This window comes from Chryseobacterium sp. R2ACT005, from assembly GCF_049949215.1.
GTDB lineage: Bacteria > Bacteroidota > Bacteroidia > Flavobacteriales > Weeksellaceae > Chryseobacterium.
Genome location: NZ_CP188192.1, coordinates 807402 through 865072 on the forward strand (window position 1 = coordinate 807402; position 57671 = coordinate 865072).

At 36.3% G+C, this 57671-nt stretch carries 56 protein-coding genes and 1 riboswitch (2 of these 57 cut by a window edge); of the genes, 27 read left to right on the forward strand and 29 right to left on the reverse strand.

Annotated elements, in window-relative coordinates; translation table 11 throughout:
- The 5 genes from ACPF63_RS03765 to ACPF63_RS03785 form a co-directional block, all read right to left on the reverse strand.
- Nucleotides 1–498 carry the 5' portion of a chorismate-binding protein gene (locus tag ACPF63_RS03765; RefSeq protein WP_426482029.1) on the reverse strand. The gene continues 489 nt to the left of window position 1, outside the view, so 498 of the gene's 987 nt are visible here — the first part of the coding sequence; it begins with the start codon at nt 496–498; the stop codon falls past the left edge of the window.
- 158 nt (nt 499–656) lie between these two features.
- On the reverse strand, nt 657–1085 hold the full coding sequence (locus ACPF63_RS03770; protein ID WP_149386627.1) for a PaaI family thioesterase: 429 nt from the start codon (nt 1083–1085) through the stop codon (nt 657–659).
- A 45-nt stretch (nt 1086–1130) separates the two neighbouring features.
- The gene (locus ACPF63_RS03775; RefSeq protein ID WP_077418358.1) at nt 1131–1718 is read right to left on the reverse strand and encodes a 1-acyl-sn-glycerol-3-phosphate acyltransferase; all 588 of its coding nucleotides are present in this window, start codon (nt 1716–1718) and stop codon (nt 1131–1133) included.
- A 315-nt stretch (nt 1719–2033) separates the two neighbouring features.
- Entirely contained in the window at nt 2034–3755 is a 1722-nt protein-coding gene (locus ACPF63_RS03780) for a PspC domain-containing protein (RefSeq protein WP_426482030.1), read from the reverse strand.
- An 11-nt stretch (nt 3756–3766) separates the two neighbouring features.
- Nucleotides 3767–4096: a PadR family transcriptional regulator gene (locus ACPF63_RS03785; RefSeq protein WP_047387534.1), complete on the reverse strand. Its 330-nt coding sequence runs from the start codon at nt 4094–4096 to the stop codon at nt 3767–3769.
- Nucleotides 4097–4613: 517 nt separating this feature from the next.
- Between ACPF63_RS03785 and ACPF63_RS03790 the strand changes: the two genes are divergently transcribed.
- Both ACPF63_RS03790 and ACPF63_RS03795 read left to right on the forward strand, forming a co-directional pair.
- Complete coding sequence (locus ACPF63_RS03790; protein ID WP_426482031.1) at nt 4614–5312, forward strand: XAC2610-related protein; 699 nt, start codon at nt 4614–4616, stop codon at nt 5310–5312.
- A complete protein-coding gene (locus ACPF63_RS03795) occupies nt 5313–5903 on the forward strand; it encodes an HD domain-containing protein (RefSeq protein WP_077418364.1) in 591 nt (196 codons plus the stop codon).
- 57 nt (nt 5904–5960) lie between these two features.
- Here ACPF63_RS03795 and ACPF63_RS03800 read toward each other — a convergent pair whose 3' ends face one another.
- Together ACPF63_RS03800 and ACPF63_RS03805 are read right to left on the reverse strand one after the other, a co-directional pair.
- Nucleotides 5961–6344, reverse strand: coding sequence for an acyl-CoA thioesterase (locus tag ACPF63_RS03800; RefSeq protein WP_002977578.1), 384 nt, complete (start codon nt 6342–6344; stop codon nt 5961–5963).
- A 119-nt stretch (nt 6345–6463) separates the two neighbouring features.
- Nucleotides 6464–6643: riboswitch (cobalamin riboswitch) on the reverse strand.
- A gap of 33 nt (nt 6644–6676) precedes the next feature.
- Entirely contained in the window at nt 6677–7477 is an 801-nt protein-coding gene (locus ACPF63_RS03805; protein ID WP_077418366.1) for a hypothetical protein, read from the reverse strand.
- A 259-nt stretch (nt 7478–7736) separates the two neighbouring features.
- On the opposite strand from ACPF63_RS03805, the gene ACPF63_RS03810 reads away from it, so the two are divergent.
- The gene (locus ACPF63_RS03810; RefSeq protein ID WP_426482032.1) at nt 7737–8831 is read left to right on the forward strand and encodes a GEVED domain-containing protein; all 1095 of its coding nucleotides are present in this window, start codon (nt 7737–7739) and stop codon (nt 8829–8831) included.
- 53 nt (nt 8832–8884) lie between these two features.
- On the opposite strand, the gene ACPF63_RS03815 is transcribed toward ACPF63_RS03810, so the two are convergent.
- On the reverse strand, nt 8885–9553 hold the full coding sequence (locus ACPF63_RS03815; protein WP_426482033.1) for a hypothetical protein: 669 nt from the start codon (nt 9551–9553) through the stop codon (nt 8885–8887).
- A 109-nt stretch (nt 9554–9662) separates the two neighbouring features.
- Entirely contained in the window at nt 9663–11810 is a 2148-nt protein-coding gene (locus ACPF63_RS03820) for an endonuclease MutS2 (RefSeq protein ID WP_426482034.1), read from the reverse strand.
- Between the two features lie 256 nt (nt 11811–12066).
- Between ACPF63_RS03820 and ACPF63_RS03825 the strand changes: the two genes are divergently transcribed.
- From ACPF63_RS03825 to ACPF63_RS03840, 4 genes are read left to right on the forward strand one after another with little or no spacing between them, the layout of a single operon-like run.
- A complete protein-coding gene (locus tag ACPF63_RS03825) occupies nt 12067–12414 on the forward strand; it encodes a hypothetical protein (protein ID WP_426482035.1) in 348 nt (115 codons plus the stop codon).
- Nucleotides 12415–12468: 54 nt separating this feature from the next.
- Complete coding sequence (locus ACPF63_RS03830) at nt 12469–12987, forward strand: GNAT family N-acetyltransferase (protein WP_426482036.1); 519 nt, start codon at nt 12469–12471, stop codon at nt 12985–12987.
- Nucleotides 12988–13037: 50 nt separating this feature from the next.
- Nucleotides 13038–14042 carry an acyltransferase family protein gene (locus ACPF63_RS03835; protein WP_426482037.1) on the forward strand — a complete coding sequence of 335 codons (1005 nt, stop codon included), beginning with the start codon at nt 13038–13040 and terminating at the stop codon, nt 14040–14042.
- A 36-nt stretch (nt 14043–14078) separates the two neighbouring features.
- The gene (locus ACPF63_RS03840) at nt 14079–14720 is read left to right on the forward strand and encodes a uracil-DNA glycosylase (protein WP_047378498.1); all 642 of its coding nucleotides are present in this window, start codon (nt 14079–14081) and stop codon (nt 14718–14720) included.
- Here the strand turns inward: ACPF63_RS03840 and ACPF63_RS03845 are convergent.
- The 3 genes from ACPF63_RS03845 to ACPF63_RS03855 form a co-directional block, all read right to left on the reverse strand.
- Nucleotides 14707–15216: a hypothetical protein gene (locus tag ACPF63_RS03845; protein WP_077418380.1), complete on the reverse strand. Its 510-nt coding sequence runs from the start codon at nt 15214–15216 to the stop codon at nt 14707–14709. The genes ACPF63_RS03840 and ACPF63_RS03845 overlap by 14 nt on opposite strands.
- 17 nt (nt 15217–15233) lie before the next feature.
- Nucleotides 15234–15725: a DUF456 domain-containing protein gene (locus ACPF63_RS03850; protein ID WP_077418382.1), complete on the reverse strand. Its 492-nt coding sequence runs from the start codon at nt 15723–15725 to the stop codon at nt 15234–15236.
- 78 nt (nt 15726–15803) lie between these two features.
- Nucleotides 15804–16991, reverse strand: a complete 1188-nt coding sequence (locus ACPF63_RS03855) for a hypothetical protein (protein ID WP_426482038.1) — start codon at nt 16989–16991, stop codon at nt 15804–15806.
- 272 nt (nt 16992–17263) lie between these two features.
- Here ACPF63_RS03855 and ACPF63_RS03860 point away from each other — a divergent pair, with 272 nt between their 5' ends.
- The 10 genes from ACPF63_RS03860 to ACPF63_RS03905 all read left to right on the forward strand — a co-directional run bounded on the left by ACPF63_RS03860 (nt 17264) and on the right by ACPF63_RS03905 (nt 27113).
- Nucleotides 17264–18532, forward strand: coding sequence for a mechanosensitive ion channel family protein (locus ACPF63_RS03860; RefSeq protein WP_077418384.1), 1269 nt, complete (start codon nt 17264–17266; stop codon nt 18530–18532).
- A gap of 163 nt (nt 18533–18695) precedes the next feature.
- Complete coding sequence (locus tag ACPF63_RS03865) at nt 18696–19415, forward strand: pyridoxine 5'-phosphate synthase (RefSeq protein ID WP_426482039.1); 720 nt, start codon at nt 18696–18698, stop codon at nt 19413–19415.
- A gap of 143 nt (nt 19416–19558) precedes the next feature.
- A complete protein-coding gene (locus tag ACPF63_RS03870; RefSeq protein ID WP_077418388.1) occupies nt 19559–20338 on the forward strand; it encodes an alpha/beta fold hydrolase in 780 nt (259 codons plus the stop codon).
- A 114-nt stretch (nt 20339–20452) separates the two neighbouring features.
- On the forward strand, nt 20453–20689 hold the full coding sequence (locus ACPF63_RS03875) for a microviridin/marinostatin family tricyclic proteinase inhibitor (protein ID WP_077418390.1): 237 nt from the start codon (nt 20453–20455) through the stop codon (nt 20687–20689).
- A 52-nt stretch (nt 20690–20741) separates the two neighbouring features.
- The gene (locus ACPF63_RS03880; RefSeq protein WP_426482040.1) at nt 20742–20966 is read left to right on the forward strand and encodes a microviridin/marinostatin family tricyclic proteinase inhibitor; all 225 of its coding nucleotides are present in this window, start codon (nt 20742–20744) and stop codon (nt 20964–20966) included.
- A 74-nt stretch (nt 20967–21040) separates the two neighbouring features.
- Entirely contained in the window at nt 21041–21997 is a 957-nt protein-coding gene (locus ACPF63_RS03885; RefSeq protein WP_426482041.1) for an MvdC family ATP-grasp ribosomal peptide maturase, read from the forward strand.
- A complete protein-coding gene (locus ACPF63_RS03890) occupies nt 21990–22994 on the forward strand; it encodes an MvdD family ATP-grasp ribosomal peptide maturase (RefSeq protein WP_426482042.1) in 1005 nt (334 codons plus the stop codon). The genes ACPF63_RS03885 and ACPF63_RS03890 overlap by 8 nt, the downstream gene beginning before the upstream one ends.
- 259 nt (nt 22995–23253) lie before the next feature.
- Nucleotides 23254–24267 carry an NAD-dependent epimerase/dehydratase family protein gene (locus ACPF63_RS03895; RefSeq protein WP_426482043.1) on the forward strand — a complete coding sequence of 338 codons (1014 nt, stop codon included), beginning with the start codon at nt 23254–23256 and terminating at the stop codon, nt 24265–24267.
- Entirely contained in the window at nt 24264–26033 is a 1770-nt protein-coding gene (locus tag ACPF63_RS03900; protein ID WP_426482044.1) for an AMP-dependent synthetase/ligase, read from the forward strand. The genes ACPF63_RS03895 and ACPF63_RS03900 overlap by 4 nt, the downstream gene beginning before the upstream one ends.
- Nucleotides 26034–26054: 21 nt before the next feature.
- A complete protein-coding gene (locus tag ACPF63_RS03905) occupies nt 26055–27113 on the forward strand; it encodes a diphosphomevalonate/mevalonate 3,5-bisphosphate decarboxylase family protein (protein ID WP_426482045.1) in 1059 nt (352 codons plus the stop codon).
- 41 nt (nt 27114–27154) lie between these two features.
- Here ACPF63_RS03905 and ACPF63_RS03910 read toward each other — a convergent pair whose 3' ends face one another.
- Complete coding sequence (locus tag ACPF63_RS03910) at nt 27155–28237, reverse strand: endonuclease/exonuclease/phosphatase family protein (protein WP_426482046.1); 1083 nt, start codon at nt 28235–28237, stop codon at nt 27155–27157.
- A gap of 109 nt (nt 28238–28346) precedes the next feature.
- Between ACPF63_RS03910 and ACPF63_RS03915 the strand changes: the two genes are divergently transcribed.
- Together ACPF63_RS03915 and gloA2 are read left to right on the forward strand one after the other, a co-directional pair.
- Nucleotides 28347–28787 carry a nuclear transport factor 2 family protein gene (locus ACPF63_RS03915; protein ID WP_426482047.1) on the forward strand — a complete coding sequence of 147 codons (441 nt, stop codon included), beginning with the start codon at nt 28347–28349 and terminating at the stop codon, nt 28785–28787.
- Between the two features lie 34 nt (nt 28788–28821).
- Nucleotides 28822–29199, forward strand: coding sequence for an SMU1112c/YaeR family gloxylase I-like metalloprotein (gene gloA2 / locus ACPF63_RS03920; protein WP_426482048.1), 378 nt, complete (start codon nt 28822–28824; stop codon nt 29197–29199).
- Nucleotides 29200–29202: 3 nt separating this feature from the next.
- On the opposite strand, the gene ACPF63_RS03925 is transcribed toward gloA2, so the two are convergent.
- Nucleotides 29203–29586, reverse strand: a complete 384-nt coding sequence (locus ACPF63_RS03925) for a DUF1634 domain-containing protein (protein WP_047378474.1) — start codon at nt 29584–29586, stop codon at nt 29203–29205.
- Nucleotides 29586–30416: a sulfite exporter TauE/SafE family protein gene (locus ACPF63_RS03930; protein ID WP_077418408.1), complete on the reverse strand. Its 831-nt coding sequence runs from the start codon at nt 30414–30416 to the stop codon at nt 29586–29588. The genes ACPF63_RS03925 and ACPF63_RS03930 overlap by 1 nt, the downstream gene beginning before the upstream one ends.
- A gap of 97 nt (nt 30417–30513) precedes the next feature.
- On the opposite strand from ACPF63_RS03930, the gene ACPF63_RS03935 reads away from it, so the two are divergent.
- Nucleotides 30514–31065 carry a DUF1543 domain-containing protein gene (locus ACPF63_RS03935; protein ID WP_426482049.1) on the forward strand — a complete coding sequence of 184 codons (552 nt, stop codon included), beginning with the start codon at nt 30514–30516 and terminating at the stop codon, nt 31063–31065.
- Between the two features lie 25 nt (nt 31066–31090).
- Complete coding sequence (locus ACPF63_RS03940) at nt 31091–32203, forward strand: 5-(carboxyamino)imidazole ribonucleotide synthase (protein ID WP_426482050.1); 1113 nt, start codon at nt 31091–31093, stop codon at nt 32201–32203.
- Nucleotides 32204–32385: 182 nt separating this feature from the next.
- On the opposite strand, the gene ACPF63_RS03945 is transcribed toward ACPF63_RS03940, so the two are convergent.
- The 6 genes from ACPF63_RS03945 to ACPF63_RS03970 form a co-directional block, all read right to left on the reverse strand.
- A complete protein-coding gene (locus ACPF63_RS03945; RefSeq protein WP_180564314.1) occupies nt 32386–33201 on the reverse strand; it encodes a hypothetical protein in 816 nt (271 codons plus the stop codon).
- A gap of 38 nt (nt 33202–33239) precedes the next feature.
- Complete coding sequence (locus ACPF63_RS03950; protein WP_426482051.1) at nt 33240–33941, reverse strand: SH3 domain-containing protein; 702 nt, start codon at nt 33939–33941, stop codon at nt 33240–33242.
- Between the two features lie 153 nt (nt 33942–34094).
- Nucleotides 34095–36218, reverse strand: coding sequence for a cation:proton antiporter (locus ACPF63_RS03955; protein ID WP_077418416.1), 2124 nt, complete (start codon nt 36216–36218; stop codon nt 34095–34097).
- A gap of 6 nt (nt 36219–36224) precedes the next feature.
- On the reverse strand, nt 36225–36791 hold the full coding sequence (locus tag ACPF63_RS03960) for a hypothetical protein (RefSeq protein WP_426482052.1): 567 nt from the start codon (nt 36789–36791) through the stop codon (nt 36225–36227).
- A gap of 70 nt (nt 36792–36861) precedes the next feature.
- Nucleotides 36862–37560, reverse strand: a complete 699-nt coding sequence (locus ACPF63_RS03965) for a hypothetical protein (protein ID WP_426482053.1) — start codon at nt 37558–37560, stop codon at nt 36862–36864.
- A 122-nt stretch (nt 37561–37682) separates the two neighbouring features.
- On the reverse strand, nt 37683–38588 hold the full coding sequence (locus ACPF63_RS03970; protein ID WP_426483199.1) for a DMT family transporter: 906 nt from the start codon (nt 38586–38588) through the stop codon (nt 37683–37685).
- Between the two features lie 210 nt (nt 38589–38798).
- Here ACPF63_RS03970 and purE point away from each other — a divergent pair, with 210 nt between their 5' ends.
- Nucleotides 38799–39302 (forward strand): 5-(carboxyamino)imidazole ribonucleotide mutase, encoded by a 504-nt coding sequence (gene purE, locus ACPF63_RS03975; protein WP_077418424.1) that lies wholly within the window; start codon nt 38799–38801, stop codon nt 39300–39302.
- 54 nt (nt 39303–39356) lie between these two features.
- Here purE and ACPF63_RS03980 read toward each other — a convergent pair whose 3' ends face one another.
- The 5 genes from ACPF63_RS03980 to ahcY all read right to left on the reverse strand — a co-directional run bounded on the left by ACPF63_RS03980 (nt 39357) and on the right by ahcY (nt 45560).
- Nucleotides 39357–41030 carry a BspA family leucine-rich repeat surface protein gene (locus tag ACPF63_RS03980; protein ID WP_426482054.1) on the reverse strand — a complete coding sequence of 558 codons (1674 nt, stop codon included), beginning with the start codon at nt 41028–41030 and terminating at the stop codon, nt 39357–39359.
- A 23-nt stretch (nt 41031–41053) separates the two neighbouring features.
- Complete coding sequence (locus ACPF63_RS03985; protein WP_426482055.1) at nt 41054–42376, reverse strand: BspA family leucine-rich repeat surface protein; 1323 nt, start codon at nt 42374–42376, stop codon at nt 41054–41056.
- Nucleotides 42377–42559: 183 nt separating this feature from the next.
- Nucleotides 42560–42952 carry an inner membrane protein YiaA gene (gene yiaA, locus ACPF63_RS03990; protein ID WP_034699887.1) on the reverse strand — a complete coding sequence of 131 codons (393 nt, stop codon included), beginning with the start codon at nt 42950–42952 and terminating at the stop codon, nt 42560–42562.
- Nucleotides 42953–43345: 393 nt separating this feature from the next.
- Entirely contained in the window at nt 43346–44143 is a 798-nt protein-coding gene (locus tag ACPF63_RS03995) for a hypothetical protein (RefSeq protein ID WP_426482056.1), read from the reverse strand.
- A 103-nt stretch (nt 44144–44246) separates the two neighbouring features.
- On the reverse strand, nt 44247–45560 hold the full coding sequence (ahcY, locus tag ACPF63_RS04000; RefSeq protein ID WP_047378461.1) for an adenosylhomocysteinase: 1314 nt from the start codon (nt 45558–45560) through the stop codon (nt 44247–44249).
- Nucleotides 45561–45726: 166 nt separating this feature from the next.
- Here ahcY and ACPF63_RS04005 point away from each other — a divergent pair, with 166 nt between their 5' ends.
- Nucleotides 45727–46245, forward strand: a complete 519-nt coding sequence (locus ACPF63_RS04005) for a pyridoxamine 5'-phosphate oxidase family protein (RefSeq protein WP_426482057.1) — start codon at nt 45727–45729, stop codon at nt 46243–46245.
- A 183-nt stretch (nt 46246–46428) separates the two neighbouring features.
- The gene (locus ACPF63_RS04010) at nt 46429–47043 is read left to right on the forward strand and encodes a 4'-phosphopantetheinyl transferase superfamily protein (RefSeq protein WP_426482058.1); all 615 of its coding nucleotides are present in this window, start codon (nt 46429–46431) and stop codon (nt 47041–47043) included.
- Here the strand turns inward: ACPF63_RS04010 and ACPF63_RS04015 are convergent.
- Nucleotides 47024–49288, reverse strand: a complete 2265-nt coding sequence (locus tag ACPF63_RS04015; RefSeq protein ID WP_426482059.1) for an FUSC family membrane protein — start codon at nt 49286–49288, stop codon at nt 47024–47026. The genes ACPF63_RS04010 and ACPF63_RS04015 overlap by 20 nt on opposite strands.
- Before the next feature lie 229 nt (nt 49289–49517).
- Between ACPF63_RS04015 and blaCHM the strand changes: the two genes are divergently transcribed.
- Entirely contained in the window at nt 49518–50276 is a 759-nt protein-coding gene (gene blaCHM, locus ACPF63_RS04020; protein WP_426482060.1) for a CHM family subclass B1 metallo-beta-lactamase, read from the forward strand.
- 144 nt (nt 50277–50420) lie between these two features.
- Here the strand turns inward: blaCHM and porV are convergent, their stop codons facing one another.
- Together porV and porU are read right to left on the reverse strand one after the other, a co-directional pair.
- Complete coding sequence (gene porV / locus ACPF63_RS04025; protein ID WP_047378455.1) at nt 50421–51584, reverse strand: type IX secretion system outer membrane channel protein PorV; 1164 nt, start codon at nt 51582–51584, stop codon at nt 50421–50423.
- Between the two features lie 59 nt (nt 51585–51643).
- The gene (porU, locus tag ACPF63_RS04030) at nt 51644–55546 is read right to left on the reverse strand and encodes a type IX secretion system sortase PorU (protein ID WP_426482061.1); all 3903 of its coding nucleotides are present in this window, start codon (nt 55544–55546) and stop codon (nt 51644–51646) included.
- A gap of 164 nt (nt 55547–55710) precedes the next feature.
- Between porU and gldJ the strand changes: the two genes are divergently transcribed.
- The gene (gene gldJ, locus ACPF63_RS04035; protein WP_149386588.1) at nt 55711–57312 is read left to right on the forward strand and encodes a gliding motility lipoprotein GldJ; all 1602 of its coding nucleotides are present in this window, start codon (nt 55711–55713) and stop codon (nt 57310–57312) included.
- A 153-nt stretch (nt 57313–57465) separates the two neighbouring features.
- Nucleotides 57466–57671, forward strand: partial view of a UDP-N-acetylmuramoyl-tripeptide--D-alanyl-D-alanine ligase gene (locus tag ACPF63_RS04040; protein WP_426482062.1) — the beginning only. 1066 nt of this gene lie beyond the right edge of the window; 206 of the gene's 1272 nt are visible here — the first part of the coding sequence; the start codon lies at nt 57466–57468; its stop codon lies off the right edge, out of view.

The following is a 57671-nucleotide window of genomic DNA, read 5'->3' on the forward strand; positions in this document are numbered from 1 at the left end:
TTCAGATACCGGAAGAGTACCGGCAAGGGCCATGGTTTCAAACTCGTGGGTGATTTTATTGAATTTTCCTAAAACTTCTGAGAAAGCCCCCATCCATGTGTTTTGCCCGTCGTTAAACAGATATCTGAAAGCATTGGGATAAGAATTACACAAATTTTCGAAACTTTCTCTATAATTGATTGTCTTGAAATCTGTAAAAATCTTCCTTCTTGAATAAACAAGTTTAGGTAGATTGTTTTCTTTGATTACTTCAATCACTTGCTGTAGAGTATGACAGTATTCTTCCTTCGTTTCAGCAGCAGAATTTGTTGAGTCACTGATCAATTCTTCGTTTGTAATTGAAGTATGGGTAAATTCTTCAGCATTAACTTCAACAATATTTCCATGGAAACTGATTTGATCTAAACCATTGTAGGAATAAAAATTGACTGCATTTTTTGTATTTTTTTCATCAGCAGACAGTAGTCTTTCGTCAAAAGGGAGTTTGAAATAAATCATGAGCTATGAAGGAATTTTTGAAAATCAATGACCAGAAATAATATAAGGACTTTCCGGAGTAATTTTCCTTTCTGCAAAGGTATTACTAGTCTTAAAAATGTCAAAATAAAAAGAGCTTAAATTTATTTTAAGCTCTTTATTTTTTATGTTGTGGTAACTTATCTGTTAATGATATTATTCGTCATTGTTGTATGATTGATCAAAACCCCTTTTTCATCACGGATTTCAATTTCTGAAACGTGCATGGATTTTCCTTTTCTGATAAAACGTGCAGTAGCCGTTACAATGCCGTCCTTTTTGCTTCTTAAATGATTGGAATTGATATTGGTTCCTACTCCGTAATATTTTTCACCATCAATGAAGATATTAGACAGGCTTGACCCTAAAGTTTCGGCCAAAACACAGCTTGCTCCTCCGTGCATAATGCCAAACGGCTGATGTGTTCTTGGAAGAACAGGCATAGTGGCAGTAAGGGTTTCATTTTCAAGATCAATATCGATGAATTTTATTTCAAGGGTTTTGGCAAGCGTTACATCTCCCCAGTTATTGATGAATGCTAATATTTCTTCTTTTGTCTGACCTTTCATTTTTTATAATTGATAAATGATGATTGATTAATTTCGTTTTTAGCTTTATTCATTACCGGTTCCCATGATATCAGGATTCCAGTTTTCGGGAACTTTCGGGACAATATCATTTTTTATATAATAGTCCTGAATTTCCTTCATAATTTCTGAAAAGGGAACGGAAGCTATTCTTTCGTAAGGAATAGTATAACCCAGGTAAACAATATTTCTTTTGAAATCACCTGCTGCCAGTACAATAGGAACTTTTGCAGCGAGGGCCATATGATAGAATCCTTTTCTCCATTTCGGAACCCAGCTTCTTGTTCCTTCCGGGGTAATAACAAGACTGAAATCTTCTTTAGAAAACTGGTTGGCTACAAAATTCACCAGATCATTTTTCTGGGTTCTGTCTATACCAATACCGCCAAGACCTTTTACGATACTTCCATACCAGGCTTTGGTGTGGGCATCTTTAATAATGATTTTTAAAGGTTTTTCCAGTGACCAATAGGCGAAATTTCCTAAAATGTATTCCATATTATGGGTGTGAGGTGCTACCACTAGGATACACCTGTTCAGGTTGTTGACATCGCCCTGCAGAACGACCTTCCAGCCTAATATTTTTAACATTGCTTTGCCTATCAGCTTTTTCATAGATTTCTTGAATTAAAAACAAAAAAGTATAACCAAACTTTGGTTATACTTTACAAATATATTGAAATATTATCGCTCTTAAAACAAACCGCTAATTAAATCTACGATTTTCATTACGAATTCCATTGCAAATTGTATCATGATAAAGCTGTGTTTTTGGTTGGTTGGTTATTAAATTTTAGCTCTACGAAATTAAACTTTTTTTTTTACATAAGAAACTAAATATGGCTTTATTTTTACTTTTCTGAGAGAAGAAGAGTGTGAATTTCAAACGGTTGCCATCCACTCACACCTTCTACCACTCTCTGAAGTTAATTATTTAGTTTGTATGGAAATTTCGTTTTTCCCGTCTTTGATTTTGATGTCCATATCTTTATTTGATTTTTTGATATTGGACACTGCAGAATCAATTACTTTCTTTGCCTGGTTGTTCGGAACTTTTTTGCCATTTACGATGATACTGTCTTGATCATCAGAGTTATACTCAATACTAGAACCGTTTACCGTGATTTTATTTTTTTCAATTCTAACGCCGTTGTTATCTTCATCGTTGTCCTGATCTTCATCATTGATACCATCTCCGTCTAAGTCACCATCAATATGGATATGGTTTTTGTTCATTGAAATAACCACTGCTTTTTGCGGAACTACAAGTTCATATTCCAGGCTATAGTCTCTGAATCTGTGTTCATATGGATATTTGATATAGTTTGGAAGTAGTATTTTGTTGTTTACAACTTCTACAGGAACTGTCAGCTGAATTGGGAAATTGTATCCTTTTCCTTCTTTTTTGATGATCAGATAAGGTGTTTTAATATCTGGTTTTCTTGTTACGTCTACAGAGATATAGTCTTCTTCATACACTGATCTTTTGTCAGAATAAATGTCATTATTATAAGCTTTGAAATTCTGAGGAATATTGATTTGCTTTACATCTACATACACTGTATCTGAAGTAGTGTTGATGGCCACATTCTCTACATCTTCCTTACTTCCTCTGTAGATCATGTCTTTTTTAGCCATGCTTATTCCGAAGTACGTTCCCAGTCCGATCAGAAGAAGAAATAAACCTCCTACTACCCATCCGATATTTCTCAGTTTTGTTTTTGGAGAAAATATCTTAATACTTAATAAGCTGAAAAGAATTGCTGGAATTAAGCTTCCGATTACCATCATGGCTGCCAATACTTTATCAAGACCCTGGTCATCCATATAGAATCTTATTTCATTGGCACCAGGAAAGTCTGTATCCATTCCGAAAAGACCGAATAATACAAATACTCCGATAATGCTGCTTACAGCCATCAATACGAAGAATCCTCCTACGATATACTTGAAAACATTCCAGATTCCGCTGCTTGCATTGTTGATATAAGGTTTGTTTTCGTTGTATATTTCTCCGACCCTCTGAGTAGATTCATTGGCAAACTGAACCAATTTATTAGACTCATTCTTAAGATTGTCGAAGTTCATAGGCTTTCCCTGCATTTTCAGGAAATCTGCTGCTGTTTCAGCTTTTGGAAGTACGATCCAAAGGATTACATATAAAAGACCGATCAGTGAAGATGAAATGGCTGCTGTAAAAATTCCTAATACAAAAATTCCCAGCCAGATTGCTCTCATTGCGGTAATATCCATTCCTACATATTGAGCTAAACCTGCGCAAACCCCTGCTACTTTTTGTTTTTCCGGGTCACGGAACAGTTGTTTTTTATCGGAATAATAAGTTCCTGAATTGGTATTTTTGGCAGATGTTTTTTCAGAAAAATAAGCCTCTTCCTGTTCTTCAATTTTTTCCGGGCTTCCGATCTGTGCGATTACCTTTTCTACATCGGTATCATTTATTACTTCACGTTTTCCCAGAGAATCTTTGAAAATCTCCACCATTCTTATTTCTATGTCATGCATTACCTCATCAGCTTCAGAAGCATCCAGTGAGCTTCTCAGAGCGTTCAGGTAATCGCTGAGCTTTATATATGCGTGTTCTTCTATTGTAAAAGAAAAACCTGCGAGTCCTATTGAGAGTGTCTTGTTCATAGCTTTGTTTTTTAATTTTGTTGGGTGATGTTTTTTACTGAGGCTGTCAGCTCATTCCATGTGTTTTGAAGTTCATCCAGGAAAAGTTTTCCTTTTTCTGTGATCTGATAATATTTTCTGGGTGGTCCTCCTGTAGATTCTTCCCATCTGTAAGAGAGAAACTCTCCGTTTTTAAGTCTTGTAAGAAGAGGGTAGAGGGTTCCTTCCACTACATCCAGTTTTCCTTTTTTCAGTTCATCAATAAGATCAGAAACATACATTTCGCGATTATTGATGAGACTTAGAATACAGAATTCCAGAATTCCTTTTCGCATTTGCGCTTTGGTATTTTCGGTATTCATCTTTGATAAGTTTTGTTAATTAGTTATATAATTTTCGAAGTTCGGAACCTAGCTAGTTGTACCTATTTCGATTTTACATTACAAAGATATGTAAATAAAATGGTATTATGCAATACAAAGTAGTGAAATTTTTAAAATAAATAGTATAAATATTTGATAATCAGATTTATAAATTTTACTATGAATTTTGATAAGAATGAATTTGATCAAAAAATATTTAAATTTTAAATGAAAATGAAAGAAATAAAGAGAAAAAAGTTATCATTCATTAATTATTGCTCATTACCCAAAATATAGCCCCGATAGCAGCGGTTACCCCACAGCGGCTTGGGTTCAGGTACGGAGCGAGGAGTATGAGCGTATAGCGGGAAATAGCTTCTTATTACTGAACACTCTTTTATTTAAAGGCTGTTAAAATGTTTCAGATCCTTACAGATAATAAGGCCGGAATTTTGAGATCGGTATTATGATTCGTATTTTTGTTAGGAAAAAAACACCTAAATCACTTACTATTACCATGAATTTATTCAATAAGTATAAACATTTACCGGCTTTTGTTTTACTGGGGCCTGCATGTTTCGGACAATATCAGTTTGAGGTTAAAAATGCATCAAAGAATTATGATGCAATCATCCAGGTAGAAAATTGCTATGATGGCCGGTGCAGCGGCAAAGGAACTGTAGAATTGTTTGATCATAAAAATACAAAGGTACAGACTTTTGCATCGGATAATCTGGTGTTGGAAACAGATCAGACTGAAAAGCCCAGGCTGGGAAAAATGATCCAGCTGACAAATAAACAGAACTCTGTAATCATTAATGATTTTAATTTTGACGGAACTGAAGATATAGCGGTAAGGAACGGGAATATGGGAAACTATAGCGCTGCTTCCTATGACGTTTATGTATTCAACAGTACAAGAATGGCATTTGTGAAGAGTAAAGAACTTACGGATCTTGCGTCCAGTGCTCTTGATATTTTTGATGTGGATGTGAAACGTAAGCGCCTGATCTCCTATGGAAAATCTGGCTGTTGTGATATTTTTACCACTGAATATGCTGTTGTTCCCAATAAAGGACTTGATAAAGTCTTTGAAAAAGAAGAAGATATGACGGTAGAAGGCCGCGTAAAAGTGATCACTAAAGAAAAGATCAATAATAAATGGGTAACCAAAACAAAGGTGTACCCTTCAGAACAATATAATAGAGAAAAGTAGATGAAAATTCAGAAAGAGATTGATTTTATCCTGGCAGTGGATGCCTTGAAAAATGTACAGCGAAGAAATTATAATGCTGATGATTCCCGAAGAGAGAATACTGCGGAACATTCATGGCAGATCATCATTCTTGCTCAGATTCTTTATCCATATGCTAAAAACCGTGCAGATATTGATCTGTTGAGAGTGATAAGAATGCTTTCCATTCACGATTTGGTAGAGATAGAAGCTGGGGATACCTTTATTTTTGATGAAAAAGCAATGGTAGGGAAGTTTGACAGAGAGAAAGCATCTGCACAAAAGATTTTCGGTATCCTGGATGAGCCTTTGCGTACAGAGTTCTTCAATCTATGGCTTGAGTTTGAAGATGAGAAAACACCGGATGCTATTTTTGCCTGTGGAATCGACAGAATTATGCCATTTATCTTAAATTCCCATACTTCAGGAAAAAGCTGGACGGAAGCCGGAGTAACAGAAAAACAAATCCGGAATATGCTTGAAAATGCTATCAGCAGAGCATCGGATGAAATGGGAGAAGCCTTTGAACTGCTGCTGAGCAGAAGCCTGGAAACTGAAAAAGTTGTGAAATAAATTTATTGAAAATAGAATAAGTTTCGGGCGGCCAAAGGCCGCCCGAAACTTTATCATTTATAGTATCTGGATTGGTTTCTTGAATTCGTCAATCGCTACAAAAGTAAAATCACCTACAATGGCTTTTTCTCTTTCATAAGAATACATCTGCTCGGTATAGATCTCAACATTTACTTTCATACTGGTTTTTCCTACGTATGAAACTTTGCCAATCAGTTCCACAATAGTTCCGGCTGGAATAGGTTTCTTGAAATCGATCTTGTCACTGCTCACTGTTACCACTCTTTTTCTGGCAAATCGTGTGGCTGTAATAAAAGCTACTTCGTCCATCAGCTGCATGGCCGTACCACCAAAAAGGGTATCGTAATGATTGGTTGTGTTAGGGAAAACCGCTTTAAAGATTCTGGTTTCGGATGCTTCAATTCTTTCTTCTGTAGTCATATATCATTATTAATTAAAGCGAAATGAAAACGATATTAAAACAACAGAATAATGACAGGAACTTAAAGAACCCCCTGAAACAATCCATCAGATCAATACAACTTCAAATCGCGAAAGTTATTTGTTTAAAGAAATAGGCAGGTCTCCTGACTTGTAACATCTTTTATCTCCTTCCCATGCCTCGCACAGTGGATCTTTGATAAAGATTTCAGTTACTTACAGTTGCGCGACAGTCCGTGATTTTCACACGGTTCCCTTTTAATCTGCAGTGATGCAGAACCAATTCCTGTGATGAATAAGCGTAAAACTTTTCGAGTGCAAAAATAATGAATTTATTCCGGATTATGGTAAATAATCTGGCTGATTACTCTTCCTTTCTTGATCGTCCACAGCGTGGTGTATCTGTTTTCTCCTGAACCGTTTATCATGTATAAGAAAATATTATCGGTGTCCAGGGAGGTTACGCCAATATTCTCAAAATCCATAGTAGGCTGGAACATGTTTTTGATGGCTTCTCTTACAAAGACAGAACCTCTTCCGGGTTGTTGTACCCTGATTGATTTGATCTCAGTCATTCCTTCAGGAAGATCATTTCCGATTCCCCAAGGTTTTACCTTATCAATGGTAAGAAGTTTTCCTTCCGCATCTTTTTCCTTTTTACGGTAGCCGGCATTGGAAGGGTAGATATCAATCACAACTTTGCTTCTTTGGGCAGTAGGAACTTTTGGATCAGAATTATCTGTGAAAATAAGTGATTTTCCGTTTTTGGACCTGGAGGGAGTATAGGCCGGAAGCTGGTCTATATAAGCAATACGTTCTTTATTGACCATTCCTTCTTTGTCCAGTGTTTCATAACGTACAAATGGTTTGTCTTCATCCTGTTTTTCAGGATATTTGATCCAGATCCACTCTGTTTCTCCGGGAGCAGGTTTTACATAAACAAATACATCTCCTTTACGCATACGGATCTTGTCTACAATTTTTCTGTAATTGTCTTTATGAACCCGTACATTGGCATATCCTTCTTCAGCTTTTACAACTCCGAAAGGAACTTTATTCTGCCCTTTTACAAAGGCTATAGATAAAATACTGAAAGCGGATAAATAGAATGCTTTGTTTATGAAAGTCATCATGAAAATTTTTTGATCCCCCAAATATATAAATTAAATGCTTTTCAGGAGATAATTTATACCATTGCAGTTCTTTAAAATCTTGTATTTGTTTCAGATGGATTAAAAATGCAGATATCTTATGGGATTATTTTGTATAATAGGTGTGATTTTTGGCTTGTAATTTAAAATGTATTGATAAAATATAACAATAAATGAAATATTTATAAGAATTATTTCAAAAAACGCCCTATTTTTCAGGAGAATTTAAAAACTAATAAACATGACAAAAAGACTACTTTATGTATTCTCTTTTATTTTGGGTATTTCAAGCTTTCAGGCAGAAAACAAGATAGAAGCAGGATCAAAATCTTTATTTTATTGTGATACAAATGCTCCAACAGATGTTGTGGTATCAAATGTTAGCCTTACTTCCGCAACGGTTACCTGGACTGCCGACCCAAATACTCCGAACAATTATGTAAGATACCGGAAAGCTGGCAGTACCACCTGGATGATAGCAACAACGGTATTGCCTGGGCAAAATGTGCTTACTATTGGTATGTTAGAGCCCTGTACAATTTATGAAGTACAAGTCGCAAAAATATGTAACACGATAACGGGAACATGGTCCAATCCTATATTTTTTACAACAGTCATTAATTACTGTGCAAGCGCTTCTACAGATACCAGCATGATGCATATTTCTAATGTGACAGTAAACTCCACAGGGGTTACGGCTCCAATGGTCAGCAACTCCGGCTCATCCAACTATACAGATTACAGAAGCGATATAAGCCGTAGAATAAAGTTTTTTGTAGGAAGTGTGGGCAATAAACTTTCGGTAAGTAATAGCTGGACCGGAACTCCAGGTACAACAACAGTAACTGCATGGATAGATCTCAATGCTAACGGCATTTTTGAATCCAGTGAAAGAGTAATGGTTGCCAATAATGTTACTCAGGCAGCTCCGGCTGTGTCTGTATTTAATATTCCAAGTTTTGCAGCACTGACAACGTGTGGTACTGTAATGCGTGTGGTTTCAAGTCAAACTACACCTACAGATGCTTGTGGGACATTCACCTATGGCGAGGTTGAAGATTATGGGGTAGATATTATAAATCTCACACTAGGCGTTGGAGAATCAGTAAAATCTGTACAGCCTGAAATTTATCCTAATCCGACATCTGATATTTTAAATATTTCCGGCATTTCAGAAGCAGCAAATTTTGAAATTTATAATGCTGTGGGACAAAAAACAGGAGAAGGTAAAGTTTCAGATCATAAAGTGAGCCTTCATCACCTTTCAAAAGGTGTTTATTTCATCCAGCTGAAAGACAGAGAAAGGGTAACCCGACTAAAATTCATTAAGAAATAAAATAAAAAAAGAGTGTTTGAAAAAACACTCTTTTTTTATCTGCAATATAGTTTTTAAGATTCTGTATTTTGTTGTGTAGAACCATAAATAGCTTGGGGATTATTTTTCAGAAAGTAAGAAAAGATCCCATAGAATAAAAGAACGAAAAGATATAAAACGGAACATAGATAAAACGCAGTCCCGAAACCATAGCTGATCGAAATATCACTTCCAAATCCCATCGCTATTTTATTATTTCCAAATCCTTCCATATTAGATTGAAATGTCAGATAAAAAATAAGTAAAGAGGCGAGTCCTATAATAGAAAGAATAATATGATACAGATATTTCTTTCTGACATTCTTCATCACCTGAACAAGAATTCCTGCAATAGCAGCCAAAAATGCAATGATGATCAATGGGTTAGGAGGAATATTTTGCTTGTCTTTTTTATTCTTGGGTTCGTTCAGAGGCGAATATTCAATATCTGTGTCTGAAGATGTATCTGCTTCTGCTTTATCATTTCCAAGTGCGGCGCCAAAAGGTGAGCTTTTTTTGAGGCTTTCCTTCATTCGCTCATTGATAGCCTTTTTGGAAACTCCTGTTATAAGATCAGTTCCTTTGACAGACATTAATGTTGTATCTCCACATTTTATCAGGAAAAACGGAAAGAAAAAACATAAAATAATAACCGTATAACTGGGTATTGGTAAAAGGTCTGAAAGTGCTTTTAATGGTTTCATAAATTATAGTTTTATATAAAAATAGAAAAAATTTAGGATTAAATAGAAAAGGGAGAGCACCTTCTGGCACTCTCCCTTGTTATTTGCATTTACTTAATTTTCGGATTAATTAGATTCTCTCAAGTTCATCCGCATTAATTGTTGTTTTGAAAGTTCCGTAATTAACAATCACTTTGTTTCGGGAAATCTTTTCGATAGTTCCTACACTGGTACTTCCTGTAATACGAACACGCTGTCCGATCTTCATCCAAAGAGCACGGTCGCTTTTACGCTGTTCTTCCAGTTTTTCATTGGTTTCTGCAATTTTTTCAATGACTTCCTCCTTTTTCAGCTGTTGAGTAATTTTTCTCTTAACAACCTGCAGGCGTTTTATTTCATCTTTGTCATGGCCTAATTTCCTGAATTTTTCCTGTTCAAGAAGCTTTACAAAGTCTTTTACAACATCCTTTCTGGATTTTCCCTTTGTATAACTGTCGATGAATGTTTCAATCTTATTCCCGAACTGAAGCTTGCGGTGTTCCTCCTCATATAATTTCTGGAAATTGAAAAGTTTCTGCTGAAGCTGATCATTCAGTTTCTGAAGATTGTCACGCTTATCTTCTACAGATTCTTTTCTTTCTGCAAGATCAGATTTCAGCTTTTCAACTTCAAATTTCTCCTGCTGCAGCTTTACAATAGTCTTATCAAGGTTAACAATATCATGCTCTACCTTTTTCTTGGCAGAATGGATAATAAATCTTGGAATTTTATTTTTTTCTGCAACTTCAAAAGTAAATGAACTTCCTGCCTGGCCTACTTCCAGTTTATACATCGGCTCCAGCGTTTCTTCATTGAAAAGCATTGCTGCGTTCTGGGCATTAGGAAGCTGTTCTATCACCAGTTTAATATTGGTGTAGTGCGTTGTAATAATGGCAAAACTCTTTTTGTCGTAGAAAAACTCCATAAAACTTTCTGCCAGCGCACCTCCAAGTTCAGGATCAGAACCGGTACCAAATTCATCAATCAATAGAAGCGTATTGGCATCTGCCTCACGGATGATTCCGGACATTTTCTTCAATCTGGATGAATAAGTCGACAGGTGGTTTTCAATGGATTGATTATCACCAATATCGGTCATGATCTTCTCAAAGAAAAACATTTCAGATTTGGGATGAACAGGAACCAGAATACCACTCTGAATCATCAGCTGTAATAGCCCTACCGTTTTCAGAGTAATTGATTTTCCACCGGCATTAGGCCCGGAAATACAGATGATTCTGTTATGTTCTGTTAAAGCAAGAGTCTGGGGATGAATCGTTTTATTCTCTACTTTATTTCTCAACCATAGCAATGGATGGTAAGCGTCTTTAAGTTTCAATGTCTTATGACGGTTGATCTTTGGAAGAATTCCATTCACTAAATCAGCAAATTTAGCTTTCGCTCTTGTAAGATCCAGATCAAAAATATAAACCTGATATCTCCATAGCTGAGGTTGAAACTCTGCCAGTTCTGTGGTAAGCTGTCGGAGAACTTTGTCAATTTCTTTTTTCTCTTCTTCTTCACTTTCACGAAGCTTGAAGTAATGTTTTACAACACTGTCCGGCTGAATGTAAGTAATGGAACCTGTTTTGGAAATTCCCAACGTTCTTCCGGCCACTCTTTTTTTGAATCCTGATTTTACAGCCAGAACCCTTTGGTCATCAATAATTGTTTCCCGGATATCATCCAAAAAGTCACTCTGTCCATAGGTGGTGAGTGCACGGTTGAAATTTTCCTGAATTGCTTTTTTAGCAAGCTGAATTTCAGTTCTTATGCCTTTTAAGGCGGGAGAAGCTTCATTTTTTACTTCACCAAAACGGTTGAAAACCTTATCTACTTTATCAATGATCTCTTTTCTGAATTCCAGTACAGAAACTTCTTGTAATAAAGTAGGAAATGTTTCGGGCATGGTAGGAAAGAACTTCTGCAGTTTCCCGATTTGTTCCGTGATGGTTTTTATTTTGATGAAAGCAGCATTTTCCAGTCGGTAATTCTCAATCAGCATCAGTTTCAGCTCACTTTCAATATCTTCATATTCATCAAACGGAATCGCATTTGAACTTTCAAAACTCGACAGATATTCTGACGTTTTTTTTAACGAAAGTTCCGCCTCGTCTATTTCCATTGGGCGAAGTTGAAGAATTTTTTCTCTTGTTTTCGGAGAATACGCAAATGGGGAGATTTCCGCGAGCAATTGCGGAAACTCTAATTCGTCTAAATCTTCTTTATCTATATACACACTGCAAATTTAGTGAGAATTTTGATTATTACGTATATCCGAGAGATTTACAGAATAAATTAACTTTAAATCTGATGTTTTTTTGAACCCTTAAAATGATAAAAGTTTTGAGGTTTTACCGATGGATCTAAATACCTTGATACATAAAGTAAGTGATCCGTATGATTGAAAAAACAGAATAATTCTTTTTTGAAAGAGAAAAAGTTTGAATGTATAATGGTTAAGGCTTATATTTATTGCACTAATAACTATAGCTATGAAAAATTTACTGCTTGCCCTTCTTTTTCTTTTGGCAGGTATTCAGGCTCAGGCCCAGATTCAGAAAAATGAAAAGAAATCCATTAGCAGAACTCCCCAAAAGACCGCTGGTAAAAAACTTCCGGTGAAAAGCTTAAAAAATAAGGACCGTAAAAAAATGGCTGGCCATAGCAATAAAAATAATGATGTCCGTAAAAAAGAACACAAAAAAAGTGATCAGGATAAAACAGAATCAATTGTTATTTACGAAAAAAGCTATACTGTAAAATACGGGGTGTATTTATTTATGAATCTGGACGCTGATGAAAGCGGATTCTCAGAAACCTTAGCATTAAGAGATATCTGAAATAGCTTTAGTAAACATAAAATTTTATTTACAACCACTTATCCTATCTGAACAATGAAACTAGAAACCTCAAGGTTGATTTTAAACGGTATCAATGAACAGCATACCGAAGATATTTTAAAAATCCGAAGCAATCCGGAGGTCAATAAATTTGTGAAAAGGGTTTCACCGAAGACAAATTATGATGCCCTTCAGTTTATTTTAACGATTAAGGAAAGAGTTCAGAATAATCAAACCGTGTATTGGGGAATTTCTTTAAAAGATCAGTTGAATCTTATCGGAACAATCTGTCTTTGGAATTTTTCTGCAGACCGGAAAACAGCAGAAGTTGGTTATGAATTATTGCCAGAATATCACAGACAGGGAATAATGTCTGAAACATTGAAAGCAGTTTTAGATTTTGGGTTTAACGAATTGCATTTACAGGAAATTGTAGCGATTACCAATAAAATTAATGAAAACTCAAAAGGACTTCTTGTAAAACATGACTTTATTTTGTTAGAGGGAAAGAAAGATGAAGGCTTTCCGGATAACATTATTTTTAGTTTAAAAAGACCGTCCGGTAATGAATAATATAAAATCTAACAGGTTTTTTCTATCTTTATCGCCGATTGAAATTATATATGAAAAATGAAATAAAATCTTTAACGGGGCTTAGAGGGGTTGTTGCATTATGGGTAGCTTTTTTTCATTTTAGTTTTTTTAGGAATGAATTCATTCAGGATATAGTAGGGAAGGGGTATGTGGCCGTGGATATATTTTTTGTATTGAGTGCTTTTTTATTGACTGTTTCTTATTCTGGAAAATTTAAAGAACTTAATTATAAAACAATAGAAATTTTTTATAAAAAACGAATCAATAGAATTTATCCTGTATACATTGTATCGGTTGTTTTTATTGCATTGTTTTTAATGAAGACTTCTATAGCAGGGCTTCTGATTAATGCGACCTTATTACAATGCTTTTTTAATCCTGATTACCTGCTGAATGTTGTCTATTGGTCGCTAAGTACCGAGTGGGTTTGTTATTTGATTTTTCCGTTTATATTATGGTTTGTCCTGCATTATAAGATACGAAGCGAAGTTTTAATTATTTCAAGTTTGGTTTTGAGATTTATGCTTCCTTATTTCCCCGACCATTTGTATATAGGTTCTGAATATCCCATGGAAGTAGGCGAATCACCAAGATATCTTGATCTTCCTTATGGTTTTGTTTCGCTTCTGAGAACAGTATCTTCTTATTTTCTTGGAATTGGGGCTGCTCTTTTACCACTATTTAAAATGAAGAAGGATACCCTCGTTATTTATATCATTTTCTTACTGTTTGTATCTATGTTGTTTATTGAAAAAGGATTGTTATTTATTCCTTTATTATCAGCATTTATGATAAAATATCTGTATGAAGGAAAGCAAAACTATTTAAAAACATTTTTAGAAACCAAGGCAGTGTATTTCCTGGGGAATATTTCTTATTCGCTATATATTATCCATTATATTGTGAAGAAGCAGGATTTCGTTATTGTGCATTCTTATCATCTTAATAATCTGTTATTGATCTCTTTTTCGTTGTTATTATCCTATGTTTCTTATATGCTGATCGAAAGAAAACTGAAGATATTTAAAGTATAATGCAGGCTCTTATTTTAATATTATTATTTTTGCAGTATGACGTGGACAGAAATTTTAGCCCCTATAAAGAGTACAGAATACTTTACAACCCTTTGGGAGAAAGTAAAGAATGAATATGCAACAACTAAAGTTTTTCCACCGAAAAATCAGATTTTCAGAGCACTGGAGCTGACGGCTTTTGATGATGTTGAGGTCGTTATTATTGGTCAGGACCCTTACCATAATGATTTTCAGGCCAATGGTTTGTGTTTTTCTGTTTCTGAACAGGTTACTGCACCGCCATCACTTAAAAATATTTTTATTGAGTTAAAAGATGATTTAGGAGTGGTGAGAACTTCCAAAGAATTGGATGACTGGGGAAGACAAGGTGTTTTGCTGCTGAATGCTACGTTAACGGTTCGCGCTCATTCACCCAATTCCCATAAAGATCTGGGTTGGGAAAAATTCACCAATTTTATCATTAAAGAAATTTCAGATAAAAAAGAGAATGTAGTATTTGTTTTATGGGGTGCTTTTGCACAAAAAAAAGCCGAACTTATAGATCCGGCTAAGCATTTTATTCTGAAATCGGCGCACCCTTCACCATTTTCTGTATACAGAGGTTTTTTTGGGAGTAAGCCTTTCTCAAAAATTAATGAGTATCTTGTTTCCAAAGGCAAGAAGCCTATTTCGTGGTAGAATCTGTTGATTGATCTGCCTTTTTTATTGTAATTCCGATTTTATATTTTCCGGCTAATGCTTTTGTTCCGTCCTGTTGTTTTGGATATGGAGCAACATCTTGTAAGGTAATGGTATACCCATTGAATTCTGCCGACTGGCGGTAATTCCTTCCCGGATAATCTATGCTTGCGAGATTCAGAATCATAGGTCGTGTAGAAGTTCCCATTACTTCCACCTGAGCAAGAGCGGCTCCGGCCCAGATACAATTGACTCCTTCAGGACAACGGCTGTCTTCAGAAACCCCTTTGAATGTCACATTCATCTGGTATTCTTTTAAAAACTTATTTTCTCCTTCATTCAGGTATATAACACCATCTTTCTGACTATTAGTGCTTGTTGTTTTAGTACCTGCAGGCATTTCAGTAGTTTTTGTGTTAATCTTAGATTTCTTTTGGGCATCGCATCCTGTTAATGCGAAAATTCCCAGGCTGAGTATGATAATTTTATGGAACATAGTTTCTTATATTTTAATTAAATAACGTTAAACATATTAAGAAGTACTACCAAAAACATTGCCACTCCTACCACAAAACTGAATCCGGTTCCGTAAATGAATCCAATCAGTGCTCCTTTGGTAGATTGTAAGGCTTTATTCATATCCTTACTGTCATGAAGTAATTCACCAATAAATACCCCTGCAAACATTCCTATCAGGAAACCCAGGGGAATCGGAATAAATATACCAACAATAGTTCCTATTACAGACCCGATGCTTCCCCAGCGTGTACCTCCATATTTTCTGTTGGTTTTTGCAGGAATGACATAACTTAACACTACAGATGCTGCTGTAAGAATTCCGAATGCCCAGATATAGATCATAGGAAGATCCGCATCCGTCCCGAATTTATAGATCAGAAGCCCGCAGATGCTCAGCAAAAGCCCCGGCAAAACAGGAAGAAAAGTTCCCAATATCCCTACAAACAGGAGAATAAGGCAGAATATATTAATAATTGTCGTATCCATTCTTTTTAAAATATAGATGCAATATAAAAAAAGTGGCCTTATAAAAGACCACTTTGAGAACTGAGTTATAAAATTTTATTACAAATTTAAGATTACGTATTCCAGAATCGGTCCTGCTTTACCGATATTTCCACTGGCGTGGTTATGAAATGTGGTATAGTAGATATTTCCGCTATTGGAATTTCCGGTACATGGACCCATTGTATCTCCATGTGCCTGGTGGGCATTCCATGCATTCTGATTGATGGTGATCGTAATATTGTTTCCACTTGCTGTGTGATGACAAATGGTAATGTGATTATTGTTTAAAGAACTTCCTACAGGGGTCTGTGGAGCGGAGGGATTGGTATAATGTCCTGTTCTGATCATAAGAGGCTCGTTACCTTTCTGTACCAGAACATCCCAGAATGCAGGATCATAATTCTGAATTTTTTCCCACGAACCCATATCATATTGAATATCCAATGTATTAAATCCTAACGCAGTTGCTAACGCAGTATTTGAAACACTACAGCCTATATAATTGGTGGCTGAACCAATATCTTTCAGGCAAAGAAGGTTATCATTGATGAAACCGCCGGGAGCATTACAGTTTTCAGTATTTGTGTTTCCTCCTACCAGATAAGCTGAAGCCCAGTCTGAACTGTAAAGACTTCCGCCATTACTTACAAAAGTAGATAGATTGGAGTATACATTGGCATCGTTGCTTGGCATTGAAGTTCCTGTTTGGGCATAAGTACGGGATCCGCAGTTCAGGAAGATAATATCATACTGGGAAATAGTATTGATATTTTTTAAATCCTGATACGTAATCTCAGTTGCAGTGTACCCAAGAGAAGTTATAATAGCTTCAATTTCATCATAACTTCCTTTTATATAAGCCATTTTTGCGATTTGATCCAGCTTTGAATCCGTTGCTGCTACAGTCACTGTTTCATTCTTTTTAATAGTAACCGGAATCTCGGATCTGAAATTTTTACCATCACCCGTCTGAATGTGAAGTGTTGTATTGCCTTCAGGAGCTGTTAAACTGAAGCTGCCATCAGAACTGGAATAGGTATGGTAAATATTGCTCTGGCCGTCAGTAGTAAATACAAGAGCCCCTCCAACGGGTTTGGTTCCGTTTTTAGCAAATACTTTGCCTTCTATTTTTCCGGTGGAAACTACTTTAGTAGGATTTTCTTCAGGAGTAACAGAGTCGTCTCCTTTACAATTAGCTAGGAGCAAAAGGCTGCATAGCATGATCAACAAGTAATTTTGTTTCATATTTAATTGATTTTTATGTGGTTAGTTTTAATCAAATTTAATAATTTTTTAATATTAAAACGTTAAAATTGCAATTATTTTTAATATTATTTACTTTATATTGGTTTTTATAGTTAAATTTTCATTTATAATCAGGGGTTGTAGAGGATTTGATATTTTCCATTTTTGCTCAAAAAATATTTTTATCAAATATCTTCTGATGAATAACTTTTGGGATGAAAATTGATTATGAATAGTAAAATGATGATTCTTAATTTCATAAATTTGCTGTAATGAATGACCAGTTACAAGAAACTAAAAACTTTATACAGGAGCTGAGCGAACAGCTTTACCTTTATATTACCCAGATATCACCTTCCGGGTTGGACTGGGTTTTCCATATTATTGTAAAACTGAGCTTACTTGTTGTCCTGTTTTTAATTACTGATTTTGTTTTTAAGTTCATCATCAATTTTGTATTCAGGTTATTTCATAATGAACAGAAATTTCCCATCTTAAAATCTATTTATCAGGCCAAAATCACCAACTCTGTAGCTCATTTTGCTGCTCTGATTGCTGTAGCTGGCATCCAGGGATCCATATTTCCGGAAAATGCGCTGCCGAAGACAACCATTTTTATCATAAGATGTATCAATCTGGGATTGGTATTAATGTTAGCAGGAATGCTTTACAGATCACTGACGGCTTTCAGAAACTATTTCAGCATCAAACAGGATTTCTACAAGATTATGGCGCTTAATGCCATTTCAGAAACTGTAAAGATTTTAGGACTTTTTATATTTACCGTAGTAGGGTTTTGTGTGATTTTTGGGATCAAAGGAACCACAATCGTAGGAAGTCTTGGGGCGATTACAGCAGTGCTTGTACTGGTTTTCAGAGATACAATATTAGGATTTGTAACAGGACTTCACGTTGCCACTTCTAAAAATTTAAAAGTAGGAGACTGGGTAAGCATTCCAAAATATACTATTGAAGGGAATATTACGGAAATAAATCTTTTAACGACTAAGATCACCAATTTTGATAAAACGGTTTCCACTATTCCTACTTATGATTTGATGACCACTGAGATCAAGAATATGCAGGTGATGTCTGAATCTAATACCCGGAGAATAAAAAAATCCATTTACTTCAACATCAATTCTTTTAAGTTTCTGACTGATGAAGATGTTGAGCGCCTAAAGGAGATTAACCTGATTTCAGATTATCTGGAAGAAAGGACTTCGGAGATCAAAAAAGAAAAAGAAAGCCTTGAACATAGAGATAAAATTGTGAATGGAAGGCAGCTTACCAATATCGGTGTTTTCAGATATTATGCACAGAAATATATTGAAAATGATCCGGATGTAGACAAAAATGGAACCCGAATGGTACGTCAGCTAGAGATTACCCCGCAAGGGCTGCCCCTTGAAGTGTATTGTTTTGCCAGTGACTCTCAATGGGAACGTTTTGAACAGATTCAGGCCGATATTTTTGATCACTTATTAGTCGCTTCAAAAGAATTTGAACTTCAGGTGATGCAGGTAAGTGTAAAAGTGTAAAAGAGCTGGAAGACGGAAGTTTCAGAACCTTTTAAACAAATTTTAAATTAAATTTTTAAATGATCATAAATGTGGAAGACCAATAGAAGTACAAAGTCTGGATTTACTTCCAGCCCCATGCTTCCTGCTTCTAACATCTTATATCTAACATCTAAAATAAAAAATGACAAAACTAAGCGTAAACATTAATAAAATTGCGACGTTAAGAAATGCAAGAGGAGGTGAAACCCCAAGTGTTACAGAAGCTGCTGTAAAAATTCAGGAATTCGGAGGACAGGGAATTACCATCCACCCAAGACCTGATGAAAGGCATATCACAAAAAAAGATGTCTATGATCTGAAACCGTTAGTTACGACTGAGTTTAATATTGAAGGAAATCCACATCAGAGTTTTATTGATATGGTATTGGAAGTGAAGCCGGAGCAGGTAACTTTAGTGCCGGATGCTGATGATGCAATTACATCTAATGCAGGCTGGGATACTAAAAAACATCTTGATTTCCTTACAGAGATTATTGCAGAGTTTAAAAAATCAGGGATTCGTACTTCTGTTTTCCTTGATCCTTTGCCGGAGTTGGTAGAATATGCCGCTAAAACAGGCGCAGACAGAATAGAACTGTATACCGAAGCTTACGCAAAAAATTATCTGACCAATAAAGAACAGGCTATAAAACCTTATTATGACACAGCGGTTGAAGCTACCAATTTTGGATTGGGAATCAATGCAGGTCATGATCTAAGCTTAGAAAACCTGAAATACTTTGCAGCCACCATTCCAAACCTGTTGGAAGTATCTATCGGACATGCTTTGGTTTCAGAAGCACTTTATATGGGATTGGAAAATACAGTTCAGGCTTATCTGAAGAGACTGGCAAAATGGTAATAATTAAGAAACCGGAAGTTAGAGATTAGAGGTTGATAAAACTTCGTTTTTGGCTCTCATGTGTTTTGCAGGTTTATAATGCAAAATGCTACAGGGACTTATTATCTGACTTTTGATTTCTTACATCTAACTTCTAATACAATATGGAAATTTTAAATTCAAAAATATTCGGCGAAAATTCAACTCATACGCCGCTTCTTGTATTTCACGGATTATTTGGAATGCTTGACAACTGGGGAAGTTTCGGAAAAGATCTGGGAGAATATCTACCCGTACATCTTATTGACCTTAGAAACCACGGAAGAAGCTTTCATTCAGAAAGTATGTCTCATGACGATCTGGCAGATGATATTGCACACTATATGGATCATTATGGAATTCAGAAAGCTCATGTTTTAGGACACTCTCTAGGAGGTAAAGCAGTGATGCAGTTTGCTATAAAATATCCTGAACGTGTTGAAAAACTGATTGTTGTTGATATTTCACCTAAAGCATATCCGCCACACCACCAGGGAATTATCAAAGCGCTTGAAACTGTTGATTTCAATACCGTAGGTTCAAGAAATGATGTAGAAGCAGTTCTGAACCAATATATTCCAGAAAAATCTACCATACAGTTTTTGACGAAAAACCTGTATTGGGATGAAAATAAAAAGCTGGGCTGGAGATTCAATCTTAAAACATTATCTGAAAAATATAACGAATTTGTTTCCAATGCTGTTAAATTCGGTGTTTTTGAAGGTGACTCACTCTTTATTGCGGGCGAAAAGTCCAATTATATCCTGCCTCAGGATGAATTTGGGATCAGACAGCAATTTCCTAAAGCTAAGGTAGTTACAGTGAAAAATGCCGGACACTGGGTACAGGCAGAGAATCCGGTTGATTTCGCAAACGTTGTTAAGGAGTTTCTTGAATTGAATTAATTTTATTCTTTGATTTTTTATATTGTGTTAAATTTTTATTAAAAACCAATATTATTTCTCCATGATTTGAATTTTTTGTATTTTGGATTTCCAAAACAATAAAAATATTAACTTATGGAAAACAAAAATTCAAAAAAGAAGCCATTTTTTGCGTCATTCTTAGAAAAACAGGTTAAAGATCCTGAAACAGTAAAAGGAGGAGGTATTACTTCTGTATTGGTAGATCAGATTACTACATCCCTTCAGGACCAGATCACTACACCTCTTAAGGATAATGTTACTAAGCCTGATAATGATAATGTAACGATGAAATATCCTTCTGACGGGGATGATGATGTTTTAGATGTGTAAGAATATACATACAGCTTAAGCTAAATTATATATCAAACTAAAACTAAACATTATGAAAAACAAAAACTCAAAGAAGAAGCCTTTTTTCGCATCATTCTTAGAAAAACAGGTTAAAGATCCTGAGACAGTAAAAGGAGGAACTGATATGTCAATTCCTGAAAGAGACGTTATTACAAAACCGGCAATAGACGTTGTAACTTCTCCGAAAGATGATATGATGCACACGCTGAAATATCCATCTGACGGTGATGATGATGTAATCACTATTCCACTATAAAATCAGTAGAATATTTAATAAAATAGTAGGGGAAACTTAAACATTAAGTTTCCCTTTTTAATAAAAACCGGCAAATGATTCTCTGCATCACCCATTCACAGGATTTTTATAATATCGATATCTTTTTCGAATACCTGGCCTCCAAAAATGTCCCTTATTTCAGACTGAATTCTGACCGATTGAATCACCTTCAGAAAATCAGCATTCATGAAAATTCATTTGAATTGACTGATGAGTATGGAAATACTATTCATTCTGATGCGATCAAAGGAGTATGGCACAGGAAAGCATGGAGAATCAGTGCTCCTGAAGAATTGGATAAGGACTATGAACGAATTTTCCTGAACGAATATGGAAGCCTGCGTTACAATTTGATCACTGCCTTAGAGCATATTCCCTGGATCAACCCTTATGAAAATGAAAAAAAAGTAGATGGGAATAAGATATTTCAGCTGAAAATTGCAGAAAGAAATAGCTTAACCATTCCCAAAACTATATTTTCCAATGATGAAGAGAAAATAACAACATTTTTCCATCAATACTGTCAGGGGAAAGCAATTGCCAAGCTTCATGGAGTAACAGCGAAAACGATGTCAGGAGAAAATATGATGTCCACTACAATTATTGAAGAGGAATCACTTGAAAACCTTGCAGACATTGCTTACTGTCCAATGATTTTTCAACCCTACATCGACAAAGATTATGAATTGAGAATCGTCTATGTAGGCGGTGATTTCTTTACAGGAAAGATCAATAACAGTGAAAATGCAGATTGGAGGGTAGCTCGTGAAGGCTATTTCTGGTCCGCTTACGAACTTCCGGATTTCATTAAAACCAATCTCACTTCCATGATGAATGAAATGGGACTTTATATAGGAGCCATCGATATGATCAAAGGGAAAGATGGAGAATATTATTTCCTTGAAGTTAATCCACAGGGAGAGTGGGGAATGCTGCAAAAAGAACTGGGATTTCCCATTGCAGAAAGAATTGCCGATAATCTTATCAACAGAATCAATTTCCATGAATAAAATTTTAATTATAACTCATACCGCAGATAATTTTTCTATTGAAAAAGTAACAGAATACATTGAAAAAAATAACTGTGAAGTCATTCGTTTTGATGTTGACGTCTATCCTTTACAAAACAAACTGTCTACCATTTTTCAGGATGGAGAATGGATAAGTTTTCTTGAAACTCCAGATGCAAAACACCGTTTGGATGATATTTCAGCCATCTGGTACAGAAGAGCTTACAATATCGGAAAAGGACTGAAAGAGGAAATGGACTCTAAGTTTTACGGTGCGGCAATGGGAGAAATCAGAAATACACTTTTCGGTTTCTTTGAATCTGTGGATGCTTATTCTTTAGGAAAACCAAGTGTGTACAGAAGACTCGACAGTAAAGAAGAGCAATTGAAAATTGCAGATAAACTAGGGCTGACCATTCCGGCTACATGTCTTACCAACAATCCTGATGAAGCCAGAAAATTTATTCTGAAACATCAGAATGTAGTGGCGAAAATGCAAACCGGTTTTGCCATCTATGAAGACGGTGTGGAAAATGTAGTGTTTACTAACGTTGTCAGCGAAGATAAACTGGAAGAACTGGATTCATTATTGTACTGCCCTATGCAATTCCAGCAAATGATTCAAAAGAAAAAAGAACTTCGTATTACCATTGTGGGAAGAGATGTTTATGCATTTGAAATAGACTCCCAGCAATCTGAAGATGCCAAAGTAGACTGGAGAAAAGATGGAATTAATCTGATTGATAAATGGAACAGAACAGAACTTCCGGGAGATGTAGAAGCAAAACTGCTTGAACTTCTTGATATCTATAACGTAGATTACGGAGCGATAGACATGATTGTTTCCCCTGAAGACGAATATTATTTCATCGAGATCAATGCAGCAGGAGAATTCTTCTGGCTGGATAATCTTACAGAAGGAAACCTTATTTCCAAGAGTATTGCAGACGTTCTGTGTGACAAAGCTCCAAGGAGAAATAATGAGGTAATGGCTTAAGAACAAAGTGTTTTTAATCATAGAAGTCCTGAAAGTTGTATATTCTTTCAGGACTTTTAAATATAATAACCTGTTGTGATTTAAATTTTTCCTGTATGTTGATTTCTGAGTGATAATATTGGTTAAATAAAGTTGAATTATGCTTTAAAAATCGCAAATTTGCAGAAGCAGTTTTTCTAAGGAATTTTTGCCGGATCCGGAAGAATTGCCGGATAGAAAATATTGTTATATTTTAGTCAGTAATCAAGTAAAATAATTAATGATTTTTGTAACGGGTGCTACCGGAATTCTGGGAAGAATAATTGTACTGGAACTTCTTAAAAGGGGTAAAAATGTACGTGCTTCCAAAAGACCGGGCAGCAATTTAAACGAAGTAAAGCATTCATACAGCTTTTATACAGAGAATCCCGACGATTTTTTCAACAAGATCGAATGGGTAAACGTAGATTTTGATGATCTCAATTCTCTGACAACAGCACTGCGAGGTGTGGATGAGGTGTATCATTGTGCCGCAAAAGTGAGCTTTCATCCCAAAGATGAAAAAGAAATGTACCGTACAAATATTAAAGGTACAGAAAATCTCCTGTTTGCGTGTGAAGGATCAGACGTTAAAAAATTTCTTCATGTGAGTTCCGTTGCCGTTCTTGATAATTTTAATGAAAAAGGAGAACTGGACGAAGATTCTGACTTTAATCCAAAACTGGAACACTCTGCCTATGCTATTTCAAAACATTTATCTGAGATGGAAGCATGGCGAGCTTCAGCAGAAGGCTTGAATGTAGTCATTATCAATCCGGGAATGATCGTAGGAAGCGGAAACTGGAATCAAAGCAGTGGAGAACTTTTCTCAACCTTTGAAGACAACAGTTTTACTTTTTCAGGAGGTTCTGCCTATGTTGATGTAAGAGACGTAGCCTATACTGCAATCGGGCTCATGGAAAATAATCTTTTCGGAGAACGTTTTATCATTGTTGCTGAAAATAACAGATATGCCGACCTGGCAAAACAGGTAAGAACCCGTCTGGGGCTTAAAGATGCCAGAATTCTTTCACAATCCATATTAAATATCGGAAGAATAGCCAATATCCTTTTCGGATGGCTGATTCCCAAACTGAAAATGGCTACCAAATCAAATATTGAAGCCATTTCTTCATTCAACACCATTTCCAATCACAAAGTCAAAGAAAAACTGAACTATCAGTTTATTCCTGTAAAAGAAAGTATAGACTTTCACCTGAATAATTATATTAACGACAAAAAGCTGAAGAAATGAATCTTGCAGAGGCAATTATCCTTAAAAATGTAGAAAAACATCCTATAAAAGCAGCCATCGGATTTAAAAAGAAAGATGGAGCCTGGAAAGAGCTGAGCTGGAAAAAATTCAGTGAGGTTATTTTTAAAACAGCCAATGCTTTAAAGGAAGCTGGAGTTCAGGAGAATGACAGAGTTGCTATTTATTCGGATAACTCATCAGAATGGATGATCGTTGATCTGGCTTCAATGTCCATTGGCGCCGTTACGGTACCTATTTATTCAACCAATAATGCGGAGCAGGCAGAACATATCATTAACGATTCCGGAGCTAAAGCTGTTTTAGTAGGAAATCAGATGCAGTATGATGCCTGTCTTGAGTTTTTACATAATGAAGAAAACAATCTTGAAACCATTATTGTTTCTAAAAAAGCAGTATGGATCAAGAAAGAATTCAATAGTTTTTATCTTGAAGATTTTATTGCAAAAGCTTCTCCGGAACTGGAGATATGCAAAAAGGAAAATGATGATACTGCTACATTGATCTATACTTCCGGAACTACCGGAATTCCGAAAGGGGTAATGCTTACTCATGGAAATTTTATCAAAGCATTTGATTCTCATTTTGAATTTTTTAAGTTTAAAAACTTCGAGGAAGAACTTTCGCTGGCATTCTTACCATTAAGCCACGTTTTTGAAAGAAGCTGGAGCTTATTATGCTTATATGGCGGAGCTCGTGTGTATTTCCTGGAAGATCCTAAAAATGTAGCCAAAGCACTGGAAGAAGTAAAACCTACTGCCATGTGTGCGGTACCGAGGTTTTTCCAGAAAGTATATGCAGGAGTTCTGGAAAAAGCAGAAGAAGGTTCATCATTGAAGAAGAAAATCTTCGACTGGGCTCTTAAAACCGGATGGGAAACTGCTGAATTGAGAAGAAATGAAAGACCAATTCCTTTTGGATTAAAATTCAAAGAAGCTGTCGCAGACAGATTGGTTTTCAGTAAAATAAAAGAAAAAATGGGTGGAAGACTTTGGTTCTTACCTTGTGGAGGAGCTTCATTGTCACCGGAAGTTACCCGTTTCTTCGATTCAGTGGGAATTCACGTGACAGTAGGTTATGGATTGACAGAGACTACTGCAACATTGACACTTTTCCCTTTAACACATTTTGAACATGGTACGAGCGGAAAGCCTTTACCGGGTGTTGTAATGCGTATCGGGGAAAACGATGAAATTCAGGCGAGAGGAAACGGAATCATGAAAGGATATTATAATAAACCTGAAGAAACCCAGAAAGTATTCACAGAAGATGGATGGTTCAAAACCGGTGATGCCGGAAAGTTCGATGATAAAGGAAATCTTATTATCACAGATAGAATCAAAGATCTGATGAAAACTTCCAATGGAAAATACATTGCTCCACAACAGATTGAAAATCTTCTGACCAACAATAATTTTATCCAGCAGATTATGCTGATTGCGGAAGGAAGACAGTTCGTTTCAGCGTTGATTGTTCCAAATTTTGAATTTTTACAGGATTATATTAAAAAGAATGGTATTCCTTTCACCAATTGGGAAGATGCTGTAAAAGATGAAAAGATCATCAACCTTTATAAAGAGAAAATAAAAGAATTACAGAATCACCTGGCGGACTATGAAAAAGTGAAGAAATTTACTTTGATGCCGGCAGAATTTGATATCAATACAGGAGAAATTACTCCTACACTGAAAGTCAAAAGAAATGTAGTGATCAAAAAATACGCAGATATTATAGAGAAAATGTACTAAGCAGTACAGTTAAATTAGACTATGACGACACAAGATTTTATAGGAAAAGAAAATTTTACCATTCATACACAAACGGTTTCAGAAAGCTGCCCGTCTAATATTGCCCTGATTAAATACTGGGGAAAATATGCGGATCAGATTCCTGCCAATCCAAGTATCAGTTATACCTTAAACCATTGTAAAACCAATACCTCAATGGAATTCATCGCGGATGGAGCTTTTTCGGTACAGACCTTTCTGGCTGGAAATGAAGAAGTGAAGTTTGCCGAAAAAATTGAGAAATATTTTAAAAATATAGAACAGTATCTTCCCTGGATTTTAAAAGGAAAATATATCATCAGAACAGAAAATACATTTCCCCACAGTTCAGGAATTGCAAGTTCAGCTTCAGGATTTGGAGCCATTGCAAAATGTCTGATGGCATTGGACACTTCATTTACAGGAAAAACTTCTGGAGAAGAATCTTTGAGAAAGGCATCATTTTTAGCAAGATTAGGAAGTGGAAGTGCATGCCGAAGTTTGTATAACGGACTTGTGGTATGGGGAAAAACTGATGAGGTAGAAGGAAGCTCAGATCTTTTCGGGGTACAGTATCCGGATGCTGAAATTCATGATGTATTCAAAAACTTTAACGACTGGGTTTTACTGATTCATGAAGGGCAGAAAAGTGTTTCCTCAACAGTGGGACACGGGTTGATGAATACCAATCCTTATGCGGAAAGAAGATTTCAGGAAGCAAGGGAAAACTTTGTTCCAATGAAAGAGATTCTGAAAAAGGGAGATATGGAACGTTTCATCAGGCTGGTAGAACATGAAGCACTTACGCTACATGCGATGATGATGATGAGTGATCCTGCTTTTATACTCATGAAAACAGGTACTTTGGCGGTTATCAACAAAATCTGGGATTTCAGAAGAGAAACTGGCCTATCATTATTCTTTACGTTGGATGCTGGAGCTAATGTTCACCTTCTGTTCCCAAATAATGGGACTGAAGAACAGATTAAAGCCTTTATTGAAGCTGAATTATTACAGCACACACAGAAAAATGGAGTAGTGAAGGATGTGATGAGATTTTAAAATTAAAAATATTCAATAGAAGTGGGCTTTAGCCCACTTTTTTAATCCTCAGTAACCACCGTTTCCCGGTCTCCGTCTTCTTTTTTTCCTTCCTCTATGATAATTTCAGCCTCTGCTTTCTCTTCGGAAGTCGCTGTTTCAATCAATTCTTCCTGTTCATCGTTGTGATGGTCTATAAAAAACTCACAGTATACCGGAAGGTGGTCTGAACCAAAATTTTCCAATGTCTTCAGCTGTTTAATAAAAATATCTTCACTATGAAACATCAGATCGATAGGAAATCTTAAAAGACGGTATTTCGCATGGAAGGTAGAAACAAAAGAATGCCCGATTCTCGGATCTATAAGATGACTTGTTTTTCTGAAAAGTACGGATGATCTTGACCATGCAACATTATTGAAATCTCCCACTACAATAACAGCTTTTTTAATGTCTTTTACACATTTGGCAGTACTTAGAAGATCGCCATCTCTTTCCTTTGAAGTTTCTTCTTCCGTAGGACTCGGCGGTGGAGGATGAACCCCGAAGAAAACAAAAGAAAAGCCATCAGCTGTTTTCATATGGATTTCAATACTCGGAATATCATCAGCTACGAAATAATGGGTCTTTGCTTCTTTGATTTCAATTCTGGAATAGAAATGCATGCCGTAAGTGTTTTCAAGAGTCACTTTATGCTGGTAGCAATATTCTTTTTCCACAGATCTCATTGCCTTTTCCCAGTCACCATTGCTTTCCATAGTCATGAAAAAATCGGGGTTATGTTTTTTAATAAGTCCGGTGAATTTCTCATATTCTTTATTGAACTGATAAACATTGGCAGAAATAAAATGCAGTTTATCAGAAGACTTGTGACGCTGTCTGTGTTTTTTTACTGGGTAAAAACGAGTGTATTTGATGAGGGTATGGCTGTGATGAACAAATAAGACCAGCAGAAGCCCCTGGTAATACCATAAATATCCATTAGAATCAGTAAAAAGGCCTAACAGAAAAGTAAGAAATATAAGGTAGGTGATTTGTATTTTAGCAAATTCTGGCATCCTGAATATCCAGTGTGAATGCTGAATTTTTGGCAGTATGGTCATGACCAGCAGAAGTATGGCCAAAGTCAGATAAATAATCCACATATAAAAGCTCTGAAATAATTTTGACCACAATTTAAGGAAAATGAATTTTAAAATTTGTTAATCAATTTAAATTTTATTTTATCTATTTTTAATTATCTAAATCTATACTATGAATAAAATAATTATATTTCTTCTTCTGATCAGTATTTCGGGTTTCGGTCAGCAGAATAAAGATATTGAAAAACCTATCCGTAACTTATTCCTTGGTATGAAAAATGCAGATCCGGAACTGGTAAAATCGGCCTTTGCTGAAAATGCCGTTTTTCAAACGATCGCAAAGGATGGTGCTGTAAAAAGTGACAGCATAGCGGATTTTGTTGCTTCGGTTTCAAAATTTACAAAAGGAGATCTGGATGAAAGGATTGTAGTAGAAGCCATTCATACAGATGGAGACCTGGCCAGTGTATTTACGCCTTATTCTTTTTACTTAAAGGGAAAATTATCTCATTGCGGGGCTAATAGTTTTCAGCTGGTAAAGCAGAATAACGAATGGAAAATCCAGTATATTATTGATACAAGAAGAAAAGACAACTGTAAAGAAATACAATAATAAAGTTCAATTGAAAATTAATTTAAAATAGAAAATGAAGATCCATCATATTGCAATCATCTGCTCAGATTATGCCGTTTCAAAGAAGTTTTATACGGAAATTTTAAACCTGAATATCATCAGGGAAGTATATCGGGAGGAAAGACAGTCTTATAAACTTGATCTCGCTATCGGAGATCATTATGTGATTGAGCTGTTTTCTTTTCCCAATACTCCACAACGTCCGTCACGTCCTGAAGCATGCGGTTTAAGACATCTTGCTTTTTCTGTTGAGAATGTCTCGGAAAAACGGAATGAACTGCTAGGAAAGGGATTGGATTGCGAAGAAATCCGTATAGACGAATTCACCGGAAAAGAATTTTTCTTTACCCAGGATCCCGACCAATTGCCGTTAGAGTTTTATGAAATGTAAAAATTAGTGTGCATAGCCTGCAAAGAAACTCACTGCCATAATCGCTAAAACAATAGAAGAAATGACTACATATACGTAGTCTTTTTCTTTTAGATAGCCTATTAAAGCGAAAACAATTCTCATTAAAGGGGTGAAGATCAACAGAAGAATTCCCAGCTGAATAATAGCCATTCCTTCTCCTTTACACAGGGAATTCCAGAAATGTCCCCATACTTTCTCTGAAGAAGTACCTACCACAAGGCTGGTATATTTTTCGGGCATTTTGAAACCCTCAAAAAATAACTTGATAAAACCAATCAGGGATGTTGCCACAGAAAGAATAACACCCAATCTCAGAAGGTTTCCTACGGAGCGGTTCAGATCTACATCTGTAAAATTCTTTTTCATTATCTGAAGCTTTTGTTGATACCGTTATACATCATATAAACCGAAAGAATGGTAATCACAATGGCAAAAAATACCTTTAATTTTTTTGTCTTTGATACCATCAGTGTTTTTGAACCAATAAAACTTCCGATGACAACTCCTATCAATACCGGAGCTACAATGACAGGAATAATTTCTCCTCTCTGGAAATAGATCAGTGCACTCGCTACTGCCGTTACTCCGATCATAAAATTACTGGTCGTTGTAGATACTTTGAAAGGCAGTTTCATCATATTATCCATTGCCAATACTTTCAGCGCACCAGAACCTATTCCTAATAACCCAGACATTGCACCGGCAAACATCATCATCAAAAATCCAGGAACTGTATTTCTTGCAGAATAGTTTTTCAATATTCCTTTATCAGGGAATGTTCCGTACAATTTCAGTTTATCTTCAAGACTTCCTTTGATCAGAGGTTCCTGGTGATCGGGCTTTCCTTTAAGATTTAAAATAACCGTTAAAAGAAGAATACTTGCGAAAATAATTCCGATTGTATTGGGGTTAAGCATTCCGGAAACCAGAGCACCCGCAATAGCTCCTGCTGTGGTGGCAATTTCGAGAAACATCCCGATTCTCATGTTGGTAAATCCTTCTTTGACGAACGCTACGGCCGCGCCGGAAGAGGTGCCAATCACTGAAATAAGTGAAGCACCGATAGCATAATGCATTGGAACGCCGAATCCCAGCGTTAATAAAGGAATGATAATAACTCCTCCTCCTAAACCCGTAAGTGAACCTAAAAGACCAGCGGAAATTGCGCCAAGGAAGAGTATGATGATTTCTGACATACTACAAATAATGTTACAAATATAAAATTATTGTAGTAGTCTGCCAAACATTTGAAAAAGATAAATTTAACGTATTTTTGCATGCATGAAAAATGTAATGAAATTATTTTATGTTATCCTTGGGGCAACTCCTAAAGGAAGAAATATTGAGCAGCACGATGTTTTCTTCGGAATAGCAGAGAATCTTAAAGATTTGATTCCGGATATGAAAGAGTTTTGGAAGGAAGCAGAAGGTAAAATTCACCTGGATTGTTATCAGGAAGTCAAATTTGCTGACGGCTATGAAGTGGAAATTGTAGAGAAGGGAGAGAAATCATCAGAAGACCAATTATTTTTCCTCAATCTGGGAGGATATAAGCCGGGGGTTTTTGAAGAATTCCATGAGCAACATTTAATGGTGGGACAGTCTATGGGAGAGATTGTAAAAAGGGCAAAAGCTACCGAGTTTTATCAGACAATGGGCTTTGAAGGAGCTGTAAGCCATATTGATGATAAGCATGGAGTGGATATTGATGATATTTTCAATGTGAGTGATATTCTTCCTGCCTATATGAAAGAAAAATACACTATCATTCTTAAAAAATCTGATGCAGAAAATCAGGAGAACCCGATGGGACTTGGGTATTTAAAAATCGATAAAATTCAATAAGAAGTAAATTTAATAAAAATAAAAAATGAAAATAGGAATTCTGGGAGGCGGACAGCTGGGAAGAATGCTGATACAAAGTGCACTGAAGTATGACGATGAGTTTTATACTCTGGATCCGGCTTCTGATGCGCCATGTCATAACATATCGTATTTTACACAGGGAAATTTTAATGACTATGATACAGTTCTGAACTTCGGAAAAGACAAGGATGTTGTAACCATTGAAATAGAACATGTAAATGCTGATGCATTGGCAGAACTTGAAAAGCAGGGAATAAAAGTTGTTCCTAATGCCAGTATCATCAAAACGATCCAGCAAAAGATCCTTCAGAAAGAATTTTATAAAAGCCATGATATCCCAAGCCCGGAATTTCAGGTAGTTTGGAATAGTGATGAGAAAATCATTATGCCATTGCCGTTTGTTCAGAAAATGAATACAGGCGGATATGACGGAAAAGGAGTACAGGTGATCAAAACGGAAGAAGATTATCAACACTTATGGACGGAAGCTTCTGTCATTGAAAGTCTGGTAGATATTGAAAAAGAGCTTTCCGTAATTGTGGCAAGAAATGAAAAAGGAGAAACCAATATTTTCCCGGTGACGGAAATGGTTGCTGATCCCAAATTAAATCTATTAGACTTCAATGTATGTCCGGTTCTTTTAACAGAAGATGTTCAGAATCAGATTGATTCCATAACAGAGAAATTTCTAAATGCGGTGAACTCTCCGGGATTGTTTGCTATCGAATTATTTCTTGACAAAGAAGGAAAAATATGGGTGAATGAAACCGCTCCGAGACTGCACAATTCAGGACATCAGAGCCAGGAAGGAAATACCAATTCTCAATTTGAGCAGATGTACCGAGTGGTGAAAAACTTACCTTTAGCCGATACTGATGCTATCACTTACAGCGGAATGCTGAATCTTGTTGGAGCAGAAGGATACGCTGGAAAAGTAGTCTATGACGGAATGGAAGACGTTCTTAAGTTACCTGAAACCTACATTCATTTATATGGGAAAACCGAAACCAAGCCAGGAAGAAAAATGGGACACATCAATGTCCTTGCAGATTCCAGAGAAGAACTTATGGAAAAGCTTGTCATGGTGAAGGGAATGGTACGAGTAATTTCCGAGTAAACTATTTAAAAAAAATATAAAAGGGAGCTGTTTAAATTTTTAAACAACTCCCTTTTTGTTATACGGCTATTCAATAGGAGCGGGCTTTAGCCGTTTATAAAATGATTATAAATTCAATTGGCTTTAGCCAAAACATAAAACCTAAAATCTAATGCTATTGATGATTTAATTGTTTTGATTTATCAAGGATTTTTAACCACCTCGATACTGTCTTTCTTATAATTGTATTTGATATAGCTTCCTAAAGCTGTTGACAGAACTGAAAATTCTTCCAGTTTTGTAAGCGGAGCATAGAGTTTAAAAGTACAGATATCCGTTGCAGAAATAAAAGGATTAGTGACTAAATGGCTGTGGGTAGCCATTGTTACAGTACCTCCGTTTTCCAATGACGTAAAAGCCGGAATAAGCCTTGAATGAAATTTTTTACTGGAAATAATAGTACCCTTTTTATCAGAAATAAAAAGATAATCATTTCCGAAGGGGATGACTCCGGACTGTGCAGTACCTGGTATTAAATATACCTTATAGTTTTCATTAAACGGAATAATAATCATATTAAGACTATATCCCTGTGGTACCGTTACCTCATATTTTGGATCATATAACTGTGGTATAATGGCTGATCGGATATTTTTTAATGTGCTTTCAGTTTCATTAAGTTCTCTTTGCTTATAACTTTCATCTATGGGTTTTGTTTGGTTATTTTTAAAAGAAAATTCGGCGATGATCAGATTACTGCTTTTATTAAGAAAAGCTGTTTTTATATTATTATCGTTGGTTTGATAGGTGATGTAGCTTCCGGTATTTTCAGCCAAATTTTTGTTATTGCCTACAAGATCTCCGGCATGCCATGATGCACTTTCATATGAATAGAGTAGGTTTCCTTCTGCTTTGATGGAATCTAGTTTCTGCCGGAGTTCCTTATCAGAAAGAGTAAGGCTTTGTGCAGAGATAATCATTGAAACTAAAAAGAATAATAATCCGATAGTTGGTCTCATAGGTTATTTTTTGAGCCAAAATACGAAATTGCTAGATTCTAAAAAGGTATTGTTATCATTTTTCCTTTATATTCTCCATTTACAATTTTAAAAAGAGCAACATAACCTCCCGCTCCGTCAGAATTAATAGCTGTGATATATAACGTATCGTTTTTACGGTCAAAATGACATTCCGTAAATTCATTGTTAGGATTAAAGAGATTTTCAATCTCCCGGTTAGGAATCTGAACTTTTTTATCTCCAATCTTTACCGTAATAGATTGGTAATAGGTTTGAGGAATGGTGCCGTCTGTTCCCCATATGGGTTGCCCTTTATATTTATCCTCAATTTTTTGCCCGTTATAATCAGATGAAGAAAAGAATTTTTTATTTTCCTTGTAATTGAACTTCCCTGAAATGATATCTACCTTGATATTCCCAGATTTGAAAACCGCTTTATTTTCATTCCTTACTATAGGAGAAACAGGTTCGTAAGATTCTATCAATTGTACTCTTGAACTATGGATGTAGCCTATTATTTTGTCATTATAATAAACATTCAGCCAGTTTTTGTTCTTCTCATCCGGTTCATAAGCGTAGACAATTTCATCAGAATTGACCTTTCCTACAATCTTACTTTTAGCATCTGCATTCTCCCTCACATTTACATAACCATCTTTGTCTACAATTTTAGCAAACTGAGCAAAAGACATTTGTATGCTTAGAATTGCTATTAACAGGAATACTTTGTTTGCTTTCAATGGTTTATATGTTTTTTTTGTTAAAATAATAGTTGTGATGGAATCTACAATCAAGGCAGAGATATTTTACTAAAGAAAACTAAAAGAGAGAACTTATTATTCGATTATGGTAACTTCCAGCATCCCTCTTTTAGCTTCCAGCTTTAAAAAGCTTTATTTAAAAATCTTCTGAATCACATTTCCAATCTCTACAAAATCCCCATGATTTCCTACGGAACGTATTTCGGGACTGTTTTTATCATATTCTGAGAAAGGGAAAATCAAAAGATAATTGTTGTCTTTCAGATTTCTGTTGAGAAGTTCCGGGATCAGTCTCATTCGTGGAATATAGGATTTCATGCCTCGTTTTGCCATCAGGATAATCAGCGCTTCATCATCTTTCAGCTGGGCAGCGGTTCTTTCGCCATCCTGCCATGTGCTCATAATGATAAATTCTGCTTCTATACTGGCTTTTTTCATAATTTTCTGTAGAATATCAATGATATTTTCAGGGGCATAAAAAACAACTGTAGCTCCGGAATTTCTGGCAATATTCCAGACCCTAAGCAATGCATGGAAGAATCCTGCATCCTTATCGGCATTCTCAGGAATCATGACGGCATATTTCTTTATGGTAGAAAGCGGTTGTGCAGCATGATATACCAGCACATTCACATCATCATTCTGCAGGTAACCGTTGTAAAGATTATAGACAAAAGAAGGTGAGAATCCTTTTTCATCCTCCAATCCGATGATGAGGTCTGTGATTTTCTGTTCTTTAATCACATTATTTACTCCATTGACAACATCATTGTCATATCTTTTTAGGGCTTGCAGTTTCACATCTGCGGCTGCGGCTGCATCTGCGGCCTGATGAAGAAGTTTCTCAGCATTTTTTACTGAAGATTCATTTTTATCTTCATTGATGACGTTCAGGGCAAACAGATCTTCTGTATTGGAATGTGCTTTAATCAGAATTCCAAGATTCACCATTCGCTCAACAGTAGCCTCATGGTTGATGGCCAACAGAATGCTTTCTTCTTCATGCGTATTTCCGGAAACGGTATCTTCATTATCACTTTCAGCAATTTTCTGAGCACTTGCCATAGAAATAAAAGAGGAGATGGTACATGAAATCAGGATCAGAAGAATACTTCCGTTCAGTACATGTTCATTCAATAATCTTACAGGTTCTCCGGTCTCGGTTTCAGAAAGTATGATGTTGTATCCTACCATTACTGAAGCCAGTGTTGCAGCTGCAGAGGCAGAACTTAACCCAAAAATAAGTTTTCCTTCCTCCTTAGTCAGTCTGAATGTTTTTTGAGTTGCTACCGCAGAAAGATATTTTCCTCCTATGGACGCTACCAGCATAATTCCGGCAACTTCCAGTGTTTCCCAGCTTTTAAAGAACACTTTAAAATCAATCAGCATTCCTACGCTGATCAGGAAGAACGGAATAAAGATGGCATTTCCTACAAATTCAACTCTGTTCATCAAAGAAGAAGTATGAGGAATAAGTCTGTTTAAGGCTAATCCTGCAAAGAATGCCCCGATAATGGCTTCCACACCCGCAAGTTCCGCAAGCATCGCTGCCAGATAAATCATGACCAATACGAAAATATACTGTGAGATTTTATCATCTACTCTTTTGAAAAACCAACGTCCTATAATAGGAAAGACAATGAGTACAATCAGTGCAAAAACAATGAAAGAAACCGATAATTTAACCCAAAATTCTGTCCCTACATCTCCCTGGGACATTCCCACAATTATGGCAAGTACCAATAAGGCCAGGATATCCGTGATCATTGTACCTCCAACGGTGATATTAACAGCCTTGTTTTTGGCGATTCCCAACTTGCTTACTAATGGATAGGCAATAAGAGTATGGGATGAAAAAAGACTGGCAAACAGAATGGAAGTCAGCATTGAAAAGTGCAAAATATAATATCCTCCAAGATATCCCAGTACAAAAGGAACGGTGAAGGTATAGATGCCAAAGGTGAGACTTTTCCACTTGTTCTTTTTAAAATCTCCCATATCAATTTCAAGACCCGCCAGGAACATAATATAGAGTAGTCCGGTGGTTCCCGTTACAACAATACTGCTGTCTCTGGACAATACATTGAATCCGTTCGGACCAATGATAGCTCCGGCGATGATAAGTCCCAAAAGGTGGGGAACTTTAATTTTATTTAGAAGTAATGGTGCTGCCAAAATAATGACCAGTACCAACAGGAACTTCAGTACCGGATCTTCTATAGGAAGACTCAGGTTGTGTATACTCAGTAAAATCATAAGTGTTTATTTTGTGGAACGGACTAATTCAACAGAGAACTTAGCGGTACAGCCATCAGATGTGATGGTTCTTGTGCCTTTGATCTTGTTGTCTGAAATATCATTAAGAAGAACGTTCATTTCTACATTCTTTTTGGCAGTAGAATCTGTTTTGAAAGACAACCTGATCTCATTGTTTTCAAACTTGCCTGTATACAGCCTTACCAGATTATTGTTATTGATGATTTTGGTAATAGGCTGGGTAGAATCGTTATCAAACTCCCAGGTGTCAGTACGTTGATCACCCACAGCATACTCACTGCAGTTAGACTCTGTACAGATTACTTTTCCATTCCATGGACCGGAAATTTCAGCGGGCCATGAAGAAGTAATAACTACCGAATCTTTTTTGGCAAAAATACTGTCTCTCATTTTCAGGAGCGACTGATATTCGGATTCTTTCTTCGCGAATACTTTTTCTTTTTCTAATAATTGTTTTTCCCTGTCTGTCAGGTTTTTCTCCTTCTCTTTGTAATCACAGCTTACAAGAAAAAAAGAGGCGACCAGAAATAAAAAAAATGTGTTTTTCAGCATATTGTATAGGTTGGAGTATACAATATAGGAAAAATGGAGGGAATATGAAAATACTCCCTGACGATGTTCTTTAGTATTCTAAAGGAATAAAGACAATTCCCGACACGTCAAACCCTTGTATATTGGTCTTCCAGACAGGAGATGTTTTTACGATATTGGTGAGTTGTTTTTTGATGGTATCAGAAATATTCAAATTTTTTATTTCCACAAAAGTTGGAACTCCGTTTGGCTCTATATCTAAAATAAGAACAGAATTTCCTTTCTCTTTTTTCTTATATTTATTTTCCAAGGCCGGATATATGTTTTTTTCAATCCATTGATACAATGCTGCTTCACCACCTTCGAATTCAGGATGCGGAGGTTTATTGTCTTTAAATTTTGGAGGAAGATTCTTAGGATAAGAGGTCAGATTTGAATTTTCTTTGACTAATGTTAGCACTCCTTTTTTATTGGGACTATAGATTTTATGGTTGATTTTTTCTGTGGTAAGATCAATATCTACAAAATGAATTTCTGCGTTATTCATTCTGTACATACCTCTGTGAGTTTCTTCCCCTGATATTTTTTTAACAAGAGCATTTTCTCTGATAGTATCCCCTTTATTAGGAATCAGATATAATTCCTGATCCGTTTCTTTGTCTTTTTTGTTTTGAATATAGATTTTGTAATCAAAACTTTTCAGTTTGATATCTTCCCTGGGCTCTGCTTTTTGAGAAAGATAAAATGCAGGAAGAAGTAAAACAGTAATGATGGATAGTTTTTGCTTCATGGTTATAAAGTTGTGTTTTGACAAATGTAAAGAAATTCTGATACTTACCTATAAATTTTAATCGAATTTAATGGTGAGAAATGCAATACAGCAAATAGAAAAATGAGGAAATTTTTCACATATTATGATACTTTCTGCCTCCTGAACATCTCCGGTTTGTAATTAATAATAAAAACGCCACAGATGATCATAACAGCTGCAAGAATAAACTTGAAAGTCACTTTCTCATCCATAATCAGCCAGCCTAAAAATATAGCAATGATGGTATTGATATAGGCCAGAATAGAAACCTGTACCGGCGAAATTTTTGTCAGTGCATAATGGAAGGCAAAAAAAGCGGCTACTGAACCAAAAACAGAAAGGTATAACATGGCTGAAATGCTCTTTACAGACCAGTTTCCAAAGTTATAATTTTCAGAAAACAGGAATGCAAAAATAATCTGAACAACCCCTGCAAACAGGAACTGATAGAACAGATTCAACGTTATATTTCCGCTCTGGATATTTAATTTTTTGGTGAAAATGGTTCCGGAAGCCCAGCCTGCAATGGCACAGAAGAGGAAAATCATCCCCATTCTGTAATCAGGGTTGGCAAGATCTTGCAGTCCATTCCAAAAAATAAAAAGAATTCCGCTGAAACATAACAAGACGCCACTAAGAGCCCGTACACTGAACTTTTGTAATCCCACAGCTACACTTCCCAAAAAAACAAGGATAGGAGAGCAGGCACTGATCAGTGAGGCAAGACTGCTCGAAACAGTTTCCTCAGCTACTGTAGTCATACCATTCGCAACAACCAGCATCAGGGAAGAAAAAACAACCTGATATCCTAAGCTTTTCCAGCCAATCCATTTGAATTCCTTTCTCGAAAGTAGAACGACAAGCATAATGAGAGAAGCCAAAAACTGACGGATTCCTGCTACAAACCAGGCAGGAATGGTTTCCACTGCCACGCGTATAGCCAAAAATGTAGTTCCCCAAACCATAGAAACGGTAAGAACAGCAAAAATAAGTTTATAATCTTTCAATGTAAATAAGTAGTGTAACACACAAATGTAGAGGTTTTGAAGAAAAAAGAATGGGTACAGTTGTTTTAATTTTTGATGATACAGATGGTAAAAGGGGAAATAATTGATGATTGATTGGATTTTGTTTGATTGTGATAAAAGAACTTCCTGCTTCCTTCTTCCAACTTCCCGCTTTATTTTTTTATCTTTGAACATCTAATAAAATTGAAGATGGTAGGAATTATTATGGGCAGTCAGAGTGATCTGCCGATCATGGAGCAGGCTGCAAATTTTCTTAAAAGCCTGGATATCCCTTATGAACTAACTGTAGTTTCAGCACACAGAACACCGGAAAGAATGTTCGATTATGCAAAAACCGCTCAGGAAAGAGGGTTGAAAGTAATCGTAGCAGGAGCCGGGGGGGCGGCACACCTTCCGGGAATGGTGGCAAGCTGTACAACACTTCCGGTAATTGGGGTTCCGATCTTGTCCAGTAATTCAATAGACGGATGGGATTCTGTTTTATCTATTCTTCAGATGCCCGGCGGAATTCCGGTAGCTACTGTAGCTTTAAACGGTGCTTTGAATGCAGGAATTTTAGCGGCAAAAATTTTAGGAAGCGGAAATGAAGAAGTAGCAGCAAAACTTCAGAAATACCAGGATTCCCTAAAAGATAAAGTATTAGGAACGGTAGAGGATATCAAAGCCCAGCATCCAAATCATTTTGACAAATAGCTTATCTTTAAACTCAAAATAAAAGCCTCACTTTTCAGCGAGGCTTTTTTGTTTTTATTTCTTAATGAATTTTGAAGAAATTGTTTTTTCTTTTAGAATGAGTTGTAAAATATAATTTCCAGGAGTTAAGGTCTGAATATTAATCTGCTCATCCCCCAAATTTCCGCTTAAAACCATTCTTCCGCTTGCATCAATAATTTTAAAGTCTTTTGCATTGGAATTTTTTACATAAATAATATCTGTGGCAGGATTCGGGTAGATATTGATTTCACCTTTTATCTTTACATCAGAAGTTCCAAGGAAGGATTGACATTCTCCGTTATATGTATCTCCGCTGATTGTCCAGCCTTTATTGTTAATCAGATTGTTTCTTGCAGTTACTGCTGCATTATGGGAATAAGTAAGAGGAGAAACTGAGGTTAGGTTAATGTCATTTGGTGTTGAAGGATTCAGGCTCCAGCCATACAGCGTGCTGTCATAATTCTGGCAGTTCAGCGCAGAATTTTTGAACATATTGGAAGCGTACAATAATGAACTGAGATTCCATTTTCCCAGATTTTGGTTGAAAGCAATTGCGTCGTTGAACATGCTGTTCATACTTTTTACTAAACTTACATTCCATTTTCCTATATCCTGATTGAAACTTTTTGCACCTTTGAACATCTCCTGCATCCATTCTACTTTTCTTGTGTCCCAATTGGAAATATTGCTGTTGAAATTTTCTGCATTATAAAACATACCATGCATAAATTTGACATTTTGGGTGTCCCAGTTGCTGATGTCCTGATTAAAAACTTTTGCACCTACAAACATATTATTCATTTCAATAATCTGTGTTGTATTCCAGTTTCCAAGTGGTTGATTGAAATTTAAAGCATGCGAGAACATGAATTCTGCATCAAGATTACTAGACATATCCCAATTTCCAATAGGTTGATTAAACTGAGTTGCTCCACTAAACATAGCGGTAGTAGCAGTTACTTTGGAGGTATCCCAATTCGCTAATGGCTGATTGAAAAGCTTCGCTGCATTGAATGTTATACCCATCATGGTAACATTAGATGTGTTCCAGTCTCCAACCGGCTGATTGAATACAAAACATCCTGTGAACGTTCCCAGTAGCGTCGTTACATTGGCAATATTCCAGGTATTGATACTGGAATTTCCCACTAAGCCATAACAACCTGAAAACATGTAAGACAAATCTGTGACCTCCTTCAGATCAGGAATGTCTGTGGCGGTAAAATCTAAAATTTTGCATGCCTGAAATGCCTGTTCCATAGAAGACCACTGAATATTTCCCCATTGTTCTATCAATTGTATTTTATGAACATCCCCTACAATTCCGTTGTCATTAAATATGTCCCAGTCAGCAAATCTTATCTGGTGAAAATTTCCGTTTCCGTTACTTACTTTTAACCGGTAAGTGGCATCTGATGGATTGGGGTTGTGCGGAACTCCGAAATCGATCAGGGTCTGATAAGCAGAAGTTACATTTGTTAAGGTTGCATTGTGTGAAGGATAGCCTATTTCTTCCCAATAGATTTGATAGTTTGTTCCTCTTCCTGGAAACCAGATTTGATTATTATTTGAGTTAACAGGAATTCCTGCATAAGGATAGGAAGGCGGGGTAAGATTGGGTTTCCATACCGTGATAAATTCATTTTGTGCCTTTACCAGGAATATCAGCAAAAGAAAAATGAGTGTTGGAATTTTTTTTAAAATCATGATTATCGTTTTATGGTATTAGGTTATTGTTTAATGAATGGAAATGAATGAATCTTATTCTCTGTCAAGACCTGCAGAATATAATTTCCCGGAGACAAAAGTCTGACAGTAATTTCTTCATGTTTCAGATTATCTTTGGCAACAGTTCTTCCACTCATATCAGTTATAATATAACTTTCCGGCTTCGGAATGTTTTTCAGATAAATATGATCTTTTACAGGATTGGGATAAATGGAAGCTGTATTGATGGTTGCCGTTTCAGAAGTTGAAAGTGTTTGATTGCAGAGTCCATTGTAAACATCACCGGATATCGTCCAGCCTTTATTATTGATTAAATAATTTCTTGCAGCTACAGCATCAGCATGAGAATAGACCAATGGTGATGCATTTGATAGATTAATATTAGCAGGTGTTGATGAGCTTTGACTCCATCCGTAAAGGGTTTTGTCATAATTCAGGCAGCTCATAGCAGAGTTGAGAAACATATCGGTAGCGGTTGTTAATGAACTTAGATTCCATCTTCCAATATTTTGGTTAAAAGCGGTGTCATGGAACATTTCATTCATATTAGTGACATTTCCTGTATTCCAGTTTTGAATATCCTGATTGAAGTTGTGAGCAGTATGGAACATATGCTCCATGGTGGTAACTTTTGCGGTATTCCATTTTCCCAAAGGCTGATTGAATCCTGTATTGTCAAACATATATGACATATCTGTAACATTGGAAGTATCCCAGTTTCCCAATGGTTGGTTAAAGAGATAATCATCACCAAACATATAATACATATCTGTAATTGTAGAGGTGTTCCATGTATTGAAAGAAGGATTGCCGAGTAATGAAGTACATAAATAAAACATCTGACGCAAACTGGTTACCATACTGAGGTCTGGTACATCAGTAGCTGTCACATCCATATAGTCGCAGAATACAAAAGCATTGTCAAAGCTTTTCCATTTTATATTTCCCCATTGAGTAATTTGTGTGATTTTCGTGCGGTCAGGGGCATTATAAGTGGGAATTATTGTATTATCAAAAAACCTTACCTGATCAAAGCTGCCGGTTCCGTCACTAATTTTGATTCTGTAGCTGGCCTGGGCAGAAGATGGATTTAATGGTGTTCCTAAGTTGATAGTAAATTCAGTAGTTGAGGTTACATTGTGCATTGTTCCGGTATGTTGCGGATATCCTACCTCTTCCCATGACACCTGGAAGTTAGTTCCTCGGCCGGGAAATTTAATGAGCTGTGCATTTTGGGGTTTCCAAATGGTGATGAACTCATTTTGTGTTTTTATTGTGAGTATCAACAATAGGAAAATGAGTAACGAGATTTTTTTTAAAATCATGATTATAGTTTATGGTATTAGTTTTAAGGTGAAAATAGAAATGAGTGAATATTTTTAATTATATCTCTATTTTATGATATAAATATATGGAAATTTTAAAATATTAGTAATCTTATTCGTTAATGTTTTAATTATTTTTTATTTTGATCAAATAAAAAACTCTCCGTTTTGGAGAGTTTTATTTTATTCCTGAAGCATATTGTCACGTGTATTTTTCTGGACTGCGATGGCTCCGAAGAGAGCGAGCAGAAAGGCAAAGGCATAAAAACCTTTTTCACTCGGAAGAATAGTGGCGTTCCAAAGTCCAATGGCCAGCAATACAATAGATGATAATGTAGCAAACCAGCAGATCCCGTAATAAATGTCTGTTACCTGAATATTTTCTAACCTGTCACGTACTGCTTTTTGTAGAGAAACAACGGCAAATAGGCCATAAAGAAGAATAGTAAAATAATATCCTTTTTCATTCAGCAGCATTTCAGCTCTTGCAAGACCGACGATGAAACCAATCATTCCTGCTCCCAATGCTACCCATGATGCAGCGACGAATGCATTCGATACTCTTTGTTTTTTCATAGTTTAATGTTTTATTTAAGAGGGCTAAGATATTCATTTTTTATAAATAGAGCTCTAGCAGAGGGGAAATATGGGAAAAATACGGATTGTTATATTCATGGATTTTAAGTTTTGGCTAAAGCCGGTTGATTTTATTTTATTATAAAAACGGGTTCCCTTCGTCTATGCTCAGGATTATAGTCCGTTCTTATTGAATATGTATAGAATACCTCCAAATTCATAGCTCATAATCTATAATTCAAAATTTTCCCCTAGCCCCGATAGCAGCGGTTACCCCGGAACTTGCGTTGAGAGCCTTCGGCTTCGCTCAGGGTGACAGTGCTGGCGTGAGGAGTATAAGCGGATAGCGGGATCAGCTCATAAAAAAACTCCCCAAAATTGGAGAGTCTGTTATTATTGAGTGATATATTCGTAATTATACTGAGCTGAAAGGTTTCCGTTGGCTTCTTTTGAGACTACCTGAGTAGGTAAACCGGCGCTGTTGTATTGTATCGTAGAGGTTCTGGTTTGGTTTTGTATCCAGGTCCCGTTACTTTTGTAGCTTATCTTTTCTATCAGATAATTATTGGGGCTCATCACAATAGCTCTGCCCATCATAATTCTAATATACTTATTGAGATTGGTATATGGGTTCAGTTTATCATCGTAGGAATACACAACTTTAGTGCTGGATCCTCCACCCTCTGAAATCTCTGATGAAATATTGTTCCCATTATAAGCATACGTATCAACGATGGGATTGGAACAGTCTGGCGACTGGCAAAGAGATGTAGAGATTACCTGTCCGTTGGTATTATAATTATAGGTAATCGTTCTGTTGTAATCCGGATGAGTGTTGTAGATTGCTTTAACGCTTGCCAGCTGATCTCCGTTATAATTAAAAGCAGAATAGTATTCCAGTGTCTGGTTGGTATTATAATGATTTATCTTTACAGGTTTCCCGTTATTGTATTCAAATGTGGAAGTTCCATAGACAGACGAAGTTTTTATAAGCTGTCCCTGACTATTGTATTCAAGGGTTTCTACGCTGGTTTGAGGCTGTGATGGATTATCATAGTAAACTGTAGTGATTTTACTTAATAACATTTTTGGTTCGGAAGGATTATTGGTTCCCTCATTATCATCATTGCCGCTGCAGCTGTTAAGGAATACAACAGGGCTCATCATTCCCAGAAATAAGTAGTTTTTCATGTTATTTTTTTAGTTGACAAAAATACGGAATTGCCTTGCGGCACTCCATAAAAAATCCCACTATCTTAGAAATAGTGGGATCATATCATGTTTTATTTAAATCTTAGTATCTGTAGTATTCAGGCTTGAATGGCCCTTTTACATCTACACCGATATATTCAGCCTGCTCAGGAGAAAGAGTTTCAAGTTCTACGCTTAATTTCTTAAGGTGTAAAGCTGCTACTTTTTCATCCAGGTGCTTAGGAAGCATATATACTTCGTTACCATAAGCTGCAGAGTTGTTCCATAATTCGATCTGAGCCAAAGTCTGGTTAGAGAAAGAGTTAGACATTACGAAACTTGGGTGGCCAGTAGCACATCCTAAATTTACCAATCTACCTTCTGCAAGGATGATCACTTCTTTTCCTTCAATAGTATAAATATCAACCTGAGGTTTCACTTCAGATTTAGTCTGACCATAGTTTTTGTTTAACCAAGCCATATCGATTTCGTTATCGAAATGTCCAATGTTACAAACGATAGCTTTATCTTTCATTTTAAGGAAGTGTTCTCCTCTTACGATATTGAAGTTACCTGTTGTAGTGATGATGATATCAGCGTTGTCTACTACAGTGTCTAATCTTTTTACTTCATACCCGTCCATAGCAGCCTGAAGCGCACAGATTGGGTCAATTTCAGTAACAGTAACGATAGAACCAGCTCCTCTGAATGAAGCTGCAGTACCTTTACCAACATCTCCGTATCCGCAAACTACCACTCTTTTTCCGGCCAACATTACGTCTGTAGCTCTTCTTACTGCATCTACAGCAGATTCTTTACATCCGTATTTGTTGTCGAATTTAGATTTAGTTACTGAATCGTTTACGTTGATTGCAGGCATTACTAAAGTTCCGTTCTTCATTCTTTCGTACAGTCTGTGAACACCTGTAGTGGTTTCTTCAGAAAGACCTTTGATATCTTTTGTGAATTCAGGGTATTTATCAAAAACCATGTTTGTTAAATCTCCACCATCATCCAAAATCATGTTTAATGGCTTTCTGTCTTCACCAAAGAATAAAGTCTGCTCAATACACCAGTCAAATTCTTCTTCATTTAAACCTTTCCAGGCATACACCGGAATTCCAGCAGCAGCAATAGCAGCAGCAGCGTGATCCTGTGTAGAGAAAATATTACAAGATGACCAGGTAACTTCAGCTCCTAAAGCTACCAATGTCTCGATAAGCACAGCCGTCTGGATTGTCATGTGAAGACATCCTGCGATTCTTGCTCCTTTCAGTGGCTGAGATGGTCCGTATTCTTCACGGATAGACATCAAACCAGGCATTTCTGCTTCTGCAAGGGTAATTTCTTTTCTACCCCATTCTGCAAGGGAGATATCCTTAACTTTATAAGGAACGTATTGTGTTGTAGTACTCATATGTAATGAATAATTTTAAATTCAATTGATTACGAAAGGCAAAATTACGATTAATAATTAAGATATAAAAACGGCAGATCAAGTTCAGTTTTATGAGATTAAACATGAATTAATATTATTTAGTCTTAATATAAATAATTAATTTTAACTGATAAATAAATATATTATGAACCATACCCATACAGAAAAGAAAATCAAACCTGTTGCTCCAAAAGTACAGGAACTCATCAATGCTTCAAAAAGTATTATTCTGGCTACTGTAGATGCAGAAGGGAATCCCAATTCAAGCTATGCTCCTTTTGTTCAAGTAGAGCATACATTTTATATCCTGGTATCTTTCATGGCAAAACATACTAAAAACCTTGCTGACGGAAGAAAAACATCCATCATGTTTATTGAAGATGAATCAGCAACGAAGCAGATCTATGCCCGTGAAAGGCTGACTATTGAAGCAGGAGCGTCTCAGATTGAAAGAGATTCTGAAGTATGGAATACTGTAGTTGCCCAACTTAAAGAGGCTCATGGTAAAGTAGTGGATGTCATTTCTGAAATGGGAGATTTTATTTTAATTGCCTTGCAGCCTGTAAAGGGATCTTATGTAAACGGATTCGGAAGCGCCTATTTTGTAGATGCAAATCTTGAAATTGTAGAGCATAGAAATGATGTGAATCATCAGTCTAAATAATTAAGCTGGATGTTGGGAGCGGGAAGCTGGAGGTTTATAAAGATTAAGGAAACAAAGAGTTTGTTTTTTATCGACAATTTCTTTTATCTGGTTTACAAATTATTTTTATAACAAATAGTAACTTCCATTCTCCAGCTCCCAGCTTCAAGCTTTTTTTAGTATTTTTGTCTCATATAAAAAAGAATGCCACTCTACAGAGATTTTTCAGATGATAATGCCACCATCCTTGTTTGGAAGTATGATGAAAGTGAAGAATTGGATATCCATAAGCTTCTGGAACCGGAAAATGCTGAGAAGGTAAAAGATTATCATCCTAAAAAATTATTGGAAGTCCTGATGGTACGCAAGCTCCTGAAAGGATTAAAGCCCAATTCTAAGATTTTATATAAAGAAAGAGAGCCTTTTCTTTCTCCCAACGATGCAGAGATTTCCATTACGCATTCTTTTCCCTTTGCTGCCATTGCCATTTCTAAAAATAAAATAGGGATTGATGTAGAAAAGTTCAATCCTAAGATTTTAAGGGTAATTGATAAATTTACCTATGAAAATGAGCGCGATTTTATTCCTGAAGATAAAGCAGATACTTTTTATACAATTATATGGAGTGTAAAAGAAAGTATGTATAAAATTCACCACTCAAAATACTGGTCTTTAAAGAAAAACTATGAGGTGAAGCCTTTCGAGCTGAAGCATCTTCATAAAATAAGCTGCCGTGTCTATGACGACCAGTTTTCAGATGAATTCAAGGCCAGGGTAGAGTTTTTCGATGACTACTGCTTTACGATTGTGGAGGAGTAGGATCTGTCTCGTTTTTGTACTTCTCGATTACTTTTCTCTGTTCTTTTGCTACATCATAGATCAGTTCCAGAATATCATGGATGTTTTTAAGCTCCGTTAAATGGGATATTTTATCTGGATCTCTTCTGTCTACAATGTCATTTTCCTCAATCTCGGTTTTTCTTTTCAGAAGCATATCTTCAATGGAAGAATCTTCCGGCTCAAGACGGCTTTCCATTTTCAACGTTTCGTTGATGTCATTTCCGTTGAGGAGGGCAGAAGTTTGCTGCATTTCTGCTTCAATCTTCCGGCTCCAGCTTTCAGCATCTATTTCAGGATATTGTTCATTACTCTTGGAATATTGAGAAAGAGAAGCGGTATATGCTGTGATCAGGTGTGATGTTGCCACAAACTGGTGAACAACTTCCAGTTTTTTCTGCTGATTTTTAGGATCCGAAATCATTCTCTGAAAATTGTCAGAAAGGTTGGCCAAAGAAATGATCGCATTTTTTCGCTTTACCTTATAATCTTCAAGATCAAAATTTCCCTGTAAGAATTTGGAAATCACACTCTGAAAATAGATAAGGTTGTCTGCAGCAGACTTCTTCATCAGATCCAGGTTTTGGGTATGTTCCCAAACCGGCAGTACTATATAAGATACTGCAAAAGCAATGATTCCCGCAATCGCTGTATCAAATATTCTGTCTTTAAAAATGATATTGACTTTCCCTGGATTTAAAAAATTAAAACTCAGGAAAACATAAATTGTCATGAATAATACCGCCCAGAAATAACGTCCTTTCAGAAAACTGAAACACATAATCATGCTGATAAGAAGAATAGCAAATAAAACACCGTTAATATGTACAAAATGCAGAATGGCGTAAGCAATGCTGGCCCCTGCAATTGTGCCATAGAGACGGAGCAGGTTTCTCTGTTTCGTGATGGAGTAGGCTGGTTTTAAAATGGCTGTAATGGTAATTAATATCCAATACGTATGTCCCAGTCCCAGAACATCAAACATCGAGAAAATATACCCCAGCAGCAAAGCCGTTGTAATTCTTATTGCATGGCGGAAATGGGAAGAGGATAACGAAATATTATTTCTTAAAACCTTAGCATTGAGTTTGGGCTCATTAGGCATGAATTTTTTCAAGTCTAATCCTGTGGATAAACTTTTTGCCAGTTTTATATTCTGAGAAAATACTTTATAGATCTCGTTGATTTCTTTCGTAATTTCATAGATACGCATCAGGATCTGGCGCAGGATCATGAAATTTTCCAGATTATCAGGAGAAAGCTGCTTATTTCTGAGTTCGAAATAATTGTAATTAAGACTTTTTAATTCCTGTTCCAGATTTACCATCGGCTTTGCTCTGGTACCACTTTGAAGGGCAATTCCGATATTGGTGATCTCCTCTGCCAAAAGATTGAGATAATCATGGATATTAACAAGGATCATACTGTCCTCAAAACTTTGCTGAAGCTTCTGATAATCGCTTTCGGAAGTCATCAGCTTCTCATGAAGGTCCATGGAATTCAAAAACATCAGCATCAATAAACGACTGGTTGTTGTAGATTCATTGACAATAGTTCTTGTTTTAAAAACAGTTTCTCTGGTGTCTTCCTGTAAGTTTTTTATTGCAATTTGTTTTGCAATAACCTGAGTGGTCAGTTTATTAAAATCCGGATTTTTCTGATAATAATTAGCTTTAATCTTTAAAAACTCGGCCAGCTGAAGATAATTTTCCCCAATCATCTGGCTTGCCAGTTTATAGGGACGGATTGTCGTTACAATAAGGAATATAAGTAGGAACCATATACAGCCTGAAGCAAAGATCAGAAGACTTTTAAAAATATTACTTCCTGTAAGATGACCGTCAATAAAAATGGCGAGTACAACGAGTGACAGCGAACCTACTGCCGCCAATCTCTGACCGTAAACCCCGATCAGGGAGAAAAACATCCCAAATACGATGACTTCCAGAATTACCAATATTTTGATATTCATCACAAGACTTGCGATGAGCGCGACAAAAACAAAACAGAGGATTGCAAAAGTAAGGGCATTCCTTCTTCTGATGAAAGGCCCGGGCTGATCTGTAAGAGCTACAAAGCTGGTTCCTAGAGGGAAAAGAAAATATTCCTTCAAAAGCCCGAAGTGGGCGAGGACTAAACAAGGCAGAACAGTAGCTAATGTAATTCTGATAGCAGAATATACATACTGGCTGGTTACAAATTTTTTTAGCTCTGCCGAATAGTTCATACTACAAAAATAGCTATTGAATTTAAGAAAATCGCCATAAAAGAAAGACTTTTGTAAACTTAAATATTATATTTTTTTAATTGAGCTGTAGGACTATTTAAAAATAAATTGACAGAAGAAACATATGAATGATTCACAACTCATAATTGGTTATTTTTAACACAACAGCTAACAAATCTTGTTCCACGAATTCTTACCTTAGCTTATCTCAAGCTTAAATTATCATTTTATGAAGATCATCAGTAAAAATATATTAGCCATTTTGTTTTCTTTTATCATGTTAAGCTGTATTTCACAGAAGAAAAGCAGTTTTAAGGCAAAGAAAATTTATGAATCAAAAACTCTGATTATCACCCAGATTTCAGAAAACACATTTATTCATACTTCTTTTAAGCAGACCAATGATTTCGGGAATGTTCCCTGTAACGGATTGATTGTAAAAAACCATAATGAAACTATTGTTTTTGATACGCCCACTAATGATGAAAGTTCAGATGAGCTGATACAATGGATCAATGAAAAACTTCATGCGAAAATCAATGCAGTGATTCCCACTCATTTTCATGATGATAGTTTAGGAGGATTGCTGGCGTTTCATAAAAAGAATATTCCTTCTTATTCCTATGCTAAAACAATAGAACTAGCCAAAGAAAACAATTTCGTTGTCCCTGAAAACAGTTTTAATGATTCTGTGGTTCTGAAAGTGGGTGATAAGGGTGTTATTGCTAAGTATTTCGGAGAAGGTCATACAAGAGATAATGCTGTTGGATATTTCCCAAGTGAACATATTCTGTTTGGAGGTTGTTTGTTGAAAGAGCTTGAGGCGGGCAAAGGATATTTAGGAGATGCAAATGTCTCTGCGTGGTCAAATACCATTGAAAAAGTAAAAAAAGAATATCCCGACGTGAAAATTGTAGTTCCGGGACATGGAGATTATGGAGATGGGAGACTTCTTGAGTATACCATTACATTATTTAAAGGTCAATAGTGAATTTTTGCTTCGCAAAGTGAATGGTGAATTTTTATAGTATGTAAAAGAAATTGACAAGCGAAGCGGATTGACCCTTTCACAATTGATATAAAAAAGCCTCAATACAATGTATGAGGCTTTTTTATATAGCTGTAGCTTTTTTTAACGATCGTTGTTGGATGTTTCTTCTCCGATGTTCCAGGTAAGACCGAAACGAAGCGTGTTATCCAATGCGCTATTGATTTTAGACATGTTGATCAGGTAAGAAAGATCAAGTCCGAAAGAACGGTATCTTAAACCAACACCCGCTGTAGCAAACTGTCTTGCTCCCTGCTCTTCACTTTCATGGAAGTAACCTCCTCTTACAGAAAATGCATTGTCATAAGAATATTCTAAAGCACCACTGTACATGATACTGTTTTTATTTTTGAAAGATTTTCCAATACCAGCCATTGGCCCTACATTCGGGATTTGATAAATAGGCTGTCTTGTATTTGGATCAATTCCTGCATATTCAGATCCGGGAACCAAAAGTTTTGAACCTTCTACAGAAATTCCAACTCTGTTCATATCATCCAGGTACATGTCATACCCAACTCCTAATCTTGCCATTGTAGGAAGATAAGATCTTGACTCTTCATTTCCTGTATAATCCAGTTTCGGACCTACATTCTGAATAGCTAAACCTGCATTCACTTTACCATCATATCCTCCGATACTGGAGAATCTTGGTGAGGTATAGTATGCTGAAACGTCTACTGCGAAACTGTTTGCTGCTTTAAGTGTAGTGTCTGTGTTGAATCCTCCGGCTAAGTCTGAACGGATAAATCTACCGGTAACAGCACCAGAGAATGAATCAGAAAGCTTCAAAGCATAAGCAACGTCAATTGAGAATTCGTTTGGTTTTGATGTACCCATTGATGCAATTTCTGTACCTACCAACTGAGTCAGGTCTACCTGTCCCATGTTGAAATAATAGATACTTGCAGAGATTGTAGATCTCTCTTCCTGCCCCAAAAACTTATGGAACGAAGCATATAATAAGAATACATCATTGGTAAGTTTCCCCATGTAAGGCGTATAGTTAAGACCTACGGAAGAACTTGTTCTGCTGAAAGGATATTTAGCCGCATTCCAGAATTGTGAAAATGCATCCGGAGAGGTTACCACCCCTTGATCTCCCATACCTCCTGATCTCGCATCAGGCGCAATTCTTAGGAAAGGAGCTCCGGTAAGAACTGGGTTTACTTTACCTAAATCTTGCGAATAGCCTAAAAAACCAGCACTCAAACCAAATCCTAAAAGCAGTTTAGTAGTTAAATTCATATGTTGTCTTTTATATATTATCAGTTTTTTGTTAATATTATTGTCTATGTATTATTTAATTATTTCAAAAGTACCATTTTTTCTACAGCTGTAGCACTTCCTTTGCATTTTTCTTGATTTTGACTTTTTGCAAATATCTTAAAAATATACGTACCTTTTGCTACTGTTGACCCAAAATCATCTCTTCCGTCCCATTCTATTGCCTGACGAGGGGTTCTAAAGCCCTGTAGGAACGGTTCTGCGACTACCGGCTGCGATAAAGTTCTTACCAATCTTCCGGTTATAGTATAAATTTGTACGTTCACATCCAGAATATCATCACAATTGTGTTCAAACTGAATATAGGTTTTATTTGTAAATGGATTTGGCCAGTTTAGCGGACGGTTGATCGTCAGGTGTTGGTCAGATTCATCTTTAACTTCAAAATTTAACGTAGCAGATGTAGAATTATTGTTTATATCCCAAACTTTAAATGTCAGTTGGTGTTGTCCAATCGCTAAATTTCTGAAAGGATAGGTTACATTTCCTTTTTGGTAGTCAGCAAGACTTGGATTTAAACATCCGTTTCCTTCTCCTGCAGAGTAGAAATCATTTAAAACAACGGTATTGATAATCTGCCCGTCCAGGTACGTGGTAATATCGTGACCTACCCCTGAACCTGTAGAGTTGATTCCTGTGTCATCTGTAAGACAGGCAAGAAGCATTGGATTCTGGTTGGTAATTCCACCATCTGCAAAGTTGGTGTTATTCATATACAGTTTTACTTTTGGAGGCTGGCTGTCATTGATTCCATTAGGGTTGATATCACCTACTTGCACCGCCTGGTTGTTGAAAACATCCGTTGACTTGTTGTCTGCATAGGCTAAAATTCTTCCCTGTCCCACCGCATAGTTGATATCTTTAGGAACATAGAATTCTGCAGTGAATACTCCGTTTACAGCAGTTCCAGCAGCTTTTACAATAGCACTTCCTTCCTCTGTATAATCTAAAACCGGGGTTAAAACACCGGTATTATTTAATGTTTTCTTATTTAATCTCTTATCAAAAATATTGATGCTGACTTTCCCGTTGAAGGTATTGTTCAATGTTCCGTTCGGATTATTGATGTGTCCTTTTATTTTCACGAAATCCAATCCTCTGATCAGTCCCGGAACCGGAGTTTCAATATTGTCAATGGTAAGAAGTCTTTGAGGTCTGCTTAATTTCATAGCAGGGTCACCCAGGAAGTTTACCTTTAAATGGTTATTGTTTGGTCCCTTCTGTTTTTTAGCCAGTAAATGGGCATTTCCTAACGTATTGAAATCGTCATTCGTTAGTTTAAAAATATTCTGGGTAAATGTATTCGTGAAATCACGTCCGTAATCTACACCAATAGCACGGCTGGAAGTAATCATTGTTGATGCACCTCCCTGTTTCATTTTGATAAACTGTTCCCCTACAGAATTGGTTGCAGGCTCATCCCATAATGTAAATTCACAGGTGATGGTAGAAACAAACGGGAATCTGCTGTATACATTAGAGAAGTTATTGGCATTCTGAACCTCAGTAGTTGTTAATACTCTTTCCTGTGCCCAGCCATTGATTCCTCCATGTCCGAAATAAAACAGATATAAACTGTTTCCGATAGCATTGGAAATAGCCTGGTTTACCTGTGGATATCTTCGACCTCCAGAGGTACTCTGAGCGGTAAAGGTATCCATATATAACTTTTTAACATTATATTCTTTAAGTTCCGTCTGTCCCGGTTGTTCAAATATGCCGGCCAGAGAACTGTTCATTACATTATGAAACGGACCTCCTCCCTCATCATTATCATCCACTACAAAGTCAAGTCGCATACGCCAGTCTCCGAAAGGAGTTGACTGCCCCTGAAGTTTGTTGTAATAAGCCAATGTTTTATTGATCATATCTCCAGCTTCACTTGCGTTTGCAGCAGGAATTCTTCCTACAGGCAGATCCGGTAAATTGTTTTCAATTAACAATGTGGTCTGCGGTTTGGTCATTACAATATAATCATCCGTTACAAATGAGGATACGTAATCTGAAGACTGTTCACTCTGGTAGCTGGCAACAACGTTTGTATTATTGGGAACTCTGTTTTTATAATCAAATGAAGCATCCCCCAGGATAAATACGTATTGAAGTCTGCCAAGAGGAGTATTGAGTTTGCTGATGAAATCTCTTATAGCTGTAAGATCTTTACTTCCGCTGCCATATTCTTCATAGATTTTGTTAACGTCTACAATTTCTACATTATAATTATGAGCAGTCTGATGATAGTTGGCAATTCTCTGTGCCTGGCCCATCATTTCAGGAACCGTCAGAATCAGGTAATCTATATTTTGTAAGGCAGAAAGATTTTGATTGGAAATTCTTCCTACAAACTGTGGGCTGAAAGCCGCATCAGCACGGAATGCCACAAATTCATTATTGAAATTCTGATCAGCAGCTGTATAAGCAAAGTTGAAAGCGCCGGCTCCGGCTTTATTCACTCTTCGGTTGGCATTGGTAATATCCGTTACATCCCATACCTGTTCTATATTAGCAGCATTGGTAATGCTGAATCCGTAATCTGTATTACTTCCACTTACAATTGAATAATCCCTGAAGTTCATCTGTGAACCATTGAACGCAAGATTTTCTTTGTACTGAACTTCTGCATAATCAAAATAGAAAGTTCCGTTAGGGTTTTTAGAAATATCAGGATTCAAAACCATTGTAATCTGATTTCCGGTAAGATTGGTAAGCGTTCCGGAATACGTTACAGGGTAGAAGGTATACTGATAAGATGAAGTATCTGTAGGAATCGTTTGCAGTGGATGCGGATTTAAATTATTGATCTTAAAATCAATCGTATTCTGTTGCGAATTATAGGCTACCACCTGAGTTCTGTATCGTATAACATCACCAGCTTGTATGGGTGAGTTGGTAGAAAGTGTTATTGTTTTTTCATTGCTGAATGGAGTGTCTTCCACCCAGGTTCTTCCTACTTTCAACAAGTTTTTCTGATCCTTGTTGATCACCTGGTAATTGTCATATCTTGTAATCAGCTGGGCAGGAAGGGTTCCATCAACAGTTGGAACTCTCTTCCCTGAACCTTTGTCAAAGTTGATATAGTAATAAGAAAAATCTTCATATATATTTTTAACATTATTACTTCTTTCGCTGAACCGGGTATCTTTTCTTTTAAAACCATTTCCATTGGAAGTGTCGTAAAGATTATATCCATCGGGACCCTGAGCGTAGAAAAGAGCATAATCATTATCGTTCCATACCCCGTCATCTTCACCTACTACCTGAATGGCATTTTCCTGTAAAGCTCCATATCTTGCATCCTGATTATATTCAGGAAGCAGTACCCCTCCGTTTCCATAAATTCTGAAATTTTTAGGATTTACAGAGCCGGGATTGATTCCGTTATCTTTTAAAAACTGGGATGTGATTTTGAATACACCGGACTTGTCAACTTTTATTTTATAAAAGTTACCACTTGATAATGGGTTGCCGGTTGTTCCTATCTTATTAACAGTTCCTGTAGTATTGACAAATGAAGAGGCTTCTGAAACATTAAACGAAGATAATCTCTGAACACGGCCTTTTACATTTTTAAACAAAGCAACACTTATACTGGCATAGCTGTCTCCATCTAAATTATAATAAGAAACATCTGCTACATCATAATCAGGGAGTCTTCCTTTATCCAACTCAAATAAATCCTGAGTAGGAACGCTTTCCCAGACAAGATCTGAAATTTTAAGCTGCTTTTCTCCGATTTTTTGCTTGGTTACTATAAAAACATTATTTTGGCTGAAAGAAAAACCCTCATTTTTAAAATTAGGAAGATTTAATTTTGTGTCGCCAAAATCCTGAATTTTCGATCCATTCCATTCTATGGTGTTTCTTTGGGCGTAAAGTGTTGATGCAAAAGCGATTAAAGATAAAAGCGTAATTTTTCGTTTCATGTTTACTATTGAAATTGCTAAATTACAAAATAAATGAAAATTTTAGAATTAAATTGCGATACAATAAAATTAAATTGTTAACGTTTTTCAAAAAAATCAAATGTTTACTTGATTTATTGAATAATTTATTTTTTCTTTGTACTTTGAAAATATTTATATCGACTATGAAAAAACTAAAGTTGTTTTCATTAATAGCATTAAGTTCTACACTTGCATTAACCAGCTGTGGCGGATCAGGAACCAGCAAAGGTGGCGGTACCAAAAAATTTGTCAGTAAAACGGGTTGGAAACCAAACGAAAAACAAGGTTGGTTTTTTGCAGGAAAGCAACAAAAGCAGAAGGGGTGGCCTGGAATGGTATATGTAGAAGGTGGAACTTTTACAATGGGATTAGTGAAAGATGATGTTATGCACGATTGGAATAACACGCCTCGCAGGATGCAGGTAAGTTCATTCTTTATCGGAGAAACAGAAATTACTAACTACGAATACCGCGAATACCTGACATGGTTGAAGTATGTATTCCCACCAAGTGATCCTAGTTTTAAGGAAATCTATAACGGTGCATTACCGGATACCTTATTGTGGGACAACAAATTAGCAAGAAACGATTATAATGAAACGTATCTGCGTTCTCCGGAATTTGATTACTATCCGGTGGTAGGAGTTTCCTGGACTCAGGCAAACAGATACTGTGAATGGCTGACAGACAGAGCGAATGAAAAAGCTTTGATGCAGTCTGGTATTATTGCCAAAGATTTGTATATCAACGAATCCAACAACCAGGGAGGAACTGCATTCAACATGGATAAATTCAAATCGAATGATCCTGAAATGCAAGGATATATTAATGAAAAAAGAATGCAGCAAAAAACTGGTATGAAAACTACAAACCAGAGATTGCTTGCAGCTAACAGAGCTCCAAATTCTGCAATGGTACAGAAGTTCAGACTTCCTACCGAAGTTGAATGGGAATATGCAGCTCTTGGTATGGCAAAAACCAGAGAATATAACCAATACCTAGGAAAAAAACCTGAAATCGAAAGATTAAGAGGTACCAAAGGAAGAGACAGAGGAATGTTCCTTGAAAACTTCAAAATGGGTAAAGGTGACTATTCAGGAATCTCAGGATGGAAGAATGACGGTTCAGCACAGACTTCTGACGTAAGAAAGTATCCATCTAACGATCTTGGTGTATATGGTATGTTCGGGAACGTTTCAGAATGGACTGCGGATGTGTACAGACCAATCATTGATGAAGATTACAGTGATTTCAACTACTATAGAGGAAACATGCCTCAGGCTATCGTAAGAAACGGTGACGGAACTTATAAAATGATCGACGAAGGTACTATCAAATATGATACTTTGGCTGACGGTAGATTAGTTTACAAAGGACTTCCTGGACAATTCGAAAGACAAACTATCGCTGATTACAGAAACTACAGAGATGGTGACAGACAGTCTTCTTTAGAATATTACAGAGCTTCTGATTCTGCTGCCGGGTTCGATATGTACAATTCTCCTAAACAGAGCTTTGTTGTAGATGGAGCTGGTAGAGTGAAACTACAAAAAGATACCAAAGACAGAACTTCAGGAATTTCTAACGAGGTTAGAGTTGTAAAAGGTGGTTCTTGGCAGGATACAGCGTATTGGCTGGATCCGGGACAAAGAAGATATAAAAATCAAAACAGAGCTTATGGTTGGGTAGGATTCCGTGTTGCACAGGATGCCAGAACTAACGATAAGGGTAGAACTAGAAGATAATATTTATCAAAAAATACTTATAAAAAACCTTCCGAACTTTCGGAAGGTTTTTTTATTTTTGAACCATGAAATCGCTTTGGTTAAAAAGTCTAAAATACTCATATAGATTTGGCGATTGCATATGACCTCTTTTTAAAAAATATATATTTCCACATGAATATAGAACAGTTTTATCCTTTATTTCTGCAGGCTGCAAAAGTGACCATCGATAGCAGAAAAATAGCAGAGAATGATATTTTCTTTGCCTTTTCCGGTGAGAATTTCAATGCAGCTACATTAGCGGAAAAAGCCATAGATGATGGAGCTTTGGCCGTAATTGTTGAACTTCCGGAGTTTGAAAACAGAGATAAAAATATTTT

Excerpts from the sequence above, each read along its gene's own strand:
- ACPF63_RS03900 (WP_426482044.1), top strand. The coding sequence starts at position 24,264 with ATGAATCTTGCAGAGGCAATTATCCTTAAAAATGTAGAAAAACATCCT.
- ACPF63_RS03835 (WP_426482037.1), top strand. The coding sequence starts at position 13,038 with ATGAAAAATGAAATAAAATCTTTAACGGGGCTTAGAGGGGTTGTTGCA.
- ACPF63_RS03930 (WP_077418408.1), bottom strand. The coding sequence starts at position 30,416 with ATGTCAGAAATCATCATACTCTTCCTTGGCGCAATTTCCGCTGGTCTT.
- ACPF63_RS03775 (WP_077418358.1), bottom strand. The coding sequence starts at position 1,718 with ATGAAAAAGCTGATAGGCAAAGCAATGTTAAAAATATTAGGCTGGAAG.
- gldJ (WP_149386588.1), top strand. The coding sequence starts at position 55,711 with ATGAAAAAACTAAAGTTGTTTTCATTAATAGCATTAAGTTCTACACTT.
- ACPF63_RS03855 (WP_426482038.1), bottom strand. The coding sequence starts at position 16,991 with ATGAAACAAAATTACTTGTTGATCATGCTATGCAGCCTTTTGCTCCTA.
- ACPF63_RS03850 (WP_077418382.1), bottom strand. The coding sequence starts at position 15,725 with ATGGATACGACAATTATTAATATATTCTGCCTTATTCTCCTGTTTGTA.
- ACPF63_RS03810 (WP_426482032.1), top strand. The coding sequence starts at position 7,737 with ATGACAAAAAGACTACTTTATGTATTCTCTTTTATTTTGGGTATTTCA.
- ACPF63_RS03865 (WP_426482039.1), top strand. The coding sequence starts at position 18,696 with ATGACAAAACTAAGCGTAAACATTAATAAAATTGCGACGTTAAGAAAT.
- ACPF63_RS03805 (WP_077418366.1), bottom strand. The coding sequence starts at position 7,477 with ATGATGACTTTCATAAACAAAGCATTCTATTTATCCGCTTTCAGTATT.
- ACPF63_RS03825 (WP_426482035.1), top strand. The coding sequence starts at position 12,067 with ATGAAAAATTTACTGCTTGCCCTTCTTTTTCTTTTGGCAGGTATTCAG.
- ahcY (WP_047378461.1), bottom strand. The coding sequence starts at position 45,560 with ATGAGTACTACAACACAATACGTTCCTTATAAAGTTAAGGATATCTCC.
- ACPF63_RS03790 (WP_426482031.1), top strand. The coding sequence starts at position 4,614 with ATGAATTTATTCAATAAGTATAAACATTTACCGGCTTTTGTTTTACTG.
- gloA2 (WP_426482048.1), top strand. The coding sequence starts at position 28,822 with ATGAAGATCCATCATATTGCAATCATCTGCTCAGATTATGCCGTTTCA.
- ACPF63_RS03890 (WP_426482042.1), top strand. The coding sequence starts at position 21,990 with ATGAATAAAATTTTAATTATAACTCATACCGCAGATAATTTTTCTATT.
- ACPF63_RS03945 (WP_180564314.1), bottom strand. The coding sequence starts at position 33,201 with ATGAGACCAACTATCGGATTATTATTCTTTTTAGTTTCAATGATTATC.
- ACPF63_RS03980 (WP_426482054.1), bottom strand. The coding sequence starts at position 41,030 with ATGATTTTAAAAAAAATTCCAACACTCATTTTTCTTTTGCTGATATTC.
- ACPF63_RS04005 (WP_426482057.1), top strand. The coding sequence starts at position 45,727 with ATGAACCATACCCATACAGAAAAGAAAATCAAACCTGTTGCTCCAAAA.
- ACPF63_RS03940 (WP_426482050.1), top strand. The coding sequence starts at position 31,091 with ATGAAAATAGGAATTCTGGGAGGCGGACAGCTGGGAAGAATGCTGATA.
- blaCHM (WP_426482060.1), top strand. The coding sequence starts at position 49,518 with ATGAAGATCATCAGTAAAAATATATTAGCCATTTTGTTTTCTTTTATC.
- ACPF63_RS03800 (WP_002977578.1), bottom strand. The coding sequence starts at position 6,344 with ATGACTACAGAAGAAAGAATTGAAGCATCCGAAACCAGAATCTTTAAA.
- ACPF63_RS03995 (WP_426482056.1), bottom strand. The coding sequence starts at position 44,143 with ATGAAAAACTACTTATTTCTGGGAATGATGAGCCCTGTTGTATTCCTT.
- ACPF63_RS03905 (WP_426482045.1), top strand. The coding sequence starts at position 26,055 with ATGACGACACAAGATTTTATAGGAAAAGAAAATTTTACCATTCATACA.
- ACPF63_RS03770 (WP_149386627.1), bottom strand. The coding sequence starts at position 1,085 with ATGAAAGGTCAGACAAAAGAAGAAATATTAGCATTCATCAATAACTGG.
- ACPF63_RS03880 (WP_426482040.1), top strand. The coding sequence starts at position 20,742 with ATGAAAAACAAAAACTCAAAGAAGAAGCCTTTTTTCGCATCATTCTTA.
- ACPF63_RS03780 (WP_426482030.1), bottom strand. The coding sequence starts at position 3,755 with ATGAACAAGACACTCTCAATAGGACTCGCAGGTTTTTCTTTTACAATA.
- ACPF63_RS03795 (WP_077418364.1), top strand. The coding sequence starts at position 5,313 with ATGAAAATTCAGAAAGAGATTGATTTTATCCTGGCAGTGGATGCCTTG.
- ACPF63_RS03870 (WP_077418388.1), top strand. The coding sequence starts at position 19,559 with ATGGAAATTTTAAATTCAAAAATATTCGGCGAAAATTCAACTCATACG.
- purE (WP_077418424.1), top strand. The coding sequence starts at position 38,799 with ATGGTAGGAATTATTATGGGCAGTCAGAGTGATCTGCCGATCATGGAG.
- ACPF63_RS03845 (WP_077418380.1), bottom strand. The coding sequence starts at position 15,216 with ATGTTCCATAAAATTATCATACTCAGCCTGGGAATTTTCGCATTAACA.
- ACPF63_RS03935 (WP_426482049.1), top strand. The coding sequence starts at position 30,514 with ATGAAATTATTTTATGTTATCCTTGGGGCAACTCCTAAAGGAAGAAAT.
- porV (WP_047378455.1), bottom strand. The coding sequence starts at position 51,584 with ATGAATTTAACTACTAAACTGCTTTTAGGATTTGGTTTGAGTGCTGGT.
- yiaA (WP_034699887.1), bottom strand. The coding sequence starts at position 42,952 with ATGAAAAAACAAAGAGTATCGAATGCATTCGTCGCTGCATCATGGGTA.
- ACPF63_RS03860 (WP_077418384.1), top strand. The coding sequence starts at position 17,264 with ATGAATGACCAGTTACAAGAAACTAAAAACTTTATACAGGAGCTGAGC.
- ACPF63_RS03985 (WP_426482055.1), bottom strand. The coding sequence starts at position 42,376 with ATGATTTTAAAAAAAATCTCGTTACTCATTTTCCTATTGTTGATACTC.
- porU (WP_426482061.1), bottom strand. The coding sequence starts at position 55,546 with ATGAAACGAAAAATTACGCTTTTATCTTTAATCGCTTTTGCATCAACA.
- ACPF63_RS03875 (WP_077418390.1), top strand. The coding sequence starts at position 20,453 with ATGGAAAACAAAAATTCAAAAAAGAAGCCATTTTTTGCGTCATTCTTA.
- ACPF63_RS03910 (WP_426482046.1), bottom strand. The coding sequence starts at position 28,237 with ATGTGGATTATTTATCTGACTTTGGCCATACTTCTGCTGGTCATGACC.
- ACPF63_RS03830 (WP_426482036.1), top strand. The coding sequence starts at position 12,469 with ATGAAACTAGAAACCTCAAGGTTGATTTTAAACGGTATCAATGAACAG.
- ACPF63_RS03965 (WP_426482053.1), bottom strand. The coding sequence starts at position 37,560 with ATGAAGCAAAAACTATCCATCATTACTGTTTTACTTCTTCCTGCATTT.
- ACPF63_RS03815 (WP_426482033.1), bottom strand. The coding sequence starts at position 9,553 with ATGAAACCATTAAAAGCACTTTCAGACCTTTTACCAATACCCAGTTAT.
- ACPF63_RS03840 (WP_047378498.1), top strand. The coding sequence starts at position 14,079 with ATGACGTGGACAGAAATTTTAGCCCCTATAAAGAGTACAGAATACTTT.
- ACPF63_RS03915 (WP_426482047.1), top strand. The coding sequence starts at position 28,347 with ATGAATAAAATAATTATATTTCTTCTTCTGATCAGTATTTCGGGTTTC.
- ACPF63_RS03955 (WP_077418416.1), bottom strand. The coding sequence starts at position 36,218 with ATGATTTTACTGAGTATACACAACCTGAGTCTTCCTATAGAAGATCCG.
- ACPF63_RS03895 (WP_426482043.1), top strand. The coding sequence starts at position 23,254 with ATGATTTTTGTAACGGGTGCTACCGGAATTCTGGGAAGAATAATTGTA.
- ACPF63_RS03960 (WP_426482052.1), bottom strand. The coding sequence starts at position 36,791 with ATGCTGAAAAACACATTTTTTTTATTTCTGGTCGCCTCTTTTTTTCTT.
- ACPF63_RS04015 (WP_426482059.1), bottom strand. The coding sequence starts at position 49,288 with ATGAACTATTCGGCAGAGCTAAAAAAATTTGTAACCAGCCAGTATGTA.
- ACPF63_RS03885 (WP_426482041.1), top strand. The coding sequence starts at position 21,041 with ATGATTCTCTGCATCACCCATTCACAGGATTTTTATAATATCGATATC.
- ACPF63_RS04010 (WP_426482058.1), top strand. The coding sequence starts at position 46,429 with ATGCCACTCTACAGAGATTTTTCAGATGATAATGCCACCATCCTTGTT.
- ACPF63_RS03785 (WP_047387534.1), bottom strand. The coding sequence starts at position 4,096 with ATGAATACCGAAAATACCAAAGCGCAAATGCGAAAAGGAATTCTGGAA.
- ACPF63_RS03925 (WP_047378474.1), bottom strand. The coding sequence starts at position 29,586 with ATGAAAAAGAATTTTACAGATGTAGATCTGAACCGCTCCGTAGGAAAC.